This is a genomic window from Methylobacter sp. BBA5.1, from assembly GCF_000746145.1.
In the GTDB taxonomy this organism is placed as follows: Bacteria; Pseudomonadota; Gammaproteobacteria; order Methylococcales; family Methylomonadaceae; genus Methylobacter; species Methylobacter marinus.
Map to the genome: position 1 here is coordinate 1 of NZ_JQKS01000040.1, position 42,288 is coordinate 42,288.

General features: G+C 42.8%; 31 protein-coding genes. 10 read left to right on the plus strand and 21 right to left on the minus strand.

Annotated elements, in window-relative coordinates:
• Both EK22_RS19135 and EK22_RS19140 read left to right on the plus strand, forming a co-directional pair.
• Nucleotides 1–251 (plus strand): ATP-binding protein (locus tag EK22_RS19135; protein ID WP_036253631.1); only part of this gene is annotated, 251 nt, incomplete at its 5' end.
• Between the two features lie 72 nt (nucleotides 252–323).
• Nucleotides 324–1,154, plus strand: coding sequence for a metallophosphoesterase (locus EK22_RS19140; protein WP_036253634.1), 831 nt, complete (start codon nucleotides 324–326; stop codon nucleotides 1,152–1,154).
• Nucleotides 1,155–1,268: 114 nt separating this feature from the next.
• On the opposite strand, the gene EK22_RS19145 is transcribed toward EK22_RS19140, so the two are convergent.
• The 3 genes from EK22_RS19145 to EK22_RS24390 all read right to left on the minus strand — a co-directional run bounded on the left by EK22_RS19145 (nucleotide 1,269) and on the right by EK22_RS24390 (nucleotide 2,530).
• On the minus strand, nucleotides 1,269–1,493 hold the full coding sequence (locus EK22_RS19145; RefSeq protein ID WP_036253636.1) for a hypothetical protein: 225 nt from the start codon (nucleotides 1,491–1,493) through the stop codon (nucleotides 1,269–1,271).
• Nucleotides 1,494–1,568: 75 nt separating this feature from the next.
• Complete coding sequence (locus EK22_RS19150) at nucleotides 1,569–2,192, minus strand: hypothetical protein (RefSeq protein WP_036253639.1); 624 nt, start codon at nucleotides 2,190–2,192, stop codon at nucleotides 1,569–1,571.
• Nucleotides 2,189–2,530, minus strand: coding sequence for a hypothetical protein (locus EK22_RS24390; RefSeq protein WP_152565153.1), 342 nt, complete (start codon nucleotides 2,528–2,530; stop codon nucleotides 2,189–2,191). The genes EK22_RS19150 and EK22_RS24390 overlap by 4 nt, the downstream gene beginning before the upstream one ends.
• A gap of 704 nt (nucleotides 2,531–3,234) precedes the next feature.
• On the opposite strand from EK22_RS24390, the gene EK22_RS19155 reads away from it, so the two are divergent.
• The 4 genes from EK22_RS19155 to EK22_RS19170 all read left to right on the plus strand — a co-directional run bounded on the left by EK22_RS19155 (nucleotide 3,235) and on the right by EK22_RS19170 (nucleotide 9,714).
• The gene (locus EK22_RS19155) at nucleotides 3,235–6,156 is read left to right on the plus strand and encodes a UvrD-helicase domain-containing protein (RefSeq protein WP_081917977.1); all 2,922 of its coding nucleotides are present in this window, start codon (nucleotides 3,235–3,237) and stop codon (nucleotides 6,154–6,156) included.
• A gap of 74 nt (nucleotides 6,157–6,230) precedes the next feature.
• Complete coding sequence (locus tag EK22_RS19160) at nucleotides 6,231–7,100, plus strand: hypothetical protein (protein WP_036253642.1); 870 nt, start codon at nucleotides 6,231–6,233, stop codon at nucleotides 7,098–7,100.
• 333 nt (nucleotides 7,101–7,433) lie between these two features.
• Nucleotides 7,434–8,483, plus strand: a complete 1,050-nt coding sequence (locus EK22_RS19165; protein WP_036253645.1) for a nucleoid-associated protein — start codon at nucleotides 7,434–7,436, stop codon at nucleotides 8,481–8,483.
• Nucleotides 8,476–9,714: a hypothetical protein gene (locus tag EK22_RS19170; RefSeq protein WP_036253648.1), complete on the plus strand. Its 1,239-nt coding sequence runs from the start codon at nucleotides 8,476–8,478 to the stop codon at nucleotides 9,712–9,714. Before EK22_RS19165 ends, EK22_RS19170 begins: the two co-directional genes overlap by 8 nt.
• A gap of 381 nt (nucleotides 9,715–10,095) precedes the next feature.
• On the opposite strand, the gene EK22_RS19175 is transcribed toward EK22_RS19170, so the two are convergent.
• On the minus strand, nucleotides 10,096–11,952 hold the full coding sequence (locus EK22_RS19175; protein ID WP_036253650.1) for a UvrD-helicase domain-containing protein: 1,857 nt from the start codon (nucleotides 11,950–11,952) through the stop codon (nucleotides 10,096–10,098).
• A gap of 3 nt (nucleotides 11,953–11,955) precedes the next feature.
• A complete protein-coding gene (locus EK22_RS19180; protein ID WP_036253652.1) occupies nucleotides 11,956–14,235 on the minus strand; it encodes an ATP-dependent endonuclease in 2,280 nt (759 codons plus the stop codon).
• 320 nt (nucleotides 14,236–14,555) lie between these two features.
• Here EK22_RS19180 and hsdR point away from each other — a divergent pair, with 320 nt between their 5' ends.
• Genes hsdR through EK22_RS19200 form a run of 4 tightly spaced genes read left to right on the plus strand, consistent with a single transcriptional unit; the run spans nucleotide 14,556 to nucleotide 20,428 of the window.
• Nucleotides 14,556–16,946 (plus strand): EcoAI/FtnUII family type I restriction enzme subunit R, encoded by a 2,391-nt coding sequence (hsdR, locus tag EK22_RS19185; protein WP_036253654.1) that lies wholly within the window; start codon nucleotides 14,556–14,558, stop codon nucleotides 16,944–16,946.
• A gap of 18 nt (nucleotides 16,947–16,964) precedes the next feature.
• Nucleotides 16,965–18,440 carry a type I restriction-modification system subunit M gene (locus EK22_RS19190; protein WP_036253656.1) on the plus strand — a complete coding sequence of 492 codons (1,476 nt, stop codon included), beginning with the start codon at nucleotides 16,965–16,967 and terminating at the stop codon, nucleotides 18,438–18,440.
• A complete protein-coding gene (locus EK22_RS19195) occupies nucleotides 18,437–20,128 on the plus strand; it encodes a restriction endonuclease subunit S (RefSeq protein ID WP_036253658.1) in 1,692 nt (563 codons plus the stop codon). Before EK22_RS19190 ends, EK22_RS19195 begins: the two co-directional genes overlap by 4 nt.
• 3 nt (nucleotides 20,129–20,131) lie before the next feature.
• Nucleotides 20,132–20,428 (plus strand): hypothetical protein, encoded by a 297-nt coding sequence (locus EK22_RS19200; RefSeq protein WP_036253660.1) that lies wholly within the window; start codon nucleotides 20,132–20,134, stop codon nucleotides 20,426–20,428.
• Between the two features lie 61 nt (nucleotides 20,429–20,489).
• On the opposite strand, the gene EK22_RS19205 is transcribed toward EK22_RS19200, so the two are convergent.
• The 16 genes from EK22_RS19205 to EK22_RS19270 form a co-directional block, all read right to left on the minus strand.
• Nucleotides 20,490–20,951 carry a YccF domain-containing protein gene (locus EK22_RS19205; protein ID WP_036253661.1) on the minus strand — a complete coding sequence of 154 codons (462 nt, stop codon included), beginning with the start codon at nucleotides 20,949–20,951 and terminating at the stop codon, nucleotides 20,490–20,492.
• A gap of 191 nt (nucleotides 20,952–21,142) precedes the next feature.
• On the minus strand, nucleotides 21,143–21,454 hold the full coding sequence (locus EK22_RS19210; protein ID WP_200882626.1) for a hypothetical protein: 312 nt from the start codon (nucleotides 21,452–21,454) through the stop codon (nucleotides 21,143–21,145).
• A 122-nt stretch (nucleotides 21,455–21,576) separates the two neighbouring features.
• On the minus strand, nucleotides 21,577–26,448 hold the full coding sequence (locus tag EK22_RS19215) for an AAA domain-containing protein (RefSeq protein WP_051961977.1): 4,872 nt from the start codon (nucleotides 26,446–26,448) through the stop codon (nucleotides 21,577–21,579).
• A gap of 469 nt (nucleotides 26,449–26,917) precedes the next feature.
• Nucleotides 26,918–27,955 carry an ankyrin repeat domain-containing protein gene (locus EK22_RS19220; RefSeq protein ID WP_036253665.1) on the minus strand — a complete coding sequence of 346 codons (1,038 nt, stop codon included), beginning with the start codon at nucleotides 27,953–27,955 and terminating at the stop codon, nucleotides 26,918–26,920.
• A 673-nt stretch (nucleotides 27,956–28,628) separates the two neighbouring features.
• A complete protein-coding gene (gene trfA, locus EK22_RS19225; protein WP_036253667.1) occupies nucleotides 28,629–29,846 on the minus strand; it encodes a plasmid replication initiator TrfA in 1,218 nt (405 codons plus the stop codon).
• On the minus strand, nucleotides 29,833–30,762 hold the full coding sequence (locus EK22_RS19230) for a DNA-binding protein (protein WP_051961978.1): 930 nt from the start codon (nucleotides 30,760–30,762) through the stop codon (nucleotides 29,833–29,835). Before EK22_RS19230 ends, trfA begins: the two co-directional genes overlap by 14 nt.
• A 568-nt stretch (nucleotides 30,763–31,330) precedes the next feature.
• Nucleotides 31,331–31,480 carry a plasmid mobilization protein gene (locus EK22_RS24780; protein WP_161786472.1) on the minus strand — a complete coding sequence of 50 codons (150 nt, stop codon included), beginning with the start codon at nucleotides 31,478–31,480 and terminating at the stop codon, nucleotides 31,331–31,333.
• 1,478 nt (nucleotides 31,481–32,958) lie between these two features.
• Nucleotides 32,959–34,251: an adenylosuccinate synthase gene (locus tag EK22_RS19235; protein ID WP_020160438.1), complete on the minus strand. Its 1,293-nt coding sequence runs from the start codon at nucleotides 34,249–34,251 to the stop codon at nucleotides 32,959–32,961.
• Nucleotides 34,252–34,264: 13 nt separating this feature from the next.
• Nucleotides 34,265–35,455: an ATP phosphoribosyltransferase regulatory subunit gene (locus tag EK22_RS19240; RefSeq protein WP_036253669.1), complete on the minus strand. Its 1,191-nt coding sequence runs from the start codon at nucleotides 35,453–35,455 to the stop codon at nucleotides 34,265–34,267.
• Nucleotides 35,456–35,556: 101 nt separating this feature from the next.
• Complete coding sequence (gene hflC, locus EK22_RS19245) at nucleotides 35,557–36,414, minus strand: protease modulator HflC (RefSeq protein ID WP_020160436.1); 858 nt, start codon at nucleotides 36,412–36,414, stop codon at nucleotides 35,557–35,559.
• Entirely contained in the window at nucleotides 36,414–37,607 is a 1,194-nt protein-coding gene (hflK, locus tag EK22_RS19250) for an FtsH protease activity modulator HflK (RefSeq protein WP_027147430.1), read from the minus strand. The genes hflC and hflK overlap by 1 nt, the downstream gene beginning before the upstream one ends.
• Before the next feature lie 180 nt (nucleotides 37,608–37,787).
• On the minus strand, nucleotides 37,788–39,053 hold the full coding sequence (hflX, locus tag EK22_RS19255; RefSeq protein ID WP_036253671.1) for a ribosome rescue GTPase HflX: 1,266 nt from the start codon (nucleotides 39,051–39,053) through the stop codon (nucleotides 37,788–37,790).
• Nucleotides 39,054–39,143: 90 nt separating this feature from the next.
• A complete protein-coding gene (gene hfq / locus EK22_RS19260) occupies nucleotides 39,144–39,383 on the minus strand; it encodes an RNA chaperone Hfq (protein WP_020160432.1) in 240 nt (79 codons plus the stop codon).
• A 382-nt stretch (nucleotides 39,384–39,765) separates the two neighbouring features.
• On the minus strand, nucleotides 39,766–39,933 hold the full coding sequence (locus EK22_RS24785; protein ID WP_156830541.1) for a hypothetical protein: 168 nt from the start codon (nucleotides 39,931–39,933) through the stop codon (nucleotides 39,766–39,768).
• Between the two features lie 365 nt (nucleotides 39,934–40,298).
• Nucleotides 40,299–41,072 carry an alpha/beta fold hydrolase gene (locus EK22_RS19265; protein ID WP_036253673.1) on the minus strand — a complete coding sequence of 258 codons (774 nt, stop codon included), beginning with the start codon at nucleotides 41,070–41,072 and terminating at the stop codon, nucleotides 40,299–40,301.
• A complete protein-coding gene (locus EK22_RS19270) occupies nucleotides 41,072–41,794 on the minus strand; it encodes a DUF445 domain-containing protein (RefSeq protein ID WP_020160430.1) in 723 nt (240 codons plus the stop codon). The genes EK22_RS19265 and EK22_RS19270 overlap by 1 nt, the downstream gene beginning before the upstream one ends.
• Between the last annotated feature and the right edge of the window lie 494 nt (nucleotides 41,795–42,288).

Below are 42,288 nucleotides of genomic sequence, written 5' to 3' on the forward strand. Positions count from 1 at the left end.
TCATCGACGAGCTGGGCTATCTGCCGATGAACAAGCAGGGCATGCACAACCTGTTTCAGCTCATCAACGCGCTGTATGAATACCGGTCGATCATCCTGACCACCAACAAGGCGTTCACGGACTGGGGCGAGTTCTTCTTTGACGACAATGTGGCCGTGCCTATCGTCGACCGCATCATCCATCATTCACATATCTTTATGCTCGGAGGGGAAAGTTATCGGCTGAAAGCGAAGCTAAACAACTCATATTAACCGGAAAAAGTGGCTCAATTTTAATGGCCGAAACTGGCTCAAAATTATTGGCCATTGACAGTGATGTAAATCATGAAAATATTTGTCGCTTCAGATATACATACCGAGGTAGCAAGTCGCAGATTTGATCCGACTTTTGACTATGAATCTTTACGCTTTGATTATCCCAGTGACGCGGATGTCATTGTGCTGGCAGGCGATATAGGCGAGTGGGTCAATGGCCTTGAGTGGGCAAGGCATCGCTTCAAACAACAAGAAATTGTCTATGTGGCCGGCAATCATGAGCACTATGACAGTGATCTAGCGACTATTGACGAATTACGCCGTAAAGCTAGAGAACTTAACATTCATTATTTAGAGAGTGAGTCGGTCATAATCAATGGCATCAGATTCTTAGGCTGCACTTTATGGACCGATTTTGATAACTATTCGGCTGAAGAAATTAATCGAGCCTGGTCGACCATGAATGATTACAAGTACATCTATTGCAGACCCTGGTGGTCAAATAATCAAAACAAAGAAGAAGCGCTACAGTTGATGCAGCTTGATTCGCTATGCGGATTCGATCCCGAATATTTTTCGCCCACGGTTGCGTATCTACTGCACAAGCAGTCATTGCAATGGCTACAACAGCAACTCGATCAACCTTATGATAGAAAAACTGTTGTCGTGACACACCATGCACCGACTTTGCGATCGACTGACAATACAGCTTACGGTTCAGACTTGACACAATTTATAAAAAAGAATGCTGGCAAAATAACCTTATGGTGTCATGGACATATTCATAAGTCAGCCAATTATGAAATTTCTGGCGTAAGAATAGTGTGCAATGCACGGGGTTATCCGACGCCCAGCGGGCTCTCATCTTGTTTTGATGAAAAAAAATTGATATGCCTGTAAAACAAAATAATCGCGGCATTACAGATCAACAATAATCGGTGTGTTAACTAGACAATAATACTCGTCACTCTATGCCCAAACGTGTTCAGGCTTTAGAATAAGCACATACAAGCATCAGAGCAGCTCAACTGATTGCACGACGCCGTCCTTCATCGAGAAGTTGTCTTGTCTTCCGGGCTTTAAATGCATCTCTTTTGCTGATTCGCCGACATATCCTGAAATTTTGTTATAACTAAAAATGAACTGTTCATTCAGATCTTTAGCAAAGACATAAGCAACACCCGCATCATCGCTTACCCGAGCAATAACTCCATTATAATTGTATGTTTCTGTCGGCATTATTCTGTTATCACAAGCAGTTTTGAATGAAAAATTTACTGAAGTTCTTGCTTGATGCGAACTTCAGTAAATTTTTCATTCAGCTGGCTGCCCTGAATGTTCATCTATCCGCTGGGCATAGTGGTTTATGAAATCAATCATGCCACGTGTCATTTCGTTGCCGCCGACGAACTCAACAAGCAGCTGACCATCAACTTTTTTTACATTGATGGTTGCCGCAGGCATAGCATTGTGTTCTGTATGCCACTTCGCAGACTCAAGCAGAATTTTTACTAAAAGCGCCCAGCCGAAGCCGAGCTCCAAATCATCAACTGATGAACAATCCACATCAATTTCTTTGATTTCATGGCTTGGCCTATGACATGCGCATCTTGTAGTCAGCCAGCCCTTGTGCTCATACCGTACACCAGGAGCTCCACAAATTTCGCAAGTCACTTGCGAAATTGTATATGCCAGCATTGTTATGCCTGTTGAATATTTGTCACCAAACTGAACATAAAAGTTTAGCGCTCCCAATTTCTCTTTTACCTGCTCCGCACGTATTTTTTGGTCATGTTTGCTCAGTAAAAATGACATCGTATCAATGAGCCTACACCAGCCATCGCCGCACGCGACTCCCTCTATCATCAAGGTTTGCTGACGATTGCGATATAGCGTTGGATAGTCTCGATATAACTTCTCTTCAAGATCTTCTGTCATGTATTTTGATTTGAGTGCCAATAGTGATTAGTGACATCGATTTCATCTTGCGCATCGTTAATCGCTGTCCACCTTCGCCAGACGTATTCCGCATCTGGATGAGAGCCCGGAGCGCCATGCAAATAATAAATGCGACCGCTTTTGGTTTTTACCAACATTCTGGATCGGTCAAAGGCTTGAATTTTTGATGTTACGCGACCGTAGCAATCAAAAGGAATATAGCCAACAAGGTGGTGTGTTTTTTCAGTTTCTGAATTGATCAGCACTTCTCTGACCGACCAATCGACGAGTGTTTCTTCTGGTCGCTCACTGACGGGCGCTATACTAAAAATTGTCATTGTTAAGCTCTATTGTTGATTCTGGTTTGTATTGATCGTGTTTCCCCTAAGCCTAAAATACTTTTTTGTTTATTGCAAGTGTTTGTTTTTTAATGTATTTTTATCTATAGAAAACCACATTTAGGTTTGAAAAATTACGTGAATAGCCCTAAATGTTTTCACATAAGTCTAACGTTAAAAGTAATTCCAAAGGTTTCTCAACGGCGCACAAATAGAGACTTGAATGAAATATTTGTTGTAATTCTTATCTCGCACGAACTACAGCAAATATTTCATTCATACATGCTTAGCCTGATGCTATGAAAGTAGCGGAAATGCCCTCGATAGTCTTTTGAAAAGAATCAGCTACCCTGCTTTTTGATGGAAGATCTCGCCGAAGAGATAAAGTATCTCCACATCCGCCCCTTCATCTTTCTCGCATGTAGGTTTAATCGACCTATCTGTTTATATCTCGTGAAAAGGTATTGAAAAAGCTATTAACTCAAACAAGAGCATATAGATTATGATTGGCCGATTTTTAACGTTATTTAGGGTAAACACTCGACACTGATTGACATGCCAGAACTTCGATTTTATATTCCCGCCTCTTGCAGTATACAATCAGCCTCTATGCAGAACATTTCCAGGGCAAACAAGCTGATTGCATGCTTGGTCAGGCAGAGCGTGTACTTCAATATTTTTGCTAAACCAAGCGATAAGGACATATGCCCAGCACCAGTAAACCTGCTGACACACTAACATACCGGATCAATCTTTGGGCACGGCTCCTTGCTTCAAACAGCCGGTATCATTCTTTCGAGCTGAGCAATGATAACCTTGTATTTGTCGCTCCAAACAACAGCAAGAATCAAATCGATATCCTCAGCATTGCCTCTGGGGTAATTATTAATTCGGGCTGGTTTTGGGATGTACTGACACTTCATCTGGAAGACGGGCAAATTCTCCGGTTTGGCGGGGTTAGCAAAGCGTTATCCAAGCAGCTTCAATCTCAGCTCAATAGCCGTATTCATGATTATATCAGGCGTTTTTATCAGTGGTTTGAGTCGGCTTTATATCAAGCTAGTCAGGAAGCCAAGCTATTATTTTCTGATCATCGTTACATCCGACACACCACAGCCCATCAATGGCTGACAACCCATCAACACCTAGCCTTGGGACTCAAACGCAAAGACTGGCATCGTTATCTGAAACCAGAAGCCTTACAGGACTACCAGCAGATTCTTCCGCTCCTTGAGCGCGGGCAGCATCAGGTCGACAGTTTAAATCAGGCATTTATTGACCGGCAGATCAGCAAATATCGGTCATTCTTTGACCTGGTTGAGACCAATCCCCTGACCGAACATCAACGCAGAGCCTGCGTAATTGATGAGCAGCACAATCTGGTGCTGGCAGGCGCCGGTACCGGCAAGACCAGCACGATGATCGGTCGGGCCGGCTACTTGGTTAAGGCCGGTCTCGCCAGGCCGGATCAGATTTTAATGCTGGCGTATGCCCGTAAGGCAGCGGAAGAAATGGATGAGCGTATCAAAAGTAAGCTCGCCATCGAAAATCTGGCCGTGAAAACTTTTCACAGTCTCGGTAAACATATCATTGCTCAAGTTGAAGGCGTTGTGCCTTTAATAGACAAAATGGCCGAGGATGCCGAGCTACGGACTCGATTTGTCGATAAGCAGATTCAATTACTGCTTGAGGATGATCGATATAAATCCCGTCTGGTAACCTACTTTGTCCGCTTTACGCATCCCTACAAGAGCCAATACGATTTTAAAAGTCTAGGCGCCTATAATGCTTACATACTGGAGAACGATCTGCGCACCTTACAGGGCGAATTGGTCAAAAGTTATGAAGAATGTGAGATTGCTAACTTTCTATACCGGCAAGGCATAGCCTATCAATATGAAGCCAATTATCAGGTCAACACATCGGGACCGGACTATAAGATCTACCAACCCGATTTCTATCTCCCTGATTATGGCATTTATATTGAACACTTTGCCATCAATGAACAAAATCAAACTCCACCGTTTATTGATCAGCGGCGTTATCTTGAAGGCATGGCCTGGAAGCGGGCCTTACACCAAAAATACCAAACGCCCCTGGTCGAAACCTACAGCTATCTAAAACAGCAAGGACGGCTCACTGACGTTTTAAGCGAAAAGTTGTTGGCTGCCGGCGTACAGTTCAACCCTGCCCCTGCAAACGAACTGCTCAACAATCTTAATCAATTGGGCCGAGTATCAGAATTCAGCAAATTGATGGCGGATATTCTGACGTTATTTAAATCCGCTTATCTCGATGTCAAAGATCTTGTCGAACGGGCCAAAGGGCATGAAGACCATGAGCGCATGTTGGCCGCCGCCTATTTATTCGAACCGATCTACGACGCTTACCGGCAGCAGCTACGCGATACGGCCAGCATCGATTTCGAGGATATGATCGGTCGGGCCATTGAATACGTCGAATCGGGCCGCTATCGCTCACCTTACCTTTATCTACTGGTGGATGAGTTTCAGGATATTTCCGCCAGCCGGGCACGTTTGCTTAAAGCCTTGATGGCCCAGCAACCCGAAAGCAGCCTGTTTTGCGTCGGTGATGACTGGCAGTCGATTTATCGTTTTTCTGGTAGCGACGTATCGCTGACCAAAGATTTTGAAGCGCATTTTGGCTCTACCGCGACCAGCATCTTGGACAAGACCTTTCGGTTTAACAACAAAATTGGCGATGTCGCCTCGCGTTTCGTCACGCAGAATGCTAGCCAAATCAAAAAACAGATCAGTAGCCATCGTCATGTTGACGATATCGCAGTATCACTGATTAAAACCGGCCAGGACTCCATCGGTATTCATGCCGCCTTATCGGCGATCAGTGCTAAGTCGACCCAGGCAGTCAGCGTCTTGCTGCTGGCTCGGTTTCATTTTAAGAAACCCGATATGGCGGCTTTAAAACGCCAGTATCCACAGCTTAACATCCAGTTCATGAGCGTGCATGCCTCGAAGGGAAAGGAAGCCGATTATGTGGTGGTACTCGGTCTGGAAAAAGGTAAACATGGCTTTCCGTCTGAAAAAGCGACTCATCCATTGCTGGAGTTACTACTGCCGAGAGCCGAAGCGTATGAATATGCCGAAGAGCGGCGCCTGTTTTATGTCGCACTAACACGAGCCAGGCATCATGTATATTTAATTACCAACGGCAACAATCCATCGCAGTTTGTCAGAGAGCTGATAAACAAGCGCTATCCTATCCTGACTGATGAATTCACAGGCGAAGGCTTTCAGGACCAGCTAGCGAGCATCCCGTGCAGCCGCTGTCAGATCGGCTACATGGTGCCCAGAGACAGCCGATACGGTAGCTTTTTTGGTTGTAGCCAGTATCCGCTTTGCGATCATACGCAACACGCCTGCCAATGGTGCGGGAGCGGCTTACAACATAAAGGTCAATTCAGGGTCTGCGAAAATCCGCGCTGTGATTTTGTAGAACCTATTTGTCCGCAATGTGGCGGTGCCTTAAGTTTGCGCAAGGGACCTTATGGCCAATTCTGGGGCTGCTCGAATTACCGCAAGGCAGCGGAGTTTTCATGTGCTCATAAAGAGAAGTTCATTGATTTGCAGGCAGCAAGACGCAAGTGATTCAGGCACACCTCATATTTAATTTTTAAAGCTTAACAGCTAAACTTGTCCAATTATTCCTCAGGCTGAGCGTTATGACAGAAGAAAAAAGACTTTCGACCACCCAATTAGCGAAATTGCGCGGCATTTCCCAGGATCAGCTGTTTACTCAGTTCAGCAATCAAGGGTTGATAGAGAGAAAAGACGACAAATGGATGTTGACCGATGCCGGCGTTAAGGCGGGCGGTATTTATCAGGCGGGGAAATACGGTCAGTATGTCGCTTGGCCTCAGGATTTCGATATTCAACCTGCTAAAACAGATGCCCCTAAATTATTGACGGCAACGGCCTTAGGCCAGCATTTTGATGTTTCCGCTACTAAGATCAACTACATCCTTTCCGAGCTGGGCTGGATCAAAAAAGGGCTGAAAGGCTGGCTAGTCACTGATCAAGGCAAAAAAATGGGAGCCGAACAGGGTGAGGATAGTCGCTCAGGGATTCCTTATGCTCGCTGGCCGGAAAAAATCCTCAAAATCCAGGCGCTCAAAGATAGCGTCGACAACATGAAAGGTGTCGACAAGCCTAAAACCGATAATGACAAAATGGATAGCTTCCGGCATAAATTTGAAGCCACCCATCGTGCGACCGATGGTCATTTTGTCCGCTCGAAAGCGGAAATGCTGATCGATAACTGGCTTTACATGGCCGAAATCGTTCATGCCTATGAGCGAAAGCTGCCTATTGAAGAAGAAATGTACTGCGATTTTTATATCCCCACCGGCAAAGTCTACATAGAGTTTTGGGGTTTCGAGAACGATGAAAAATACCTGGCCAGAAAAAAAGAAAAGCTCGCGATTTATCAGAAATACAACTTCAACTTGATTGAATTGACTGACCAAGAAGTGCTCAATCTTGATGATATTCTTCCCAGATTATTGTTGAAATTTGGTGTGCAGGCGTATTAAAGGGCATTGCTTTATGGCACGATAAAAGTTTGACACTTCTCGAAGCCAGTAAATTTCTATTTAAAATCTGTTTTGAGCCAAATCTAAAGCTAATATTTATATCGTTAGACAAGAGACAACTGGCTTTCTCCCTCTATGCCGATCGCAATAGTACCCCAATGGGGATGTTTACTTTTGGTTAGCTAATTCTGGCGCTACTCACGTACAAGCTGCTACATTGCTAAGTGTGGGTAAAGTCTTCTTTTTGGTAGAGTTCCTAGATTAATATAAAGAATATGGCTACTATGCGATCAAATTTTTAATTTGCTACAAAATATACGAAGGCTTTACTAAATGGAAATCATCAATGCAATTGCCCATAAGATTATTAAAGAAAAGCAAGAAAGTGGTAAACCGCAAGTTGAAGCAATAGTTCAGTATCGGGATGATATTTTTGATCCAGAAAACCAAAAAGTCATAACACTAATAGAATCTATTTTAAAAATTTATAAAACAGGGAAAACATTCGGTTCATTTGATACAGATGTTGATAATCATCCATTTCAATCATGGGTCAAAGAAATACATAAAGACGATTATTCAAAAGAAGTATTTATAGAATTATCATGCAAAACAGTAAATAGACTCAAGATCGAGATCGAAAAGGAAAATTTTGCAACTGGTGGATATCTCGTATTCGCTCATTATGTCACTTGTAATGGACCATATTACTCAGTTGTTATGATTAAGGATAAAGGTGGGCTGACCTTTAATTCAAATATGGACTTGACTGATGTGCATCAAATAGATTTGGATAAGCTTCACCAAGCCGCTCGTATCGATTTAAATCGCCTTGAAAAGGCAGAAGAAGCTTATTTAAGTTTTCTTAAAGGAGATCAAAAAAAGGATATTACAGGATATTTTACTAAAGCATTGGGATGCACTGATTTGATCCCTTCAAATCTAGCAACTGATAATGTCTTTCACTTAATTGAGTCAATCTGTTCTGAGGCTGATATAGTAGACAAGAAATCTATTAGAGCTGAGATCCATGATTTTCTTAAGGAAAGACATCCAAAAAGCGTTATGTTAGAGGAAATTGCAGCAAAGCTTAACGCCTACTTGCCTATTGAATTTCACAGTAGCTTTATTGAGAGAGCAAACTCTGAAGAATTTAGAATTAGCCAAGAGTTTGTTCCAAATATAGCTGCGTTAAAGAAATATAAGCGTGTTTCTTATAAAGCTGCTGCTTGGGACTTGTCTTTTGATAAAAATATTTTGGGAACCCCATCATCACAAGCTGAAATTGTTTTTGATGTTGACGAAAAATCTTTAACTATAAACAACCTACCCCAAAAACTGATAAATGAGCTAAGTAATATAATAGCTGATATAAATGGATAACCAATCATTATTAAGCGATGTTGTTAAACTATACAGGCTATGTGGTAAGCCTGATTTTAACGGCAACTCTTCTGTAAATTGCGAGATATTGTATAACGAAGAGGTAAGATCGCTTATCAATAATGTTTATCAGCAAAAAGATGACATTTTAGAGCTATTTAGTTGTAATGAAAATGCCCAAAGCTTGCCTCTACCAGAAATTCAAAATAATTCAAAATTAAGATTTACATTGAATTTACCATTTATAGGTGGGTTTAAACGGTTTTTTTCAAATGTGTCGGATTTAATATCAAACCATACTGGTGTAAAAAAAGGACTGTTACCTGATGCGTTTTATTTAATCGAAAATGATTATTTAACTAGTGAAATTAATGAACCTGAAAAACTTCGACAATTGAAACAAGTATGTCGATGGATCGTTTTTTTAAAACAAGCGTTACCTCATACTGAAGAAAAAAAAGATTCTTACCTCTTCGTTCTCTTAACTGAAGATAAAGAGAGTAAGGGTTTTAAAAAGCATTTAATAGAATCACGTTTTACTGTTGATCAGCTACAGGATCTTAATGGTCTAGAATCTTTTGAGGAAATGCTAGCGAGCGAAGATTTACACTGCTATGAGAGGCTTGCGGTCGTTCGTAATGCATTGGAAGAACTTCTTTCCAAACGACCCGCTGTAAGTCAACGTCTTGGCGACATCCTATCTGAGTTTGGAGTCTTTAAGCAACTTTATCTGGATAATTATGAAACTTATATTAATGGATTTTCATTAAAAGATTTCAAAAAAGAGGTCATAGAAAAACATGAGGAATTCGCGGGAAAAATAGAAGGCACTTTAAATGATGTCTTAAACAAAGGTTTTGCGATCCCTATATCAATCGCAACTATAGCCGCTTTGATTAAGGAAAATGAATTAATTAATAGCTTAGTAATAAATTTCTCTGTTTTTTTGATATCTGTCTTTATGTGGCGTCTAATTAAGCAACATCTAGATCGGTTAAAAGACATTAAATTGATATTAAATGAAGTTTTCGAAAGGTTTGAAAACAGAGAAGAAAATGCAGCGCAGTTTGTTAATGATAAAAGAAATAACTTAATTGAGAGATCAAAATCCATTGGCAGGGATTTAGAAAGACTTAGATGGCTTAGTTTGACTCCTTTCCTTATTGCAGTTTTATTATTATTTTACAGACATCCTGAAGTTTTGATGTTTTTTCATGACTTAATTAGATAATAACTGCGCATACCAATCTAAACTAAAGCGGCTTAGTATCAAGGGATTAAAGTTACCACTGATTTTGATGATAACCCCCGCTTCGTGCACATATTTCTTACACACAAGCCACACCTTTTATGGACAAAAAACAGCTCAGCGAACGAGATATCTACTCTAAGTTCATCACTCCAGTCGTTCAGAGTTCAACTTGGGATTTAAAAATGCAGATCCGTAAGTTAGATTTTGATTTCACGCTTGTTAATCGGTGCCGAACGTTTGCCAATAGATAGGCGCCCTTAGAACTGGCAGGCAATAATTTTTATCACATTATCTTAATTAAACATTTATTGATAACTTGGTAAAAATTGGAAGCTGAAAGGGAAAATATTGGGCGCTAATTCACATATCAATTATCTCTTCTTCTGCAAACCATCCTTGAATAACTGCATATTCTTTTATTTTCGCAGGATTTTTAGTATACGCCACAATTGCTAGGCTCTTTTCTGCACGACTACAAGTTACGTAAAATAGACGACGAGTTCTATCTATGCTCGTGTCCTTACCTTCAGTAGCATTATTTATATCTTTTTGAGTAGGGGGAGTTGCACCAAGCAACTTTTCATAACTAAAAAGAAAGCCCCTAGCTTCTTCATCATCAAGAATCACCATCACGCGAGGAAACTCTAGCCCCTTAACTCCTTGATGAGTTCCGAAACGCGAGTTATTTGAAATATAATCTGCATAGGCTATCACTTGGGAAAATGGGCACTGAAGCGTTAAGTCCCATGCATCAATTACAGCATCCCTATCTTCAGTTTCACTTGTTTCTTCAGTGAATGATTCTTCTTGGGTTCGTTGAACAATAGGCAGAAGTACATCTGGAATTATCAATAATCCTAATTGATAAATTTTTTTCAGAATTTCAATGAGGGCGGGGTCTGAGTCTTTTCCCCATAAGGAAAACAGATCATCTATTGTATCTCCAGTTTTCTTTATTTGCTCAATCGGCTTTTCACATTCTTGAAGTTTATCTCTACTAAGTAAGGGAGAATATTTTTTAAGAAGCTTAGCCAGATCAAATTCATCGTTGGATCTCTTGGCATTAACTAGAGGAATAATCTGCTGAATAAAAAAAGAAACACCGGACATTGTTCCATCCAACAGCCCAGTTGATTCCTTATTCATACTATAAAGAGGTTGAAAGAAATCTAAAAAGCCACCTCTTCTTGCTGCCATAAGATGTTCAAGAATTAACACTTTTACATCATTAAAAGATTCCCATTGGACATCTATTGAAATTTCAGCCATTTGACTGGCAATCTTTTTTTCAATTTCCGTTTTGTTAATTTCTAAATTAGAGTTCACAACAAAAAGCCTAACTACACCATCCTCATTCGTATCCGCAGGCATTTGGTGCTGATCTTCTCTAATTTTATTGATTAATGTAATTACTCGTTTAGGACACCTGTGGTTAACATTTTTTACTGGTTTTGCCCAGCCTTTAGGCAAGCTATAACCTAAATCTAGCTTACCGTCTGTATAGATACGTTGCATGGTATCACCAAACAAACCAAGAGAAAATTTATCAAAATGAATTGATTGAATTTTGAAGAATGCCTCAATGAGTTCCTTTTTAGTGTCTTGACTCTCATCTATAAGAAGAATCGGATACTTTCTGATAAGAATTTTTTGCATGAGAGGCTGGCAATCTAAAAAATTAGATGCAATTTCTATAACCTCTGTATGGCTTAATGAGCCGCTACCACTATTCGAACCATTCGGATTATAGGTAAATAACTTTATTTTATCTAAGCTTGAAAGTTTTTTTTGTTTTGCTGCTATCTTTATTTCACGATCAAAAGCCGCTTTTGTTCCTTCTCGACCATTTTTTTTCTGTTCGAATAAATCTCCTAATTCTGTTTGAGTATCAGTTCTGATCCACTCCTTTATGTCATCTTGGAAAGTTCTAATAAGCTCCCAAGAAAAACTATGAATTGTAGAAACAACAAAGGCTGAATCAAACTCTAATCGTCTCTTTATCTCATCACATGCGGCATTTGTATAAGTAATAATAGCCACTTTCTGGCCATTCATACGAAGCCTTTGAATGTTTTCATCTCGAAACTTTTGAAGAACAGTAACAAGAGATCGTGTCTTTCCAGAACCAGCACCTGCAAATAGAAAAAAACTATTTGGGGCATCAAGGTTTAAACATGAATAAATTTCCTTATCTACCATAGAAAGTTCATCAGTCATCTATTACTCCACTCCGTCGCTAACTTCTTCCGTAGCTAATAAACTAGGAATTTTTTCTCTCAAATTATTCTGAAGCCACTCTAGCCCTTCTGCGATGTATCTTGGTGGTTTTATAGAGTCTGGTTCTTGAAGATAAAGCAGATCCAACGCCATTTCAGCTTTCTTAGCTGATCCACTAAGAGCTTCAAACATCTCTTTACAAGCTCCTTGACTAGTGTCTTTTAAGAGAGCGTTACATATCTTTTTCAAAAGACCTGTTGCTTTAGGCATTCCCCTCAATAAATCAATATTTGAGAGAGCCAAAGCATCTTCAAAGGTATAGGGAATACACTCAGTATCAGGTTCTCTTTCATTATAATTGACTATTATTGGGTATTGATAAGCAACGCGAATAAGTCCATCCTCAGTGACTTTACTAGAACAATTTAAAATCTCATCAAGATTTTCAATATTAGGGTGCCAATCTTTAAGAGTATCATTACCTGTCTTATATTTTTTGCCACGCTGCGGTCGAACCTTTCCAGGTCGCTCAGAGACTCGATTTTCAATCGAATCAAGATCTGTAATAACTAATGTGATCAATCCAAGTTTTTCAATTAATGGCTTGAGCCTATGAGCATGACTACCACCAATTTCAAGCACCGTCACATAAAGTGAATCTAATACTGGATAATTGCTTCTTATAAAATGCGGAACAAGCATTCTTTCTGCCGGGCCTTCAACTAGAATTACTGCATCCGCAAAAAATAGATCACAGTGGGTAGTCTTCAAGTAACGAGATGCAAACTTGGCTGTTTCGTCTTCATTACCGAAAGTCTCAGAAAGATTTATCAATGCAGCACAAGGAACATCCTTTGATGTTATTGCTGGCTTTCTTCCAAAATATCGAAGACAAGAAAAATCAATTTCATGCGCAATGTGACTAGAGTGGGTACTGACAATTAATTGTGTAGTAAACTTTTCTTTATCTTTGAGATGCTCGTGGTTTCTCAATACGGTGTAGGCTTTCTTAATAAATACTTGCTGAACCTGAGCGTGAAGATGGGCTTCGGGTTCTTCAATCAGAACAAGATGAAGAGGCTCAATAATTGATTCTTCATTTTCAAATCTCTTACCCACTTTGCCCTTTCGCATCCATTCGTCTCTGAAGCGAATAAGTTTAAACACCATAGAAATCAGATTCTGGTATCCCAGTCCATTATACTTTTCGGGAAGAGCAAGTGGACTTTCTCCATCTTCTGATTTCATTAAATTGAATTGCACTGCTGAATCGTGGCTAAGGCCATCCAGTGGATTTACCTTGCTGACAATAGTGATTGTTGGGTTACTAAATCCAGGATAGCCAAGTTCCTCAAGCTCCAATATTGCTGAGCTAAAGCTTAATTTCAACTTGCTGTCAAATATTTCCCTAGCACCATCTATTGCTGATAAAGCATCAATATCTTCAGGACCTGGAAGTTCCGATGGATTAAGGTGCTTATCGTAATAACTACGCAGTTGAGCCGAAAGACTGCTTGAACTTGGCTTATCTGATGATTTTGGATCAGAGAAACCCCTTTGGGCATTTATAATGTCGATTTTGAATAAACCATCAAAAGGCTCTGATCCAATAGCTATTGAGTTTTTGGAAAGTTCTTGAGGTTGAGCTGTACCATTCTGTGGTTGTACCAATTTTGCTGGATCAAGAAGATAGGCGTTCATTGTAAAGGTGGAAGTGAGCTTTTCGTCAAGAAAATCTCTCAAGGACTGTGGCCACAATTTTGGAGCCTTACTAGATTCCTTACTTCCACTCTTAGCAGCAGTCACTGTAGATTTTGCTGCTTTAAATGCCTGAGAAAATTCTTTGTATAGATCCTCTAGTTTTTGATCTCGGTTTAATCTTGGCTCAAAACATAAACGAACCCCAATAAGACCACCGCACCAAGAGAGTGTTGGAATAAGATGGCTTACATAGTGGATTTCAGAATCCTTCACATCAAGCCATATATCGACAGACGGCAGAATTTGCCGCCATTGATCAATACTTAGATCAAGCTGATCATCTTCAGCACAGTCTACCCATGTTTTTCCTATACTGTTAATGGTTTGCCAGTTTGAAAGGGTAAAATCAGTAGTTGCAATCTCTTTTCTCCTATCCTTCTCTAAGAAAAGGATAAGTGCGTCCATAGCTGAAGTTTTACCACTGTTATTTGCTCCAACAAAAACGGTTTCTTTATTTCCTAACTCGATTCGACAAGATTTTAGCTTTCGGAAATTTTGTATTTCAAAAAACGCTATTTTCATATTCTTTATTATTCCCTGTTTTTTTATTATTCCGCTTTAAACATAGCAGTTATTGACTATCAATTGTTGAGTTTGAGCTATGCTAATTTAACTTATAATGCTTATTAAAGCATCACACTTATATATTCACTTTACACTTACCCTCTCAACGCCTCTTAAAGCTAAGCCGAATATCAACTTTGTGATTACCTCTTCCAATTAGCTTACAAGTTAAATCAATGCTGAGCACACAATACGGTACTTTCGGTCCAGATAGTTAATCTGATGCCCAAGCCCTTGCTATAATACCCGCCTATTTCTCACACACCAGCCGGACTTTTATGGACAAAAAACAGCTCAGCGAACGAGACATCTGCTCTAAGTTCATCACTCCAGCCGTTCAGAAATCCGGTTGGGATTTGCAAACGCAGATTCGTGAAGAAGTGAGCTTTACTGCGGGCCGCATTATTGTTCGTGGCCGCATGCACACACGCGGTGAACAGCGCCGTGCTGACTATGTTTTATACCGGCAAAAAAACCAGCCGTTGGCTGTCATTGAAGCGAAGGATAATAAACATAAGCTGGGCGATGGCATGCAGCAGGCTTTGCTCTATGCAGAAGCTTTGGATGTGCCCTTTGCATTTTCCAGCAATGGTGATGGTTTCCTATTCCACGATCGAACCGGCCTTTCCGAGCTGACCGAAACCGAATTATCCCTTGATAAATTCCCGAGTCCCGACTTCTTATGGCATCGCTACTGTCAGTGGAAAAACATCGGCCAGAGTGTTGAGCCACTTGTTACCACACCTTACTATGATGATGGTACAGGGCGTAGTCCGCGTTATTATCAGACCATCGCCATCAACCGGACAATCGAAGCCGTAGCCAAAGGCCAAAACCGTATTTTATTAGTGATGGCTACGGGCACGGGCAAGACCTATACCGCGTTTCAAATCATCTGGCGCTTATGGAAATCCAAACAGAAGAAGCGCATCTTGTTTCTGGCAGACCGTAACATTCTGGTCGACCAAACGAAGAACAACGATTTCAAGCCGTTCGGCCAGGCGATGACCAAAATCAGCAAACGCCAGGTCAACAAGTCATTTGAAATTTACTTGTCGCTCTACCAAGCGGTCACCGGCTCGGATGACGAAAAAAACATCTACAAACAGTTCTCGCCCAATTTTTTTGATTTGGTTGTCATTGACGAGTGTCATCGTGGCAGTGCAAAAGCCGATTCCTCATGGCGGGAAATCCTGGACTATTTTAATTCGGCGACACACGTTGGCCTGACTGCCACGCCAAAAGAAACCAAGGAAGTTTCTAACATCGATTATTTCGGCGAGCCGATCTATACCTACTCCCTCAAGCAAGGCATTGAAGATGGCTTCCTGGCTCCGTACAAGGTCATCCGTATTGACTTTGACCTGGACTTGCAGGGATGGCGGCCCCACAAAAACCAAAAGGACAAGTACGGCAATCTGATCGAAGATCGCATCTACAACCAGAAAGACATTGACCGCAAAATTGTCTTTGATGAGCGGACCTATTTGGTGGCTTGGAAGATTACGGAATATCTGCAAAAGACCGGCGAATTTCAGAAGACCATCGTGTTCTGCAATGACATTGATCATGCAGAACGCATGCGCCAAGCCTTGGTAAACCTAAACCCTGAGCGCGTGCGCGAGAATCGCAAATATGTCATGCGCATTACCGGTGATGAACAGGAAGGCAAAGCCGAGCTGGATAACTTTATCAATCCAGAATCACGCTACCCGGTCATTGCGACGACCAGCAAATTAATGAGCACGGGGGTCGACGCCAAAACCTGCAAGCTTGTTGTGCTGGATCAGCGTATCCTGTCGATGACCGAATTTAAGCAAATCATCGGGCGTGGCACCCGTATTGACGAGGATTACGATAAGTTCTGGTTCACTATCATGGACTTTAAAAAGGCTACCGAGCTGTTCGCTGACCCGGCATTTGACGGTGAGCCGGTCAAAGTCTATGCGCCCAAGCCGGGCGATACCAGTGAGGCTGATGACGAGGATGATAGCGATCCTATCTCTACAACGGGTAATGGTTCAGAATCAGGAGACGGCGGCACCGGAACGGATAGCGGCAACGGCGAAACGACTGAAGACCCAGCCATCAAATATGTCGTCAACAACATTGAAGTTAAAGTGATTGCCGAGCGGGTCCAGTACTTGGGCGCCGATGGCAAACTGATTACGGAATCACTGACTGACTATACTAAGCAGTGCATCAAAAAACAATTTGCCACGCTCAAGGACTTCTTGCGCCAGTGGTCAGACGCCGAGCAAAAGAAAGCCATTATTGAGCAGCTTGCTGAGCAAGGCATCTTTTGGGATGATTTGCATACTACGGTGAGCAACAAGCTCGGCTATGAGCTCGACCCCTTCGATTTGATTTGCCACATCGTCTACGACCAACCGCCGCTATCACGCAAGCAGCGTGCTGAGCAGCTCAAGAGCCGCAATTACTTTAATCAATACCAAGGGGCTGCCAAACAGGTTCTTGAGGCTTTGCTCGATAAATATGCTGACACCGGCATTGAGCCCATCGAAGATGTTAAAATTCTCACGCTTGATCCCTTCTCGAAGATGGGTGCGCCCATGGAATTGCTCAATGCCTTCGGCGGCAAAGCCCATTACCAGAAAGCCCTGAAAGACCTGGAAGATCAGCTCTATCAAACCCCTATCACAGCCTAATCAATTTAAAGGAAAAGCATGTCCATTAGTAGTACCATCAAATCCATCCAAGACATCATGCGTAAAGACGTGGGTGTCGACGGCGATGCGCAACGTATCGGCCAGCTGGTTTGGATGCTGTTCTTGAAAATCTATGATGACAAAGAGCAGGAATGGGAGATGTTTAGTGATGGCTATCAGTCGCCAATACCCGAGGCACTACGCTGGCGCAACTGGGCGGCCAACGCCGAAGGCATTACCGGCGAAGAGCTCAAATACTTCATCGACAATACTTTATTCCCACAGCTTCAGAATCTCGTACCTAAAGGCGACGATCCGCGCGCTTATGTGATCCAAAGCGTTTTTGCCGACGCCTACAACTACATGAAGTCTGGCCAATTGCTTCGCCAAGTCATCAATAAAATCCAGGACGGCATCGATTTTAACAAGGCTCAGCAGCGCCATCTTTTTGGCGACATGTACGAGCAAATCTTGAAAGATTTGCAGAGCGCGGGTAATGCCGGCGAATTTTATACGCCGCGCGCGGTGACCGAATTCATGGTCAACCGTGTCGATCCGAAATTGAACGAATCCGTATTAGACCCAGCCTGCGGGACCGGTGGCTTTTTGACGTGCAGCATAGAGCATAAACGTAAACACTACGTTAAAACGCCTGCTGACGAGCAAGCTTTGCAGGCCAGCATTCATGGTGTGGAGAAAAAGCCGTTGCCGCACTTGCTGGCCACCACGAACATGATTTTGCACGGCATTGAAGTGCCCAGCCAGATTCGCCACGACAACACGCTGGCAAAACCATTAATCAGCTGGTCGCCCAAAGACCGGGTCGATGTGATAGTCACCAATCCGCCGTTTGGTGGCCAGGAAGAAGATGGCATTGAAAGCAATTTCCCTCAAGCGTTACGCACCAGGGAAACGGCTGATTTGTTCATGACCTTGATCATCCATCTGTTAAAAGATGGTGGCCGTGCCGCCGTGGTATTGCCGGATGGCTTTTTGTTTGGCGAAGGCATGAAAACCCGACTGAAAGAGAAGTTATTGGCAGAATGTAACCTACATACGATTGTCCGGTTGCCGAACGGTGTATTCAATCCGTATACCGGCATCAAAACCAATCTGCTGTTTTTTACCAAGGGCACGCCCACGCAGAATATCTGGTTTTATGAGCACCCCTATCCCGAAGGCGTCAAAAGCTATAACAAAACCAAGCCGATGCGCTTTGCCGAATTCCAAACCGAAATCGACTGGTGGGGTTCGGAAAGTGATGGTTTTGCCGCCCGCCAAACCACGGAACAAGCTTGGCAGGTCAGCATTGACGAGATCAAGGCTCGCAATTACAACCTGGATATCAAAAATCCTCATGTTGGCGAGCAGATCAGCCATGATCCAGATGAGTTATTGGTTCAGTACGCCGATGAGATGAAGGAAATTGCTAAGCTTCGCAGTCAATTGCGGGACTTGCTGAATGCGGCTATCGCTAAGGCGGAGTCTGTATGATTCAGCCAGAAGCATTTGAAGCGTTGGCCTCGTCGACCAATGGCATCGCCAAGCTGCGTGAGTTAATCTTGGAACTGGCGGTGCACGGATTATTGGTGCCCCAAGATCCGAATGATGAGCCGGCTAGTATCTTGCTTGAAAAAATTAATGCTGAAAAACAGCGGTTGGTTAACGAGGGCGAGATCAAAAAACAAAAAGCACTTCCAGAAATTATGGAAGAAGACAAACCGTTTAATTTACCAATTGGCTGGGAATGGGTGCCAATTCGTCAGGTAACAAGTGACCGAGGGCAAAAAGTTCCTGATCAAAATTTTACTTACATAGATGTCGGCTCAATCAATAAAGAACTTGGGGTCATTGCAAATGCAAAGATACTTAGGGCAGATCAAGCGCCAAGTCGAGCTCGAAAAATAGCGCAAACTGGTGATGTGCTTTATTCCTGTGTTAGGCCTTATTTATTGAATATTGCGATTATTGAAAATGATATTGAACCGAAGCCAATTGTCAGCACTGCATTTGCAGTACTTAATGGATTTGGCATGGTCATACCAAAATTTCTATGGATAACTTTGCGGAGCAAATATATGATTGACCGTGTACAATTAAGGATGCGAGGTTTGGCGTATCCAGCAATTAACGATGCTGACTTTGCAACCCTTCCATTTCCACTTCCCCCTCTCGCCGAACAACACCGCATCGTCACCAAAGTCGATGAATTGATGGCGCTCTGCGATCAACTGGAGCAGCGCCAAACCTATAGCAACACTGTTTATCAACGATTGCTGCAAACATTACTCGAAAGCTTAACTCAAGCAGCTGACAATGAAGCCTTTCAGAAGATATGGTCGCAGATAGCTGCACATTTCGATACGCTGTTTGCCACCGAAGCGAGCGTTGATCAGCTTAAGCAGGTTATCCTGCAATTGGCGGTGATGGGTAAACTGGTGCCGCAAGATCCGAATGATGAGCCGGCTAGCGAATTACTCAAGCGCATACAGGCGGAGAAAGCCAAGTTGATTGCCGAAGGCAAGATCAAGAAAGACAAGGCACTATCGCCAATATCAGATGAAGAAAAACCGTTTAATCTACCAATTACTTGGGAGTGGGTGAGACTGGAAGATTTAATGCCGGAATTTCAAAATGGAGTTTCAAGTCGTGGCGACTCCGGTGGGGAGTCTGTCGTAGTATTGCGCTTAGCCGATATTAAAGATCGCCGCATATCACTTAAGGATTCTAGAGAGCTTTTAATATTGTCAAACATGATTGATAAATATCGTTTATCAATGGGTGATATTTTGATTGTCCGCGTAAATGGAAGTGCCGATCTGGTCGGTGGGTTTGTTTTATGCGAGCAGAACTTTGATGGAATTTATTGCGATCATTTTATTCGCATGCGGATTTCACAAAAGATATTAAATCCTAGTTTTCTTACTTTAGTTGGCGCTTCGCAGTTGGTTCGTGATCGAATTAAAAATTTATTCATCACAACAGCAGGACAGAAGACAGTTAATCAAAGCCATATTGGTTCGCTCATAATTCCGCTTATGAGTGTTGCCGAACAACACCGCATCATCGCCAAAGTTGATGAACTCATGGCAATCTGTGATCAATTAAAAAGCCGGATAAACAAATCCCAGCAGACTCAAAAACACCTGGCCACTGCGATTGTTGAAAAAACAGCAGCATAACCAGTGGCCAGATTTTATGAAATTGAGCCAACGTTAGAAAACTATTGGCGATCGATCATATTATTCGGTCGCAATGTCGCTTCTTATAAATTCGCACTTGCCAAGGCGTTATATGATTTGAAAGATTCTGGTGAAACCATTATCACTTTAGATAAACTGGCTGAGCCCTACTCAAAGCATATTGCGCGGCATTTAGTAATCTGTGACAAACAAGGTACATCGGAAAACAGTCGATTCCTGGATGCCTGTAGAGCATTCAACGCCAATCAAATCACGAAAGGCCAGTTTGCTGATCCATAACTTGTACGGCAGGTTGAAATGTAGAAGAGTTAGTCAAATCTCATGGTTCAGGCGTCTGTACTCAACGCCTGTTTCTCAATGTCGTCACCGTGGTTTCTGCGTTAGCCCTTCTCGCCGCTGCCGCTATCTCTGTTGTTACAATTGTCTGACCAATCGGAGCGAGCGCTATCCCGGCTAATTTCAGATGTTGAATCCCAAATGGGATGCCAATAATAGTCGTAAAGTTAAGCAAAGCGGAAATAATATGGCCAATTGCTAACCAGATACCTGCAAAAAAGAACCATAAGATGTTACCGAAAAAACCCAGTGCGCCAGTGCCGATATCATCTTTCTGGTTGAGTTCTTTACGGCTAATCGCTTCTCTTCCAAACGGAAAAAACGAGAACTGCCCGATAACAAAACAAGCTTTACCCCAAGGAATACCGACTACCGTTATAAATGCGAGCAAACCAACAACCCACCAAGCTAGCCCCATTACAACCCCACCTAAGATAAACCAGAAAAAATTACCAATTGCACGCATCGTTGTTCTTTAATTCAATAGTTATTAATCCGTTCCGAATATTTGCCAACAAGTAGCTCCAGAACTGACTGTCAAAAATCTTCTCTATCACATAGTTTTTCATCAATCATTTATTTTCAATATGGTAAAAATTGAAAAGCAGAAAGTGGAAAAGATTGAACGCTGGTTAACAGACATGATTGTTAAAGGCACTATCTGACACGCTGAAGCGTTCCCAATTCGGTACGAGCGGAGTCTTGTCCTGTCATTGTGTAGCGCAAGGTTGTTCCCTTGACTAAACCGTCCAAGTAAGTGACAAGGACATCATTGCCCTCAGTCTTGTAAGATACCTTTTCAATCATTCCCAGAGCTTCGGTTTCGCCGTGGCGGAACGTAACAGTCATCGGCATGATACCCTTCATTTGCCAATTACCCTCAAGTGGGCCCGGACTACCGCTGTCACTACAAGCGGTAACTGTTAATGCGAGGAATACGGCTACGAATAAAAGACTAATGCTTTTCATGACTCTCCCTAGTGTTGTGTGTATTCTAATAAGTTATTATTTAAAACTGGATATATTACATTCTTTCTCAATCTGAGCAGGTAAAAAATAAGCTTTAACTGAATAACTGAAGGGGATTAACTTCAATTGAAAACATCCATCGTCATACTGACTTGTAGCTTAACTCGCCAATTTTTCGCCTTATATTTCATTATTTTGTCTTTTCTTTGAAGAATTCCCAAGCATTTATTAACCTTCTTTTCAAACTCCAAACGTGGGTTTCCTCGTGTTATGATTCCTAGTTCTTTAAGAACCCGCGTTGCTAATGAATCTACTGTACATGATTGATTTGGACATTCCGACAGTACTTTAAGAATCACCTGTTGAATTTCGGGAGAATCTATCATTTCTAGTCGGTGACCCTGCGTATCAATCACATCTTCTTCAATACTATCTAACGATGATTGTTGATTATGACCTAATAAATGGGTGAGATCGTTGAAATCAGAATGCTCCTCTGATGGTGGACTCGAAGTATCGCTCGATTCAGAAACCGTGTTATAAGGATCAACTTCCTTATAGGAAACCCACTGTGTATTATCAACCGACTCAGAGCCCAGCGGCTCTATGCCCATTTTTCTCAGCGTCGCTAACAAATCATCAAACACTTCCTGTTTACGCATAAAAAAGCTTGAGGCAAAACACCGCCAGAAAGTCCATCCCGCGCGCTCAAGGACACGTTGACGAATCATGTCATTCATCCACTGACCTGGGCCATGAAACCTGTCGCCGTCACACTCAACCGCTAGACGCCGGCCTTCTGAGCCTTCGATGACAAAATCGATGCGATAGCTGCCGCAGCGTACCTGTGGGGTGACCCGAAAATCATGGCGCACCAGCAAATCAAACATTTCCCTCTCAAAGTCTGACTCACACAGCTCCCGCAAGGATGAAACTTGCTTTACATCTTGAGTGAAGGGTTGTTTAAAGTGGCGAAAGACCTTAGCTGTGAGGCTGCCAGGATTCACATCACTCTCTTCAATGGACCGGAAAAGATACATTCTATCCCTGGCTCTCGACAGAGCGACGTTAAAGCGCTGCTCCATTCCCATGCTATTGGCTGTTGCCCTATTTCCTTTGGCCAGGACATTGGAAATCAACATAATATCGCGCTCCCGCCCCTGGAATATGGGTGGAGCCCCAACCGCAATTTTGCGCGCAACAATCTCAGATTGCGGTATTTCAGTATTGATTAATCTCCATATATGATTGGCCTGTTCATTACCCAATAACACGACAACTCCAATAGTGCGGTCTTCCAAAGCCGGGTCCGCGATAATTGTTTTTATTTCTTCGATGATGGCCTTCGCTTCCGGTGGGTTATGATCGTTTTTTCTGTAGCCGCCTTGCACCTTGACGTCAATCAAGGGCGGATCTAATCGTTCAGTACTTTTGGGAATTCTTAATGGCTTAATTTTATTGTCATAAAATTCGCGATTTGAAAACTCGATGATGGCATTGACGCACCTAAAATGCTCTTGAAGCATGACCGAATTTCCGGCAAATACGACACGTGCAAGATCATAAATTGATTTGCCAGGCGTCATTTGAGCGCCATGGGGCTGATTATTTAAAAACCGGTCACTGAGCTCCTGTATTTTGACTTCCTTCATACCGATGGCTGATGGTGAAACCTGTTTATGGTCACCTACGACCAATAACTTTTTGCCCCGCAATAATGCCGGCAATGCCCATATATCCGATTGTGATGCCTCATCAATAATGACCAGATCGAACAATCCGACTTCAGCGGGTATCGTCTCGGAGACACGCCATTGCGGTAAAATCCAGCAAGGAACCGCCTTATAAGCACGAAGCATTGCGTTTCTGGCGTCCTTTCGAAAGCGTACGGCCCTGATGCCAGTGCCTGCTCCCATGGACTGGATCGCATTGAGATAAGCTTGCAAAGCCTGCCTGATTTCTTCTGGCGAATTATTGTATATCCCCAGCCAGGTTTTCTCGGCTATCAGGTCCTGATACGTTTTGGAGAGCTCCTTCTCTAAAGCCCGTCTGTCATCAAATAAGCGCTTTAGATGGTCATGTCCGTCGATGTGCTCTATCAATGTTTTTGCCGCTCGCCAAGTCCATGCTTCCAGCCAGTCCGATGGCGTTAAAGGATCGCCTTCCTGCGCTTCGAGTACCGGTACGCTTTTTACCGCACAGCCCCATTTAACAGCCCTCGATTGAATAATTAAATCGGCGACCCTGTTAATTTCTCTGAAGGACGGTTGCAAGGCGTTCATTCGATTGAGCTCGCTCATCAATGCATACCATTGTTCCCGAAGAGCCGATTCATCAAATGCGCTATTGCCTATTTGTTCATTCAAGAACTGAGCGATACTGTCTACCAAGGGACCTGAAAAACCATTCAGTTTATCGAGCAAGGCAGAAACCTGCTGACGAGCATACATAAAACGGCCCGTGTCCAAATTCTGCGCCAAGCTGGATTTCAGACTCTCTAAAAATTGACTATCCGCTTCTGAGAGCCCCTGTGTAACTTTAGCGCCGAATACTCTTTTTACTTTATCGCCAAGTACTGAATCAAACTCAGTCACCAGTTTCTTAATATCGTTGATGTGATTCTGGTATGTGACGAGCAGCCTAAAGGATTCATCGATGTCATCATGAGCGGCATCGAGCCCGAATTCCCGAGCAACCGCATTATTCCATATGGCGATTAATTTTCGGGCAGACAATAAATATTCCGTATGGCGAACTACGGCCTGCCAATCGCTTGGAGCCGATGGCTTGAGTCCCATGACGCTAACTTGGGCTAACAGGTTTTTGACTTCCTTCTTGCCCCAAGGAACGGCAAATGGATTTTTGCCCTTCGACAAGCGCTGAATGGCGTGGATGAAATCTTCGTTTAACTCTGCATTCGGCACTACCTGAACAGCATGCGACAAGTTCTCTTTCCGTTTCCCATCCAGCGCTCTTATTTCACTGGAAACCACCTCTAAATGAGTGACTGATGAATCTTCTTCGTGGTCTGGTTTAAGAAACCGGTACTTAATGCGTTTTGACCATTCAAAGTCATCCTGATGAACCTTATTCGCCAGGACTTCCCGATCGGAAAGGAATTCAAATAATTGCTGCGCTTCTTTAAAAGTATCTTGGCTGGAATCAATTAAAGGAATGATATTGCCTTCGGAAATTTTATGGGCAAACTCGCTGGCCGACATTAAATCGTGATGCAGCCCATATAAAGTCGACCAATCTGGAAAGCTGTCAGACACGGGGAATTTATCCTCAAGTGAGGACAGGTCACCCCCTACTTCAATCCGGCTTTTCCTTAATGACTGAATGTCATTGTCACTGAACGTTAAAGCCTCTGAGTTAGAACTAATTTCATCTTCCAGCCATGAATAGGTATCGGCATTCTCAAAAACAAATTTTGCCATTTCTTCAGCCGATACCTCTTTATCATGAAATTTGTACCGTTTCATATGCTTTTCAGCATAACTGTTAATGGTTTGTTCCACAGACGAAATCTTCGCGTGCACCCCGTTAATCTGGTCTTCAAAATAAACGATCTGTTTTTCTGACTGAACGGGATTCAGGCTATTAACGCTGTTGGCGATCGCTTGAATTGAATTTTCAAACTGCTTTTTGCCATCCCTTTCGTCGGTCAGTAAAGCCACGCTGAGAGGCCGAATCTGTTCAGGCAGTTTTTCCTGAAGAACGGCGAGTGCCGATTCTCCATTAGCCGTCACCAGGACGCGTTTGCCTTGAGCCAGGAAATGGCAGATTACATTGGCAATGGTATGCGTTTTGCCGGTTCCGGGTGGCCCCTGAACAACGACCCCATCACCGGTTTCAAGTTTTTCAATAATGGAAACTTGCTCATCATTGTAGGCCATGGGGAAATACAGTTCTTGTGCGCCTTGACCTGTATGGCTGCTGGACGACAAACCTCTAAAATTGAGGGATTGTCTTGATTTGACTACGTTGTCGCCAAGCTTAACAAAAGACTCGATCACAGAGGGGACTGAACTCACCTCGGCAACGGTCTTTTTAAGTTTTTCTATGTCCTGAATGAAAATGTGTTCAGAACGTTTTCGACCAAATAGTACCCAGGTATCCGTGACAATCAAATTTTCATCAGGTGCGGGCAAAGTTTGATCAATCAGATTATCCAGGTAAACGCCGCTTGCATCCAGGTGCAGGACAGCCGCTTTAAGAATGCCCTCAAACGTTGATGATTCGAACGGGTTGATCCGGTCAGCGCTCGTTGCACTAACGCTTTTCCAAAAATCATCAAGCGCCCGAACACCTTCATTTTCTTGCTCCTGATAGCAGCCCAGGTCTAATTGCGGGTCCAAATCGCGTGGGCGAATCTCCAAATCAAAGTTGGTCGGATTAAGGTAGATTTCACATTGCTGGATAATCAATGGGTATTGAATAGGCGTCTTCATGCCAGGTTTATTCCACAGGGCATACCCAATACCCCAGGCCAATTCTATAGGGGAATTCGCACTATCCGAATAAATCGCTTGCTGGACCGAAAACAGTTTATTATAAAAACCAATCGTCTTCCGTCTCGGCTTTTCAGACAAAGACCAAGGCTCCCAGATGTTTTTGACATAGTGGTCAAACAACGCCTGAATTTCTGGATGATCCAGAAGGTATTCTCTGACTTCCTCATCCTCGCCTTGAGCGATGACAATTTCTTCTTTCAGCTCTGGCACATGATTCGGTGATTTAGAGACAGTCACCCAAGCTTTTAAAGCTTCAACAGGTTCTGGCACTGATATTTCTTTAAGCCGTGTAATACGCAGCCAGACATCATCACCTTCGGACTGAACATTAAAATGAATGCCGGGTAAACCTTTCAACTCTGATTGATGGGCATCAAAAATATCGGAAGGAACAACGTAGTTTGGTTTTCGATTAAGCTTTTCTACTTGCTCTATATAGTCAAGAAGGTCAATGAGTAATTTGTTGCTTTCTTTCATTAAAATCCTAATCAATTTTAGTCGACATTTATCGACACTTAATAAGCAATTGTTGAAGCCTTAGGTTTATTATTTCAGGCTTAGCCCGACAATATTAGATTTAAATTGTCGATAATAGACAAAACCGGACCAAGGCTATCGATCTAGTCTCATTTTATTCTAAATCAAAAAATAGTGACCATGGAGAAGAAACAAAAGCAACGCTTTCGGTAAAGTTGCCCATATTTCCGCCTAGGTTGTCTTGTAGAAATCGAAGAAGGCTCTACAGGTTTATGGATTGGATCGAAAAATACGTCGGAATTGGTTTGGGAATGAAGCAATGTCACCCCAATCCTTAGAATGAATTTGCTGCAACACAAAACAAAAGGCGATGACGTTTAAGTTCGTCTAGCTTTTATATATGGTTTCTCATAAGTCAATAGCATCTGCCAAACACGGTTAGTCATAAGTCAATAGCACGATCTACACCTTATAGAATTAAACTAAACTCAGGATTTTTATCACTTAATCCAACATAGCCACTCAGAATCTTCCTTTCAATCCGGTGCGTGATTAAATCGCGAACCATTGGTGAATCTATTTTTTTAGCCAAGTCCAGCGCGTTAATTCTTGAATTAACTTCATATTCAACATCATTACAATAGTCCAGTAAAATTTCAACAATCCGATCATCACCTATTTTTATTGCGTGCAACAAAGGCGTCCATCCATTGTTGTCAGCATGATCAACATTAGCACCATGCTTTGCCAGAATCTCGACTAGTTCTGGATTGCCTCTGAATATCGCATGAAATATCGGTGTTCGCCCGTATTTATCAACAACTTCAAGATTAGCGCCATTTTTGGCGAACAAGCTTACTAGCTGAGTATCGTCAAATCCGTAAAAAATCGGGGTTAATCCTGCACTATCAACACAATTGACATCCGCACCATGCTTGATGAGCGATTGGGCGCATGCATGGTGAGATTTAGTTATTGCGTAAAAGAGTGGGCTCCAAAACTTTTTATCAATTTTGTCGTGCAGGTTAACATCAGCACCTCTGCCGGCCAATAATTCAATGGCTTCATAGGCGCCGCTTTTAGCTGCATAAAATATGGGTGATTGCCCTTGTCTGTTGAGCGCATTTGGGTTTGCTCCTTTAGAAAAAAGGTAATCGATGCAGCGAGTGTAGTTGCGGCTCGCGGCATAATGTAGGGCGGTATTCCTGTCATATTCGTCCGAGATATGGATGTCAGACAGTGATTTCAGGATCGACAGTGTAGTAGGTTCTTTGAATTTCTTGAAAATATGTTCCAGCGGCGATTCGTTATTACGATCATAAATACGTAGATCAGCGTTATTTGTGATCAGAATCTTGGTGACATTAACTTTTCTGAGTTTTATTGCGTGTTGTACGGGCGTGAAGCCGTCGTAGGTTTGATTGACGTTTTCGCCTGATTTTAGCAATGATTCAATTTCGGTGAGAGTGCCTGCGAGGATGGCGGAGATTAACGGAAGCTGATTCATATAAGACTATAGGTAAAAGGTTTCTATAAAATTTATTATAGAAGGATTTACCCCAAACACTTAATTTTCAAACTCTATATTTTTAATTTAATTATGCGAAAGATAGGGAATGATAAAAGATTTCCGGCTCAAAACTTTAATCTATTAGATGCTTCTTCAATGTCTTCAGCGTTGAGTTCATCCTGAAAGCTATCATTAAGATATGGTTCTCTAGGAATTGCCGTGGTAGCTACTACATATAGTGGTTGCATGCTATTTACGGGCGCTACCGGCTGTGATTAACCACGGGAAATCTGGGAGAGCCTAAGATATTCCATTAACTGAATACTTTGAAAATAGCTTTTTAACTGTTTGTCTTTACCCGCATTAACTATATCAACGAGCGATTCATTATTTTCGCTTTTATGGTAAAAACTCTTTAATACCCATTTTTCAGCACAACTTTTACTTGGTCAGCTTTATTTTCATGGTCCTGTGTGTACCCCCAAAATGGCCTGTACTATCACAACACAGAGCTCTACCGATGTCATGATATACGCTATCTAATTTGATACCTTGAGCATATAGCATGCAATGTCCCAATTAACTTTGGCCTGATAATCCATGCCATCCGCATTCTAAACAATTAGTAAGGTCGTCAAAGCCGCTCGTATCACAATCTTCGCAAAAATCTTCATGACTCATAATCAGGCTCATACTCAAGGCACCATGATTCCTGCCGCTCTCTGTCCCAATTCAGCTCGTATGATGCTAACAACGTTGCATCAGCCGGACCATCAAATTTATCCAGGTTTTTAGGCTCATCACTAATTTGATCTAATTTAGCTTTTTCCATCTTTTCTTGTTTACGCATCCAGATATGGTTTTGCTGTGATTCACTTCCCTCTTTTTCGATAATCAGCTTTTGTTTTTTAACAGGAACATGCTTAAAAAGCTGCTCGCCTGTTTTTTTGTCTTCAACTTCTCTTTTATCTATCACGCTGTATGAAAGATATTGGTTGTGGATTGTGCAAACATTGGCAAGACACGCCAGACTTTCGATTAAATTTTGTTTTAACTTGAAGTCATTGGCCGGGCTATAGCCGCATAACTTACTCATAAATCCAAGCGTTAATGGAAAGACAGACGCATGTGTTGAGTAAAAAGCATGCATCCATTTTGCAATGGGTTTATTCTTTAAAGCGTTTCTAATATTCCAGTTTAGATAGGTGTACTGGTCATAGCGATACAGCTCCTTCATGCCCGGATCAATAGCGACATAATATTTTTTATGTCTACCGGGATTGTCTTCCATCTTAAACATCTTTATCAATGGCCCTTTATACATCAGCCTGCCCGTTTTGGTATCGGTTATCTCAAGCAAGCTCGTCTTGAAAAGCGCTAGCCGTTCTGCAATTTCATTCATCTTGGGACCAGAATGACTTTTATCTAGCAAGTCGAGTATTTCCCATGCCGAGAATTCCACAATAGTGCCCCACTCTTTACCCCGCAACATCTGCATAATGCCTTGCCAGATGTCTAAGTCGGACTGTTTTAAGCTCGCACCGGTATATTTAATTTTATAAAGGCTGCTGGAATAAATATCAGCATTGTCTAAAGCAGGTTTATTTTCTTTATTGACCCCGAACAGCGCTGATCGTAAAAACACGTTGGGTACACCGCGAACGACATCGGGCCAAACAGGGACTTTAGCAGGCGCATTGCGGCGTTGCTCGATTTGTTCCGGCGTCAGTTTTAGATTATTTTCATAAATAACTTGAGCTTGGCGATTGATTTGCTCTTCTTCAAAACTGACCGCTTCTTCTGGAGTCAGAATGCCATTATCTAGCTGCGGCTTAAGTATTTTTCTTATCCGACACCGGGTCCCTCTTATTTCTCTAATTGCTGACATGATAACTTCGCTCCTTGGTTGCTTTTATCGTTGACAGCTCAGCATTTGCAGTGTCAAATTTTGCCTTGGATTCATCAATCTCAGCACGCGCTTTTTTGATTTCGGCTTTTGCTTCTTTCAGATCGTTCAGTGCGTTATTTCGTGCTTCAGCTGCATTTTTCAGGTTGATCTCGTGAGACTTCAGTTCAATGGTGGCTTTAGTCAACTTATCTTTAACGCTATCAAGTTCTGTTGCTGCTTGAGCTAAACTAGCTTCTGCTTTGGCCATACGATCGGTCATGGTTTTCAAATCGGCCTCGTAAACAGCAACTGACTTTTCGGCCTGATGTTTATCGCCCAGGACTTTTTCTAACTGCGCTTTTAGTCTATCGATCTCAATTTTTTGCTCGGCTATTTTTTCGCCTTGGCTGTCAATTTTGAGCTGCTCTTTTGCAAGTTCAGTGCGGGCGATTTCGGCGACTTTTTGCTCGCGATCGATGGTTCCTTTCAACTCTTTAATCTCGACAGCTTGCAGATCGGCTTTATCTTTCAACTCATCCCGATCTTTTTTTAAAGTCGTGACTTCTTCCGCCAATGCATCGCGCTCACGTTCAAGGGCTTCGCAAATGGTCGATAACTCATCCGATTCAATCTGCGCTTGAACCAGCTTGTGTTCTATTTCCGCACGAGCTTCGGCCTTTACCCGTTCTTGTGCTTCATAAATTGAATCAATAATTGTCGACGCCAGTGGCGCCCGCTCTGCCCGAGTTTGCTGGGGTCTTGTTTCACGCCACAGGGTTAAATGTTTGTGTATAGTGTTCGGACTGCCGGTGCCGAGCTGTGCTCTCACGGTAAGGATGCTGACATCATTGCCTTGCCCAAACAGCAGATCTGCTTTTGCGGCGACTTGATCGTAAGTAATACCTGTTCTAGCCATAACTTATTCTGGGTTGTTTCACTTAAAAATGTATAAATATTTAATATATACTGTTATTATGGATATATATTTATATTTTAAAATACGTAATGGCCAGTGTTAATACATTAACTAAAAATAATTTTTTAAAAATCAAAAATTATATTGCGCAATGTATAACGTATTCATATGTATACATATATTGCATACAGTATATTATGCTAAATCTTTCTACAAAAAAGCTGGGAAGACCGATTTTATAGTGGTCGCTATGAGTTCAGTCCATTTTTATAAGCTCACAACACCAGGCCAACGGGCGATGTGACGTAATCAATTGGACCGGCGCCTTTGCCTCGACCTCGCGGGAATATCTGCATCAACATAGATCATCCCCTTTGGCCGGTGATTTTGGGTTAGATCTATCCTGCATTAATATCGCAATGGATTGTTCAATCGCGACCAGGTGGGCAATAACCTCGATTTTTTCTATGGCGAATGCGCTGTTCGCACCGCGTGCATTTGGTTTAAGTTGGAGCCGATACGCGAAATTTCCCGGATCTTAGCGCGTTCGGTCGCCTTGTCGACTAACTCAGGTTTTGACGCGGCGTAAAGATTCGCGGATCAATTCAGAAACCGTTTTGCCTGCGGCATTGGCTTTGCACTTCAGGGCATCGCGTTCATACGTTTGAACTCTGAATTTCACCCAGGTTGATTTTGAGGGTGCTGTTTTCGGTACCATATAAAATCCCTTTAACCCAAAAATTGCCTACTAATGCCCATAATATCCAATGACTAAAGCTCCGCAGGATGGGGTCGAGGGACAACGCCAATCGCAAGGCGCCATGGGAATAGACTGTGCGTGCAGAGTGTGGCCTCATGCAGTAGCCTTGCTTATCACAGAGATACGCAAAAATTTATAAACTGTTTATTAAAGATTAGCATTTAAAATTGAAAACTCTAATAGACAAAGCAACGTTTTACTGGAAAGGATTTTCCAGGTGCTTTAAGGACCTGAGTAGGAATACTGCAAGCATCGGTATTTAAGGCTATGGGGCTGGGCGCGAATGTTGCCAGAGGCGATCCTATCCCGAGGCGCCTGGATAGGAGCTTTTTTCGTTATTGATGCTGTTTATGCTTTTAATAAGCGATTAATGCTTGAAACGGAGTCAATGAGCCAAAACTGTTGATGGATGAGCGGTATTAGGTTCGATAACTGCTAAAAAGGCGACGGTTTTGCTGATTAATAACTTTGTTAATGTTTTATTATTATTTGATTACTGAGTTATTAATTACTTAGTAAATGCTTTGTTATCAAGGCATTAAAGCGTATTTAAAAAATAATATATACTTTAAAAAACTTAAAGTATACCTTGAATTACGAAAACAATACCTCATTAGACGAAAAAACATACTTGAGAATACTAACAATTTCTCCCAAAAAAACGAACAATAACCCCATGTTAATTTATTGATTTAAAAGTTATTTAGGTGTTAGGCATGAAAGCATGATTGCAAGACATGCCCCTTTTGCTTTGCATAGCAGAAGTTAATACATAAGATTCAGGACACTCTCCTAGCTGCTCATGCCGATGCAGAAAGTCGGCAAGAATGTGCCGTTGACATTCGCTTTTTGTGTCCATACAATGCTACACAATCTGTTACACAATTTTCTTAAGAGAGGAATAGTAACAGAGCCGGAGCAGAGAAATTTTTCCTTAAGATTCAAAAGAGTAGAAATACACGGCCTTTCGTGCCTGTACTACGAGGAGAGTCAAGTCCTCTCCTCGGCACCATCACTTGCTTCTCCTTAAGTTCAATAACTTAACCTTCAAATTACTTTCTGATACTGCCCCGTTTTACCCTCCAGAACCACTTCATAATCCAGTACTCAGTCAGTCTTGTTCTGATGAGTGAAATTTTAGAGTATTCATAGAGTGCGAATACCCTGAAGGGCACAAGTACCCATAGGGCATAAATGAATTTGCACCCACAATTTAACCATCAAAATTAAATTGGCTAAGCACCAGTGGGGAAAACACTTGAAGATGAAGATACTATTCCATCTGCCCTATTCTGGCGGCAACGTTCACCACTGCCGCTTCCCGATGAGCGATACGGCATTACAATATAAAGGATAAAAGCGATTGGAAATTTCGCAGGGGCGACCAGAACGCCGCCCCATGCTCATTTCAACCCCTCGCCTTCGGACCTGCCGGCTTATGCGAACGGATGTTCCAGAATAATTGTTTCGTCCCTGTCAGGGCCCGTTGACAAAATAGCCACCTTAACCCCTACAAGTTCCTCAATCCTTTTGATATAAGCCTTGGCATTCTCAGGCAACGCATTAAAATCAGTTACGCCCGCGGTAGTTTCGCTCCAACCGGGCATCTCTTCGATAATGGCGTGGCACTCTTCGTATTGATCCGCACCTAAAGGGGCTGTTTCTGTCACATTGCCGTTAAGTTTGTAGGCCGTACAAATACCCACTTTTTCCAGACCATCAAGTACATCCAGCTTGGTTAAGCAAATACCGCTTAAACTATTCATTTTCGCGGATTTTCGCATGGAAACCGCATCAAACCAGCCGGTGCGGCGTTTACGTCCTGTCGTGGCGCCAAATTCATGACCTTTCTCGCCCAGATGGTCACCATTGCCATCATGCAATTCGGTCGGGAATGGGCCATTTCCTACCCGGGTGGAATAAGCCTTGGTGATACCCAGGACATAATGAAGGTCCAGAGGCCCGATACCGGTTCCGGTAGAGGCGCCGCCCGCTGTGGTATTGGATGAAGTCACATAAGGAAAAGTACCATGATCAATATCCAGCAGGGCGCCTTGAGCACCTTCAAACAAAAGGTTCTTGCCTTCGGCCTGATATTTATAGAGCGCTTCTCCCACATCAGTCAGCATGGGTTTGATTTGCTCACCCAGTTTTAGCGCTTCATCAAGCATTGACTGATAATCTACCGCGTCGGCATGATAGTAGTTAGTCAACATAAAATTATGATATTCGACCAGCTCTTTCAATTTCTCCGCAAAACGCTTTGGATTCAGCAAATCGCCGGCACGCAATCCTCTTCGGGCGGCCTTATCCTCATAAGCCGGTCCTATACCGCGCCCTGTAGTACCGATCGCTTTACTGCCGCGGGCTTTTTCACGAGCCTGATCTATGGCCACATGCACCGGCAAGATTAAGGTACAGGCCTCACTAATCAGCAAACGATTTCTGACCGGGATACCGGCTTTTTCCAATAGCTCTATTTCTTCCATCAAGGCATTCGGCGACAGCACCACGCCATTGCCGATCATGCACTGCACATCATCCCGCAGGATGCCGGAAGGAATTAAATGTAAAACGGTTTTCTCCCCTCGTATAACCAATGTATGACCGGCATTATGCCCGCCCTGAAACCGAACGACCGCTTCCGCCTGATCTGTCAGCAGATCAACCAGCTTACCTTTACCTTCGTCACCCCATTGAGTACCGATGACAACGACGTTTTTTCCCATAATTATTCCAAACTTAAGCTAAGGCCCTTACGACCCAGTTTTGATTATCTTTTTCTAAAATAGATGTACAACCCAGATCTTTTGCATTTCCAGTTGGACCTGACAACTGCTGAATAACAACCTGACCTTGAGCACGTAATTCTCTGATTTTTTCACTCAATGCTAAATCATCAGAACACGGAGCGAAAATGCGTGCCCGTTGCTCTCTTTGATTGATTTCCTTGCTTAATACCGACAATAATTTCAAGTCGGCGCTGAAGCCTGTTGCGGGACGCGCACGTCCAAAAATAGCGCCAATATTGTCATAGCGGCCACCTCGGGCAATTTCCCTTCCCACAGATGGAATGAAAGCCGCGAATACAACCCCGGTATGATAATGATAGCCGCGCAATTCCGATAAATCGAAGCTAATCGGCAACGACGGGTATTTGGTAGTCAAATTTTCAGCGATAGCTTCAAGATCGGCCAATGCCTGCTTTACGTTATCGTCGGCATTTGAAAGTACTGCACGCGCTTTATCAAGAGTTTCTTTGCCACCATTCAGTTCCGGCAACTTCAAGAACATTGCTTTCAGCATGTCGTCGATAGCGAGGTCTGCCACCAGTTCCTGCAGTTCAGGCTTGGCCTTGCGCTGCAAGGCATCAAACAGCGCGGTTTCCTGGGCCTCGGTCAATCCCGCCTGCCTCGATAAGGCCCGGTATATGCCTACATGCCCCAAATCAAGGTGAACGTTTTGCAAGCCGGTTATTGCCAGTGTCTCCAGCATCAAGCGAATGACTTCCACATCGCTTTCCTTGCCGGCATGACCATAAAGTTCAGCCCCAATTTGCATTGGGCTTCTGGTCTTTTCCAGAGCATCCCCGCGAGTATGCAAAATGGTGCCAACATAACAAAGGCGCGTGGGCCATTCGTATTTAAGGTTATGCGCATCGATCCGGGCAACCTGCGGTGTCATATCAGCCCTTACGCCAAGCATTTCACCGCTAAGCTGGTCCGTTAGCTTAAAAGTTTGCAATTCCAGATCGTGCCCTGAACCTGTAAGCAACGAGTCCAGATAATCGATAAAAGGAGGAATGACCAATTCATAACCCCAGCAAGCAAACATGTCCAGGATTTTACGGCGCAGGCATTCAAGATGCTTAGCATCTTCCGGCAAAATCTCATCAATGCCGTCTGGCAACAGCCAAGAGTCTTTTTGTTGCATATTTTGTGTGTCCACTCAAACAAAACGCCCCGCACAGGCGGAGCGTTTTTATATTTTAAAATAATGAAGTGAATGAACCTACTTCACTAAAATCACCATGGCTATTTCTGCTTCTTAAAATATTGAAAGAAATCAGAATCCGGATCCAGCACCATCATATCCGAGCTTGAAAAAGTCTTTTTATAGGCGCCTAAACTGCGTTGAAAAGCAAAGAACTCTGGATCTTCCCCATATGCCCTAGCATAAATCTCGGCCGATTTTGCATCGCCTTCACCGCGCAGCTTTTCCGCCTCCCGGTAAGCATTAGCCAGCGTAACAACCTGTTGCCTGTCCGCATCGGCACGGATTCTTTCCGCGGCTTCTGAACCTTGTGAGCGGAACTCGCGGGCAACTCTCTCACGTTCGGCTTCCATTCTGCGAAAAACGGAACTGCTAACTTCGCTTGGTAAATCAATGCGTTTCACTTGCACATCGACAATCTCCATACCCAAATTAGCCGCAAAATCCTTGGATTTTTCGATTAAAATTTCACGGATTTCCCAGCGGTCAGTTGAAACCAGCTGCCTGATATCCCGCTTACTGAACTCACTTCTGAAAGCATCTTTAATAATCTGATCCAGACGCAGGTTAGCCTGATCTATATCACCGGCCACTACCGTATAGAAAGTAGTGACATCGCCAATACGCCATTTCACAAAGGAATCAACGATTACGTTCTTTTTTTCCGCCGTTAAAAAGCGTTCAGGTTTTGAATCCATGGTTTGGATTCGCGCGTCAAACTTCTTTACATTATTGATAAAAGGTATTTTGAAATGCAGTCCAGGTTCATAATCTGACTTTACGATTTCCCCCAAACGGAATTTAATTGCTCTTTCAGTTTCATTAACGGTAAAGATACTCATCATGCCGATAAGCAACAACGCAGCAATACCCAGTAATATTTTATTATTTTGTGTCATTAGCGTCCCCTTCCGTCACGACCGCGAGTTGAAGTTCGCAAAGCAGGCTGTTCTACCTCTGCTGTCCGCCCGGAGTGATTGACGGCGCTTTGAGGAACTTGAGTTTGTTGACTTGAAGACGGTTGTTGAATCATTTTGTCTATTGGCAAATAAAGCACATTATTACCATCTTTAACATCGACCATGACCGTATTAGTATCGCCTAGCACCGCTTCCATCGATTCCAGATAAAGCCGTTGTCTCGTTACCTCGGGCGCCTTCCTGTATTCTGCCAGCAATCTGGAAAAACGATCAGCCTCACCTTCGGCCTGAGCGATAACCTGTTCCTTATAGCCCTCAGCCTCCTGAATTCTCCTTGCTGCCGCGCCACGCGCTTTCGGGACTACGTCATTAGAATAGGCTTCCGCTTCGTTAATCAACCGCTGCTGATCTTCGCGCGCTTTAATGGCATCTTCAAATGCGCTTTGAACCTGCTCAGGTGGCTGAGCATCCTGCAGGTTTACACTGGTAACCTGAATACCGGCCTGATAGTTATCCAGGATATCCTGGATTTCCTTTTTAACCTGAGCCACGATTTCGCTTCGGCCTTCGGTCAGAACAAAGTCCATCTTACTGCTGCCGACAACGCCGCGTTCAGCGCTTTCGGTGACTTGTTTCAGAGTAGCTGTAGGATTAACGACATTAAAGAGAAACTGCTTGGCATCTTTAACCTGATATTGAACAGCCAGTCGTACATCGACAATATTTTCATCCTTAGTCAGCATCAATGCTTCTTTCGGTACAGACCCGAGAGCCTGGTCACTGCCAGCACTCCGGTAACCGACTTCGATATAACGCTGCTGCCTGACATTGACGATTTCAACCTGCTCAATGGGCACAGGAAAATGCCAATTCAAGCCGGCTTGAGTAGTCGCGGTATATTTGCCAAACCGCGTTTCAACGCCATGATTACCTTCATCCACAATATAAAAACCGCTTAAGCCCCACAAAACCAATGCGGCAACCGCTAAAAGTCCTAGACCTTTCATAGAACCGCCGGAAGATCCTTCTCCACCGCCTCTGCCGCCGCCAAAAATTCCGCCCAACTTTTCTTGTAATGAACGTATCGCTTCATCAAGGTCAGGTGGCCCCTTTTGGTCACCTCGACCGCTCCAGGGGTCTTTTTTATCGCCGCCAGGCTCATTCCAGGACATACATATGCTCCATATGGGATTATTTGTAATTTATTTAAGATTAGAAGGACGTTCAATCATCGGCATGAAGGTTCAGCTCTACCCCGTTCATCCCAACTCTATAATTTTATAGTAAATATCCAATTCTGATTATTTAACTGGGGAATTATCCTAAAAAAACACACTTTATACAAACCTAAGCTAAAGTATTTCTTCAATTTCTACTGATTTGAGCAAACCTAAATGCTTTGTGTCAATTTCAACAATCAATTCATAACCACCGAAATCATCTACTTGTTCTTCAAGAATTTTAGCCACAGAAAATAATTTGGCTCTCACATACCCTTGATCGGGCTTCAAATGGCATCTTTTCGTGATTTTGGCACTGGAAAATATTTCAGCTAATGCTTGATAGAGCAATTCAATGCCGACACCGGTTTCAGCGGATAACCATACACGCACTGGGGCTCCCGTCTCATCGCGATCAATACGGGGCTTGATATTATCCAACAAGTCAATTTTATTAAAAATTTCCAGCTGCCTGATTTCATTAGCCTCTATATCTTCCAGAACCTGGTTGACCTGAAATATGGTCTCGTCCCTGTCCTCGGCATTGGCGTCAATCACATGCAACAGCAGATCGGCTTCGCTGGCTTCCTGCAGGGTGGACTTGAATGCCGCTACTAATTCATGAGGTAAATGACGAATAAACCCAACCGTGTCTGCAAGCACTATTTCCGAGTTGTTGGGCAATTGGCAGTTGCGTAATGTTGGATCTAAAGTAGCAAAAAGTTGATCTGCCGCGTAAATACCGGCTCCAGTCAACTTATTAAATAATGTCGATTTCCCGGCGTTGGTGTATCCCACCAATGACACAGACGGAATCTCGGCTTTTCTTCTTTTACTTCGCCCCTGATACCTTTGTTTATCAACTTTTTCCAAACGCCGCTGAATCTGCTTGATACGTAATCCCAATAGTCGACGATCTGTTTCCAGCTGGGTTTCACCTGGACCACGCAGACCGATACCGCCTTTTTGACGTTCCAAATGTGTCCAGCCTCTGACCAGTCGGGTTGATAGGTGGCGTAACTGAGCCAACTCAACCTGCAGTTTGCCTTCAAATGTCTGAGCGCGTTGAGCGAAGATATCAAGAATCAATCCGTTTCTGTCGACTACCCGAACACCCAGCGCATTCTCAAGGTTTCTTTCCTGACTAGGTGAAAGCGGGTGATTGAATAAAACAATATTCGCGGAATAGCTTTCTACAACATTTTTAAGCTCATCAAGCTTACCTGTTCCGACAAAATATTTCGGATCAGGGCTGCGTCGACTGCCGGTAACTACATAAACAGGATCAGTGCCGGCCGATTTAGCCAACTCTTTTAGTTCTAAAAGATCTTCCTGTCCGGAATGAAGTGTTAGATGAACCAGGACCGCTCGCTCACCTGAGTCGGGACGCTCAAACAATTAAGCACTCCATTACTCTGCTGATAAAAAGGCTATTATTTTTCTGTGTTTTAACGTTTTTCAGTAACAAGATTTACTCACAATAAAAAATTATTCTTCGTTGGATTCGTTTTCACGTGTCAGCTTTACAGCTTTACTCGGCACAATCGTTGAAATGGCATGCTTGTATACCATTTGACTGACTGTATTCTTGAGCATAATCACATATTGATCAAATGAATCCACCTTCCCTTGTAATTTAATCCCATTAACAAGGAAAATTGAAACAGGCGTATGTTCTTTTCTAAGGGTATTTAGAAAATTATCCTGCAAATTCTGACCTTTTGACATCCGGTTTCTCCTTATTATTTTTTATAAAAAAGCTGCTTAAGATAGTTGCGATTACAAGTCATGATCAAGACTTATCGAATAACCTAAAAAAGATTGATTATGAATATTTTAACGCCATTCAGATTGAATTTTCATATATTCCTACTTTCTCATGTATAAAAATGGCGATAGCTTTGCATCATCATTAAAAAAACTCACCCGACCGGTTCGACTCCCGCCCGCCTATGTTGTATCCGTGCGGCAAATAATCAACGCCTAGGCCGACTTTTTCCGCATAATTTTTTATCGGTAAATTTGTAGCCGATACACATTGACTTTCCAGACAATATCTATAATTTCACCGCTCTTTTGAGCACCGTCGCCTGATTACCGTTTTTTTTAATCATGCCTGACTTTCAAAACAGCCAACCGCATCAACCAACTTCGACAATAATATTGTCGATTTGTGCAAACCATTTTTATCCGTGCTTCCTGTCAAATTCCTACGAGCTTTAATTTTATGCATATCATCCGCAATTTTGCTGACATCAAGCTTTACAAATCGTTTCATGGCTAATACCACGACACAAAAACACACTGGGATTTATTATTTTTAGCCGTGCGGCGTACCGCATATTCATAAAAAAATTTATCCGCTACAACACAGACAGCAAATTTTCGTCTCAGTTTAAGAATTTTTTATAGCTCGTGCCAAAGTGGCCAAAAATGTAATATCAAGCACCTCTTCATTATTGATCTGATGCGGGCAAAGCCGGACACGCCCCACTTTTAGTTTACTGCTTCTCATGCACTGGCCGGCCATATAAAGATTGGGGAAAAACGTTAAAAGAACACAGTTACTGAAAAAGATAAAATAGTAAAAATCATCCAGTCAGAGCCCTATTTTGCTGTTATGCCGTCGAGCAGTCTCTTGCTTTAATCCAATAAGAAGCTCTCAACCCGCTCTATAAATATATCCGGCTGCTGCACATGCAGCCAATGGCCGGCATTATCAATGATGCTGAGATCAGCTTCGGGGAATAATACAGTAATATCATCAAGTTTGACATAATCCGAGTCTGCACCGGCGATAAATAGCGCGCTTCCGGTAAAAGGCTCTAACTGCTCCGTCTCAGGGAAGGCGATGATATTCGGCGCCATCCGGTAAAAAATATCCAGATCGATTCGCCAGCGATATTCACCATGACTCAGAACAAGATTTTGCAATAAAAACTGGCGATAACCTAGTTCCGGTATTTCAGCGGCAAGTTCGGCTTCAGCTTGTTTGCGATTGCTGATTTCACTAAGCGGCAAGGCCTTCAATGCCTGAATGAGATGGTCAAAACTGTGTTTATAACTCACCGGGGCAATGTCGACGACAATCAGCTTATCCACATACTCGGGATAATTAAGCGCGAACCACATGGCAACCTTGCCACCCATGCTATGACCCAAAAAGTGGGCCGCCTTTATTCCCCTCTGATCGAGAAACAGCTTAAGATCCGCCGCCATGGAAGGATAATCCATCACTGATACATGAGGCGATGAGCCATGATTGCGCATATCCGGCACATAAACATGAAATCCAGCCGAAAGCCTCTCCGCCACCTGACGCCAATTACGCGAGGAAGCGAAAAAACCATGCAAGATAATTAGCGGACAAGCATCCGAATTACCCAGTTCTTCAAACGCTAATTCGATCGGTTCCATTAGGCAAAACTGAATATGGCACCCAGCAAACCGCCGAAAATACCGCCCCAAACAACCAGCCACCCCAAGTGCTCGCGAATTATCGCTTGAACCATCTCCTTAACTAATTGAGGCGTTAGCTCACTCAACCGCTTATCGATCACTGTTTCAATTTTACCGACAATGTCCTCACCGATTTTATGCGCATTCAAACCTTGCTGCAGCGCTGCTTTAAAACTTTCTGATTCAACCGTTTCGGCCAACGTGAGTTTCATTTTTTCAGTAAATGGGGACTTTAAGGGTGTTAACGCTTCCGGACCGCCCATCATCATTAACATGCCGCCAAAGGAAGACCCCATGATCGATGCGACCAATCCCTCATACACTTTGTCATAATCGACCGCATTCAATAACGGCTCCAGATTCAGCACTTTGCCTCCCTGCTGTTCCTCAGCCTCAATAAAATGCTCTACATTGTCGATAGTAAAGAACTGCTGCATCATGAGTTTTTTGATCGACCCCTTAAACTCTTCAAAGCGATTCGGTATCACGCCTGAACCATATAAAAAAGGAACTTTCTCAAATAGCATATAAACAGCCAGCCAGTTAGTTATTGCTCCCGACAACGCAAAATAACCAATTGCTTTCATCAGTTCCTGCTGTACGGGGCAGACATAGCCAGTGATAATAACCGCAACAGCAATCAGATTAGTAAGAAAACTTTTATTTATTATTTTTTTCATTGTTTATTAAGATATAGCATTAAGCGTTTTCAATTTTTATTTCCGGAGCCAGAGGACTTCAGGCTTTAATCACATCTTTGTTTTTACGATATTGAAATTTCATCGACACCCGTAAAACCAATAATTATAAAACAATATTACCCCATACTTTTTGACAATTTTATCATCTATCTCTTATATAGAAGCCATAAAGCTTGTTCATTAAAAGCTGTAGTTCGGTTTAAGTATTCTGTAAAAGAGGTAGTAAATCAGCCGCACTTAATTGAAGAGCCGACCATTTATCCTGATTAGGAATAAACGACTAAGGAACGTGAGTTTTATAATTCCCGTTCCTAAACTCGCGATGGTATTGGACATATAATTGGTCAGTGAGCGATGCCGCGAATGCTCGAGATCGACAATTTCTTGGACTAGTACTCAGTCAGCCTTGTTCTGACGAGTAAAATTTGCAGCGTATTCATGGCGTGCGAATAGTGCGAATAAATTCGCACCTA

Coding starts and splice junctions, on each gene's coding strand:
- EK22_RS19140 (WP_036253634.1), top strand. CDS start 324: ATGAAAATATTTGTCGCTTCAGATATACATACCGAGGTAGCAAGTCGC.
- EK22_RS19145 (WP_036253636.1), bottom strand. CDS start 1,493: ATGCCGACAGAAACATACAATTATAATGGAGTTATTGCTCGGGTAAGC.
- EK22_RS19150 (WP_036253639.1), bottom strand. CDS start 2,192: ATGACAGAAGATCTTGAAGAGAAGTTATATCGAGACTATCCAACGCTA.
- EK22_RS24390 (WP_152565153.1), bottom strand. CDS start 2,530: ATGACAATTTTTAGTATAGCGCCCGTCAGTGAGCGACCAGAAGAAACA.
- EK22_RS19155 (WP_081917977.1), top strand. CDS start 3,235: ATGCCCAGCACCAGTAAACCTGCTGACACACTAACATACCGGATCAAT.
- EK22_RS19160 (WP_036253642.1), top strand. CDS start 6,231: ATGACAGAAGAAAAAAGACTTTCGACCACCCAATTAGCGAAATTGCGC.
- EK22_RS19165 (WP_036253645.1), top strand. CDS start 7,434: ATGGAAATCATCAATGCAATTGCCCATAAGATTATTAAAGAAAAGCAA.
- EK22_RS19170 (WP_036253648.1), top strand. CDS start 8,476: ATGGATAACCAATCATTATTAAGCGATGTTGTTAAACTATACAGGCTA.
- EK22_RS19175 (WP_036253650.1), bottom strand. CDS start 11,952: ATGACTGATGAACTTTCTATGGTAGATAAGGAAATTTATTCATGTTTA.
- EK22_RS19180 (WP_036253652.1), bottom strand. CDS start 14,235: ATGAAAATAGCGTTTTTTGAAATACAAAATTTCCGAAAGCTAAAATCT.
- hsdR (WP_036253654.1), top strand. CDS start 14,556: ATGGACAAAAAACAGCTCAGCGAACGAGACATCTGCTCTAAGTTCATC.
- EK22_RS19190 (WP_036253656.1), top strand. CDS start 16,965: ATGTCCATTAGTAGTACCATCAAATCCATCCAAGACATCATGCGTAAA.
- EK22_RS19195 (WP_036253658.1), top strand. CDS start 18,437: ATGATTCAGCCAGAAGCATTTGAAGCGTTGGCCTCGTCGACCAATGGC.
- EK22_RS19205 (WP_036253661.1), bottom strand. CDS start 20,951: ATGCGTGCAATTGGTAATTTTTTCTGGTTTATCTTAGGTGGGGTTGTA.
- EK22_RS19210 (WP_200882626.1), bottom strand. CDS start 21,454: ATGAAAAGCATTAGTCTTTTATTCGTAGCCGTATTCCTCGCATTAACA.
- EK22_RS19215 (WP_051961977.1), bottom strand. CDS start 26,448: ATGAAAGAAAGCAACAAATTACTCATTGACCTTCTTGACTATATAGAG.
- EK22_RS19220 (WP_036253665.1), bottom strand. CDS start 27,955: ATGAATCAGCTTCCGTTAATCTCCGCCATCCTCGCAGGCACTCTCACC.
- trfA (WP_036253667.1), bottom strand. CDS start 29,846: ATGTCAGCAATTAGAGAAATAAGAGGGACCCGGTGTCGGATAAGAAAA.
- EK22_RS19230 (WP_051961978.1), bottom strand. CDS start 30,762: ATGGCTAGAACAGGTATTACTTACGATCAAGTCGCCGCAAAAGCAGAT.
- EK22_RS24780 (WP_161786472.1), bottom strand. CDS start 31,480: ATGGTACCGAAAACAGCACCCTCAAAATCAACCTGGGTGAAATTCAGA.
- EK22_RS19235 (WP_020160438.1), bottom strand. CDS start 34,251: ATGGGAAAAAACGTCGTTGTCATCGGTACTCAATGGGGTGACGAAGGT.
- EK22_RS19240 (WP_036253669.1), bottom strand. CDS start 35,455: ATGCAACAAAAAGACTCTTGGCTGTTGCCAGACGGCATTGATGAGATT.
- hflC (WP_020160436.1), bottom strand. CDS start 36,414: ATGACACAAAATAATAAAATATTACTGGGTATTGCTGCGTTGTTGCTT.
- hflK (WP_027147430.1), bottom strand. CDS start 37,607: ATGTCCTGGAATGAGCCTGGCGGCGATAAAAAAGACCCCTGGAGCGGT.
- hfq (WP_020160432.1), bottom strand. CDS start 39,383: ATGTCAAAAGGTCAGAATTTGCAGGATAATTTTCTAAATACCCTTAGA.
- EK22_RS24785 (WP_156830541.1), bottom strand. CDS start 39,933: ATGAAACGATTTGTAAAGCTTGATGTCAGCAAAATTGCGGATGATATG.
- EK22_RS19265 (WP_036253673.1), bottom strand. CDS start 41,072: ATGGAACCGATCGAATTAGCGTTTGAAGAACTGGGTAATTCGGATGCT.
- EK22_RS19270 (WP_020160430.1), bottom strand. CDS start 41,794: ATGAAAAAAATAATAAATAAAAGTTTTCTTACTAATCTGATTGCTGTT.